Origin of the sequence: Aromatoleum diolicum (assembly GCF_012910955.1) — a bacterium.
GTDB lineage: Bacteria > Pseudomonadota > Gammaproteobacteria > Burkholderiales > Rhodocyclaceae > Aromatoleum > Aromatoleum diolicum.
The window spans coordinates 1-55932 of the sequence record NZ_WTVQ01000022.1; the positions used below are offsets into that span (position 1 = coordinate 1).

The 55932-nt window shown below is 65.1% G+C and carries 55 protein-coding genes and 1 riboswitch (1 of these 56 only partly in view); of the genes, 36 read left to right on the top strand and 19 right to left on the bottom strand.

What is annotated here, in order from left to right:
* On the bottom strand, positions 1-2860 hold a 2860-nt coding region (locus GPA25_RS13710; protein ID WP_169260972.1), incomplete at its 3' end, for a retention module-containing protein.
* A gap of 258 nt (positions 2861-3118) precedes the next feature.
* On the opposite strand from GPA25_RS13710, the gene GPA25_RS13715 reads away from it, so the two are divergent.
* Entirely contained in the window at positions 3119-5026 is a 1908-nt protein-coding gene (locus GPA25_RS13715) for a peptidase U32 family protein (protein ID WP_169260973.1), read from the top strand.
* A 14-nt stretch (positions 5027-5040) separates the two neighbouring features.
* Here the strand turns inward: GPA25_RS13715 and GPA25_RS13720 are convergent, their stop codons facing one another.
* The 3 genes from GPA25_RS13720 to ald all read right to left on the bottom strand — a co-directional run bounded on the left by GPA25_RS13720 (position 5041) and on the right by ald (position 9548).
* Positions 5041-6267, bottom strand: coding sequence for a glycoside hydrolase family 2 TIM barrel-domain containing protein (locus tag GPA25_RS13720; RefSeq protein ID WP_169260974.1), 1227 nt, complete (start codon positions 6265-6267; stop codon positions 5041-5043).
* A 111-nt stretch (positions 6268-6378) separates the two neighbouring features.
* The gene (locus GPA25_RS13725; protein ID WP_169261043.1) at positions 6379-8217 is read right to left on the bottom strand and encodes a potassium transporter Kup; all 1839 of its coding nucleotides are present in this window, start codon (positions 8215-8217) and stop codon (positions 6379-6381) included.
* A gap of 203 nt (positions 8218-8420) precedes the next feature.
* Positions 8421-9548, bottom strand: a complete 1128-nt coding sequence (gene ald, locus GPA25_RS13730; RefSeq protein WP_169260975.1) for an alanine dehydrogenase — start codon at positions 9546-9548, stop codon at positions 8421-8423.
* 109 nt (positions 9549-9657) lie between these two features.
* On the opposite strand from ald, the gene GPA25_RS13735 reads away from it, so the two are divergent.
* Positions 9658-10509 (top strand): helical backbone metal receptor, encoded by an 852-nt coding sequence (locus GPA25_RS13735; RefSeq protein WP_169260976.1) that lies wholly within the window; start codon positions 9658-9660, stop codon positions 10507-10509.
* 48 nt (positions 10510-10557) lie between these two features.
* On the opposite strand, the gene GPA25_RS13740 is transcribed toward GPA25_RS13735, so the two are convergent.
* From GPA25_RS13740 to GPA25_RS13750, 3 genes are all read right to left on the bottom strand, one after another.
* Positions 10558-11076, bottom strand: coding sequence for a PIN domain-containing protein (locus tag GPA25_RS13740; protein WP_169260977.1), 519 nt, complete (start codon positions 11074-11076; stop codon positions 10558-10560).
* Positions 11077-11160: 84 nt separating this feature from the next.
* Positions 11161-12987, bottom strand: a complete 1827-nt coding sequence (locus GPA25_RS13745) for a PHA/PHB synthase family protein (RefSeq protein WP_169260978.1) — start codon at positions 12985-12987, stop codon at positions 11161-11163.
* A gap of 19 nt (positions 12988-13006) precedes the next feature.
* Positions 13007-14035, bottom strand: coding sequence for an MBL fold metallo-hydrolase (locus GPA25_RS13750; protein WP_169260979.1), 1029 nt, complete (start codon positions 14033-14035; stop codon positions 13007-13009).
* Positions 14036-14170: 135 nt separating this feature from the next.
* On the opposite strand from GPA25_RS13750, the gene GPA25_RS13755 reads away from it, so the two are divergent.
* The 14 genes from GPA25_RS13755 (at position 14171) to GPA25_RS13820 (ending at position 24305) form a co-directional block, all read left to right on the top strand.
* Positions 14171-14608, top strand: coding sequence for a MerR family transcriptional regulator (locus GPA25_RS13755; protein ID WP_169260980.1), 438 nt, complete (start codon positions 14171-14173; stop codon positions 14606-14608).
* 71 nt (positions 14609-14679) lie between these two features.
* The gene (locus GPA25_RS13760) at positions 14680-14913 is read left to right on the top strand and encodes a hypothetical protein (protein WP_169260981.1); all 234 of its coding nucleotides are present in this window, start codon (positions 14680-14682) and stop codon (positions 14911-14913) included.
* A gap of 53 nt (positions 14914-14966) precedes the next feature.
* Complete coding sequence (gene can / locus GPA25_RS13765; RefSeq protein WP_169260982.1) at positions 14967-16106, top strand: carbonate dehydratase; 1140 nt, start codon at positions 14967-14969, stop codon at positions 16104-16106.
* A 36-nt stretch (positions 16107-16142) separates the two neighbouring features.
* The gene (locus GPA25_RS13770; RefSeq protein ID WP_169260983.1) at positions 16143-17333 is read left to right on the top strand and encodes an acetyl-CoA C-acetyltransferase; all 1191 of its coding nucleotides are present in this window, start codon (positions 16143-16145) and stop codon (positions 17331-17333) included.
* Positions 17334-18479 carry an acyl-CoA dehydrogenase gene (locus tag GPA25_RS13775; RefSeq protein WP_169260984.1) on the top strand — a complete coding sequence of 382 codons (1146 nt, stop codon included), beginning with the start codon at positions 17334-17336 and terminating at the stop codon, positions 18477-18479.
* 197 nt (positions 18480-18676) lie between these two features.
* Positions 18677-19465, top strand: coding sequence for an enoyl-CoA hydratase/isomerase family protein (locus GPA25_RS13780; protein ID WP_169260985.1), 789 nt, complete (start codon positions 18677-18679; stop codon positions 19463-19465).
* A gap of 28 nt (positions 19466-19493) precedes the next feature.
* The gene (locus GPA25_RS13785) at positions 19494-20417 is read left to right on the top strand and encodes a hydroxymethylglutaryl-CoA lyase (RefSeq protein WP_169261044.1); all 924 of its coding nucleotides are present in this window, start codon (positions 19494-19496) and stop codon (positions 20415-20417) included.
* A 64-nt stretch (positions 20418-20481) separates the two neighbouring features.
* The gene (locus GPA25_RS13790) at positions 20482-20694 is read left to right on the top strand and encodes a DUF1289 domain-containing protein (RefSeq protein ID WP_169260986.1); all 213 of its coding nucleotides are present in this window, start codon (positions 20482-20484) and stop codon (positions 20692-20694) included.
* Positions 20691-20873 carry a DUF1289 domain-containing protein gene (locus GPA25_RS13795; RefSeq protein WP_169260987.1) on the top strand — a complete coding sequence of 61 codons (183 nt, stop codon included), beginning with the start codon at positions 20691-20693 and terminating at the stop codon, positions 20871-20873. Before GPA25_RS13790 ends, GPA25_RS13795 begins: the two co-directional genes overlap by 4 nt.
* Complete coding sequence (locus GPA25_RS13800; protein ID WP_169260988.1) at positions 20870-21787, top strand: MBL fold metallo-hydrolase; 918 nt, start codon at positions 20870-20872, stop codon at positions 21785-21787. The genes GPA25_RS13795 and GPA25_RS13800 overlap by 4 nt, the downstream gene beginning before the upstream one ends.
* 82 nt (positions 21788-21869) lie before the next feature.
* Positions 21870-22748 carry an RNase adapter RapZ gene (gene rapZ / locus GPA25_RS13805; RefSeq protein WP_169260989.1) on the top strand — a complete coding sequence of 293 codons (879 nt, stop codon included), beginning with the start codon at positions 21870-21872 and terminating at the stop codon, positions 22746-22748.
* Positions 22745-23134, top strand: a complete 390-nt coding sequence (locus GPA25_RS13810) for a NusG domain II-containing protein (protein ID WP_169260990.1) — start codon at positions 22745-22747, stop codon at positions 23132-23134. The genes rapZ and GPA25_RS13810 overlap by 4 nt, the downstream gene beginning before the upstream one ends.
* Entirely contained in the window at positions 23115-23642 is a 528-nt protein-coding gene (locus GPA25_RS13815; RefSeq protein ID WP_211163114.1) for a Gx transporter family protein, read from the top strand. Before GPA25_RS13810 ends, GPA25_RS13815 begins: the two co-directional genes overlap by 20 nt.
* A gap of 81 nt (positions 23643-23723) precedes the next feature.
* Positions 23724-24305 carry a peroxidase-related enzyme gene (locus GPA25_RS13820; protein ID WP_169260991.1) on the top strand — a complete coding sequence of 194 codons (582 nt, stop codon included), beginning with the start codon at positions 23724-23726 and terminating at the stop codon, positions 24303-24305.
* A 39-nt stretch (positions 24306-24344) separates the two neighbouring features.
* On the opposite strand, the gene ruvC is transcribed toward GPA25_RS13820, so the two are convergent.
* Complete coding sequence (gene ruvC, locus GPA25_RS13825) at positions 24345-24908, bottom strand: crossover junction endodeoxyribonuclease RuvC (protein ID WP_169260992.1); 564 nt, start codon at positions 24906-24908, stop codon at positions 24345-24347.
* 283 nt (positions 24909-25191) lie between these two features.
* On the opposite strand from ruvC, the gene GPA25_RS13830 reads away from it, so the two are divergent.
* Entirely contained in the window at positions 25192-27027 is a 1836-nt protein-coding gene (locus GPA25_RS13830; RefSeq protein WP_169260993.1) for an autotransporter domain-containing protein, read from the top strand.
* 20 nt (positions 27028-27047) lie between these two features.
* Here GPA25_RS13830 and GPA25_RS13835 read toward each other — a convergent pair whose 3' ends face one another.
* Positions 27048-27557 (bottom strand): hypothetical protein, encoded by a 510-nt coding sequence (locus tag GPA25_RS13835; protein WP_169260994.1) that lies wholly within the window; start codon positions 27555-27557, stop codon positions 27048-27050.
* A gap of 311 nt (positions 27558-27868) precedes the next feature.
* Positions 27869-29209, bottom strand: coding sequence for a sigma-54 interaction domain-containing protein (locus GPA25_RS13840; RefSeq protein WP_169260995.1), 1341 nt, complete (start codon positions 29207-29209; stop codon positions 27869-27871).
* Positions 29210-29403: 194 nt separating this feature from the next.
* On the opposite strand from GPA25_RS13840, the gene GPA25_RS13845 reads away from it, so the two are divergent.
* From GPA25_RS13845 to GPA25_RS13865, 5 genes are all read left to right on the top strand, one after another.
* The gene (locus GPA25_RS13845) at positions 29404-29934 is read left to right on the top strand and encodes a cupredoxin domain-containing protein (RefSeq protein ID WP_343034930.1); all 531 of its coding nucleotides are present in this window, start codon (positions 29404-29406) and stop codon (positions 29932-29934) included.
* 14 nt (positions 29935-29948) lie between these two features.
* Positions 29949-31436 (top strand): cbb3-type cytochrome c oxidase subunit I, encoded by a 1488-nt coding sequence (locus GPA25_RS13850; RefSeq protein ID WP_169260996.1) that lies wholly within the window; start codon positions 29949-29951, stop codon positions 31434-31436.
* Positions 31437-31446: 10 nt separating this feature from the next.
* Positions 31447-32061 (top strand): SCO family protein, encoded by a 615-nt coding sequence (locus tag GPA25_RS13855; RefSeq protein ID WP_169260997.1) that lies wholly within the window; start codon positions 31447-31449, stop codon positions 32059-32061.
* 8 nt (positions 32062-32069) lie between these two features.
* Complete coding sequence (locus tag GPA25_RS13860; RefSeq protein ID WP_246265680.1) at positions 32070-32693, top strand: hypothetical protein; 624 nt, start codon at positions 32070-32072, stop codon at positions 32691-32693.
* Between the two features lie 188 nt (positions 32694-32881).
* Positions 32882-33805 (top strand): hypothetical protein, encoded by a 924-nt coding sequence (locus GPA25_RS13865; protein ID WP_169260999.1) that lies wholly within the window; start codon positions 32882-32884, stop codon positions 33803-33805.
* Positions 33806-33935: 130 nt separating this feature from the next.
* Here GPA25_RS13865 and GPA25_RS13870 read toward each other — a convergent pair whose 3' ends face one another.
* Together GPA25_RS13870 and GPA25_RS13875 are read right to left on the bottom strand one after the other, a co-directional pair.
* On the bottom strand, positions 33936-35282 hold the full coding sequence (locus tag GPA25_RS13870) for a dicarboxylate/amino acid:cation symporter (RefSeq protein WP_169261000.1): 1347 nt from the start codon (positions 35280-35282) through the stop codon (positions 33936-33938).
* Positions 35283-35492: 210 nt separating this feature from the next.
* The gene (locus tag GPA25_RS13875) at positions 35493-36377 is read right to left on the bottom strand and encodes a DMT family transporter (RefSeq protein ID WP_169261001.1); all 885 of its coding nucleotides are present in this window, start codon (positions 36375-36377) and stop codon (positions 35493-35495) included.
* 368 nt (positions 36378-36745) lie between these two features.
* Between GPA25_RS13875 and frdA the strand changes: the two genes are divergently transcribed.
* From frdA to GPA25_RS13905, 6 genes are all read left to right on the top strand, one after another.
* A complete protein-coding gene (gene frdA / locus GPA25_RS13880) occupies positions 36746-38551 on the top strand; it encodes a fumarate reductase (quinol) flavoprotein subunit (RefSeq protein WP_169261002.1) in 1806 nt (601 codons plus the stop codon).
* On the top strand, positions 38544-39308 hold the full coding sequence (locus GPA25_RS13885; protein WP_169261003.1) for a succinate dehydrogenase/fumarate reductase iron-sulfur subunit: 765 nt from the start codon (positions 38544-38546) through the stop codon (positions 39306-39308). The genes frdA and GPA25_RS13885 overlap by 8 nt, the downstream gene beginning before the upstream one ends.
* Positions 39305-39712, top strand: a complete 408-nt coding sequence (locus GPA25_RS13890; RefSeq protein ID WP_169261004.1) for a fumarate reductase subunit C — start codon at positions 39305-39307, stop codon at positions 39710-39712. Before GPA25_RS13885 ends, GPA25_RS13890 begins: the two co-directional genes overlap by 4 nt.
* Positions 39709-40077: a fumarate reductase subunit FrdD gene (frdD, locus tag GPA25_RS13895; RefSeq protein WP_169261005.1), complete on the top strand. Its 369-nt coding sequence runs from the start codon at positions 39709-39711 to the stop codon at positions 40075-40077. The genes GPA25_RS13890 and frdD overlap by 4 nt, the downstream gene beginning before the upstream one ends.
* Before the next feature lie 125 nt (positions 40078-40202).
* Complete coding sequence (locus GPA25_RS13900) at positions 40203-41504, top strand: ethylbenzene dehydrogenase-related protein (RefSeq protein WP_169261006.1); 1302 nt, start codon at positions 40203-40205, stop codon at positions 41502-41504.
* Between the two features lie 151 nt (positions 41505-41655).
* On the top strand, positions 41656-43668 hold the full coding sequence (locus tag GPA25_RS13905; protein ID WP_169261007.1) for a cytochrome C: 2013 nt from the start codon (positions 41656-41658) through the stop codon (positions 43666-43668).
* Between the two features lie 243 nt (positions 43669-43911).
* Here GPA25_RS13905 and GPA25_RS13910 read toward each other — a convergent pair whose 3' ends face one another.
* Positions 43912-44637, bottom strand: a complete 726-nt coding sequence (locus GPA25_RS13910) for a YebC/PmpR family DNA-binding transcriptional regulator (protein ID WP_169261008.1) — start codon at positions 44635-44637, stop codon at positions 43912-43914.
* A gap of 248 nt (positions 44638-44885) precedes the next feature.
* Here GPA25_RS13910 and GPA25_RS13915 point away from each other — a divergent pair, with 248 nt between their 5' ends.
* The 3 genes from GPA25_RS13915 (at position 44886) to GPA25_RS13925 (ending at position 47684) form a co-directional block, all read left to right on the top strand.
* Positions 44886-46406 carry a helicase HerA-like C-terminal domain-containing protein gene (locus GPA25_RS13915; RefSeq protein WP_169261009.1) on the top strand — a complete coding sequence of 507 codons (1521 nt, stop codon included), beginning with the start codon at positions 44886-44888 and terminating at the stop codon, positions 46404-46406.
* Between the two features lie 13 nt (positions 46407-46419).
* Complete coding sequence (locus tag GPA25_RS13920; RefSeq protein ID WP_169261010.1) at positions 46420-47313, top strand: DMT family transporter; 894 nt, start codon at positions 46420-46422, stop codon at positions 47311-47313.
* Between the two features lie 74 nt (positions 47314-47387).
* Positions 47388-47684: a hypothetical protein gene (locus GPA25_RS13925; protein ID WP_169261011.1), complete on the top strand. Its 297-nt coding sequence runs from the start codon at positions 47388-47390 to the stop codon at positions 47682-47684.
* A 27-nt stretch (positions 47685-47711) separates the two neighbouring features.
* On the opposite strand, the gene GPA25_RS13930 is transcribed toward GPA25_RS13925, so the two are convergent.
* Positions 47712-48518 carry a DUF2182 domain-containing protein gene (locus GPA25_RS13930; protein WP_246265684.1) on the bottom strand — a complete coding sequence of 269 codons (807 nt, stop codon included), beginning with the start codon at positions 48516-48518 and terminating at the stop codon, positions 47712-47714.
* Positions 48519-48608: 90 nt separating this feature from the next.
* Positions 48609-49211 carry a DUF1326 domain-containing protein gene (locus tag GPA25_RS13935; RefSeq protein WP_169261012.1) on the bottom strand — a complete coding sequence of 201 codons (603 nt, stop codon included), beginning with the start codon at positions 49209-49211 and terminating at the stop codon, positions 48609-48611.
* A 154-nt stretch (positions 49212-49365) separates the two neighbouring features.
* Between GPA25_RS13935 and GPA25_RS24220 the strand changes: the two genes are divergently transcribed.
* Complete coding sequence (locus GPA25_RS24220; RefSeq protein ID WP_281357722.1) at positions 49366-49500, top strand: hypothetical protein; 135 nt, start codon at positions 49366-49368, stop codon at positions 49498-49500.
* Between the two features lie 139 nt (positions 49501-49639).
* Here GPA25_RS24220 and metF read toward each other — a convergent pair whose 3' ends face one another.
* Positions 49640-50473 (bottom strand): methylenetetrahydrofolate reductase [NAD(P)H], encoded by an 834-nt coding sequence (gene metF, locus GPA25_RS13945; protein WP_169261013.1) that lies wholly within the window; start codon positions 50471-50473, stop codon positions 49640-49642.
* Between the two features lie 120 nt (positions 50474-50593).
* Positions 50594-52033, bottom strand: a complete 1440-nt coding sequence (ahcY, locus tag GPA25_RS13950) for an adenosylhomocysteinase (RefSeq protein ID WP_169261014.1) — start codon at positions 52031-52033, stop codon at positions 50594-50596.
* Between the two features lie 74 nt (positions 52034-52107).
* Positions 52108-52172, bottom strand: a riboswitch (S-adenosyl-L-homocysteine riboswitch).
* Between the two features lie 268 nt (positions 52173-52440).
* On the opposite strand from ahcY, the gene GPA25_RS13955 reads away from it, so the two are divergent.
* From GPA25_RS13955 to GPA25_RS13970, 4 genes are all read left to right on the top strand, one after another.
* Positions 52441-52647 (top strand): cold-shock protein, encoded by a 207-nt coding sequence (locus GPA25_RS13955; protein ID WP_169261015.1) that lies wholly within the window; start codon positions 52441-52443, stop codon positions 52645-52647.
* A gap of 150 nt (positions 52648-52797) precedes the next feature.
* Positions 52798-53058, top strand: a complete 261-nt coding sequence (gene infA, locus GPA25_RS13960) for a translation initiation factor IF-1 (protein ID WP_169261048.1) — start codon at positions 52798-52800, stop codon at positions 53056-53058.
* A gap of 24 nt (positions 53059-53082) precedes the next feature.
* On the top strand, positions 53083-53739 hold the full coding sequence (locus GPA25_RS13965; RefSeq protein WP_169261016.1) for a methyltransferase domain-containing protein: 657 nt from the start codon (positions 53083-53085) through the stop codon (positions 53737-53739).
* Positions 53740-53894: 155 nt separating this feature from the next.
* A complete protein-coding gene (locus tag GPA25_RS13970) occupies positions 53895-54443 on the top strand; it encodes a cytochrome P460 family protein (protein WP_343034931.1) in 549 nt (182 codons plus the stop codon).
* Positions 54444-54476: 33 nt separating this feature from the next.
* Here the strand turns inward: GPA25_RS13970 and GPA25_RS13975 are convergent, their stop codons facing one another.
* Both GPA25_RS13975 and metK read right to left on the bottom strand, forming a co-directional pair.
* Positions 54477-54992 (bottom strand): DUF2242 domain-containing protein, encoded by a 516-nt coding sequence (locus GPA25_RS13975; RefSeq protein ID WP_169261017.1) that lies wholly within the window; start codon positions 54990-54992, stop codon positions 54477-54479.
* A gap of 119 nt (positions 54993-55111) precedes the next feature.
* Positions 55112-55932 carry the 3' portion of a methionine adenosyltransferase gene (metK, locus tag GPA25_RS13980; protein WP_169261018.1) on the bottom strand. It continues 346 nt past the right edge of the window, so 821 of the gene's 1167 nt are visible here — the last part of the coding sequence; its start codon lies off the right edge, out of view; its stop codon occupies positions 55112-55114.

Sequence of the window (55932 nt, forward strand, 5' to 3'; positions counted from 1 at the left end):
CGCTGCCACCGGAGCCCAGGTTGCCCGCCGCATTCGTGTAGAGGTTGTCGGCCACACTCACGCTGGCGGTGCCGGAGAAGCCGTCGGTCGCCGTGAAGGTGGCGGTAAAGACGAGCGGATTGGCGGTCGCCTGCAGGTTGGTGACAGTGCCGCCGACGGCGACGATGTCGCCCGCGGTGAAGCCGACCGGCGCTTCGCTGAAGGTGAAGGTCACCTGCGAGCTGCTGTCGCCGTCATTAAGTTGCTCGTCTGCGATGTTGACCGTCAGCGCCGGGTTGGCGGTATCGACCGCCACCGTGTCGCTGCCGCCCGAGCCGAGGTTACCCGCGGCATCGGTGTAGAGGTCGTTGGCCACGCTGACGCTGGCGGTGCCGGAGAAGCCGTCATCAGCGGTGAAGGTGGCAGTAAAGACCAGCGGATCGGCCGTTGCCTGCAGGTTGGTGACGGTGCCGCCGACGGCGACGATGTCGCCCAGCTCGAAGCCGACCGGTGCTTCGCTGAAGGTGAAGGTCACCTGCGAGCTGGTGTCGGTGTCGCTGAGGGCGGGATCGACGATGTTGACCGTCAGCGTCGGATTGCTGCGATCGACCGGCACCGTGTCGCTGCCACCGGAGCCCAGGTTGCCCGCCGCATTCGTGTAGAGGTTGTCGGCCACACTCACGCTGGCGGTGCCGGAGAAGCCGTCGGTCGCCGTGAAGGTGGCGGTGAAGACCAGCGGATCGGCGGTCGCCTGCAGGTTGGTGACGGTGCCGCCGACGGCGACGATGTCGCCCGCGGTGAAGCCGACCGGCGCTTCGCTGAAGGTGAAAGTGACCTGTGAGCCGCTGTCGCCGTCGTTGAGTTGTTCGTCGACGATATTGACCGTCAGCGTCGGGGCGGCGGTATCCACCGGCACGGTGTCGCTGCCGCCCGCGCCCGGATTGCCTGCGGCATCGGTGTAGAGGGCGTCGGCCACGCTGACGCTAGCGGTGCCGGCGAAGCCGTCGGCCGCGGTGAAGGTTGCCGTGAAGACCAGCGGATCGGCGGTCGCCTGCAGGTTGGTGACCGTGCCACCCACGGCGACGATGTCGTCCGCGGTGAAGCCGACCGGCGGCTCGCTGAAGGTGAAGGTCACCTGCGAGTTGGTGTCGGCGTCGTTGAGCGCAGCATCGACGATGTTGACCGTCAGCGTCGGGGCGGCGGTGTCGACCGGCACTGTGTCGCTGCCGCCGGTGCCGATGTTGCCATGGGCATCGGTGTACGTGCCGTCCGCCACGCTGACGCTGGCGGTGCCGGTGAAGCCGTCGGTGGCGGTGAAGGTCGCGGTATACACGAGCGGATCGGCGGTCGCCTGCAGATTGCTGACGGTGCCGCCGACGGCGGTGATGTCGTCCAGCGTGAAGCCGACCGGCGCTTCGCTGAAGGTGAAGGTGACCTGCGAGCTGCTGTCGGCGTCGTTGAGCTGCTCGTCGACGATATTGACCGGTAGCGTCGGGTTGGCGCGATCGATCGGCACCGTGTCGCTGTCGCCCGTGCCCAGATTACCTTGGGCATCGGTGTAGGTACCGTCCGCCACGCTCACGGTGCCCGTGCCGGTGAAGCCGTCGGTCGCCGTGAAGGTGCCCGTATAGACCCGCGGATCGTCGGTCGGCTGCAGGTTGGTCACTGTGCCACCATCCACCACGACGTCGTCCAGCGTGAAACCGACCGGAGCTTCGCTGAAGGTGAAGGTGACGGGCGAGCTATTCTCGCCGTCGTTCAGTTCTGCGATGACGATGTCGAGCGTCAGGTTCGGGTTGGCCGTATCGACCGGCACCGTGTCCACATCCCCCGTACCCGGATTGCCCTGGGCGTCCGTGTAGGTGCCATCCCCCACGCTCACAGTGCCCGTGCCGGTGAAGCCGTCGTTCGCGGTGAACGTTGCCGTATACACCAGCGGATCGGAGGTCGGCTGCAGGTTCGTCACCGTGCCGCCGGTCGCCACGACGTCGTCCAGCGTGAATCCGACCGGTGGTTCGGTGAAGGTGAAGGTCACGGGCGACGTGTTTGTGGCGTCATTCAGCTGGCCGATGACGATGTCGAGAGCCAGCGCCGGATTGCTGCGATCGACTGGCACCGTGTCGCTGCCCCCGGCGCCCACATTGCCTTGCGCATTGGTGTACGCACCGTTGGCTACGCTCACACTGCCCGTGCCCGCAAACCCGTCGGTTGCGGTGAAAGTCGCGGTATAGATGAGCGGGTTGTCGGTCGCCTGAAGGTTGGTTACCGTCCCGCCGGTTGCAACAATGTCGCTCAGTGCGAAACCGACCGGTGCTTCGCTGAAGCTGAAGGTAACCTGCGAGCTGCTGTCGCCGTCGTTCAGTTGCGCGTCGACGATATCGATCGCGAGCGTGAGGGCGGGCGCCTCCTCAATGATCGGCGCCGGTTCCTCGAGCGGCAGCACGCTTGTGCTTTCCTGCCCAAATTGGAACTCGAGCGGTTCCACGCTTTCACTGATCCGCAGCAGGCGCACGAAGCTGCTGCCTTCGCCGCCACCACCGCCGGCCAGACCGGCTGCGGGCGCTTCGAGGTCATCGAGGTTTTCGCCCTGTTCGAGGGCGCGGATCACCTGATCCACCGTGCCTTGCGTGACCTGCGCATCGTCGCGCGTCGGGCGCGTCGCCTCGGAGACTTCGGATGTCAGCTTGACCGTCTGGTTTTCCGAAATCGCCAGCGATTCGCCTTCGGACATCGCCAATTCCACCCGACCTCCTGCCGACGTGACGACAACTTCGCCTTCGTACAGGGTGTCACCCGCGTGCAGCGGGCGGAGCTTGCCTTCCGCATTGCGTGCAAATGCTTCGCCTCTCACTGCAACAACAACTGCGATCGCTTCAGCCATTTTGCCTACTCCTTTAATCGTCGGGCGGGGCTGCTAGGCGGCCACGCGAAAATCCTGTTTCACTCGGTTACAGAATATGGCCAGGCTTGTGGCAAAGACATTGTCCAAAGGTACAGTCGGGAGGCACGAAGCGTGACCGGGATCACGAACGCTGCGAAGCCGTCCCGGAGCTGGGGGATAAGCAGACTCGGCGGTGCTGTCGGAAAACGCCTATCATCGCGGGCAGCCCGATCACCCTTCGTTCGCCCGCGCTCACCGATGTCCCACGCTTCCGCCCTCGAACTCCTCGCGCCCGCGCGCAGCCTCGATTTCGGCATCGCCGCGATCGACCACGGCGCCGACGCCGTGTATATCGGTGGCCCCACGTTCGGTGCGCGGGCGGCGGCGGGCAATTCCATCGAGGACGTCGCGGCGCTGGCTCGCTATGCGCACCGCTTTTCGGCACGGGTGCTGCTGGCCCTCAACACCATCCTGCGCGACGATGAACTGGAGGGCGCGCGGCGGCTGGTGTGGCAGGCGTACGAGGCCGGCGTCGATGCGCTGATCGTGCAGGACATGGGATTGCTCGAACTGGACTTGCCGCCGATCCAGCTGCATGCGAGCACCCAGTGCGACATCCGCACGCCGCAGAAGGCGCGTTTTCTGCAGGACGTCGGTTTCTCGCAGATCGTGCTGGCGCGCGAGTTGAACGTAGCGCAGATTCGCGCGATTGCCGATGTGACCGACCGCGAGCGTTGTGCGCTCGAGTTCTTCGTCCATGGTGCGCTGTGCGTCAGCTATTCGGGCCAATGCACGATTAGCCATGCCTTTACCGGGCGCAGTGCCAACCGCGGCGAATGTGCGCAGCTGTGCCGGCTGCCGTGGTCGCTGAAGGATGCCGACGGCACGCCGGTGGCCGACCGTCGCCATCTCCTGTCACTGAAGGACAATGACCAGACCGGCAATCTCGCAACACTGATCGATGCGGGCGTCCGCTCGTTCAAGATCGAAGGGCGGCTCAAGGATCTGCCCTACGTGAAGAACGTGACCGCGCACTATCGCAACGAGCTCGACCGCATCCTCGACGCGCGGCCCGAGCTGCGGCGCGGCGCCGCGGGGCGGTCGAGCTTCAGCTTCACCCCGCGCCCGGACAAGACGTTCAACCGCGGCAGCACCGACTACTTCGTGAATGAGCGCCAGGGGGACATCGGCGCCTTCGAGTCGCCCAAGTTCGTCGGCACGCCGATTGGCCGGGTTGCGCGTGTGCAGGGCAGGTCATTCGCGGTCGAGGCCACCGAGGCGCTCGCGAATGGCGACGGCCTCGCATGGTTCGATGCCGCCGGCGTGCTGCAGGGGGCGCGGGTCAGCCGTGTCGACGGCGCCACCGTGCACCTTGTGGAGGCGCCGACCGGCCTCGTCGCCGGCGCGACGCTGTACCGTAATCTCGATCACGTCTTCGAGAAACAGCTCGCCGGGAAATCGGCCGAACGCCGCGTGCCCGTGCGCATGCGCCTCTTCGATACGCCGGATGGCCTCGCCCTCGCGGTCACCGACGAGCGCGGCGTGTCGGCTCGCGCGGAAATCGTCTGCGACAAGGCGGAAGCGCGCGACGCGGTGCGTGCCGCGGCGACGCTGCGCGAGAGCCTGTGCAAGCTCGGCAGCACGATGTTCGTCGCGGCACCCGACGATGTCGCGCTCGACACCGCTGCACCGTGGTTCGTGCCGCTCGCCCAGATCAACGCCCTGCGCCGCGCGGCCGTCGATGCCTTGCTGCAGGCGCGTGCCGCCGCGTGGCAACGGCCGGCGCGTGCGGCTGCGGTCGAGCCGCCGGCGCGCTACCCGGACACTTCGCTGAACTATCTGGGCAACGTCTTCAACGCCCGGGCGCGCGAGTTCTACCGCCGGCACGGCGTCGAACTGATCGCCGACGCCTTCGAGGCGAACCACGAGGACGGGCCGGTCTCGTTGATGATCACCAAGCACTGCCTGCGTTACAGCTTCAATCTGTGCCCCAGGCAGGTGAAGGGCATCCGGCCGGAGCCGATGACGCTGTGGCAGGATCGCGGCGAAGGTCACGACGCGGTGCGCGAGCCGCTGCTGCTGCGCTTTGACTGCAAGAAGTGCGAGATGCACGTCATCGGCCGGCGCGTGAGCGGCAAGGCGGGGAAAAGGCGGCCCGCCGGCTGAGGGGAGGCGGCCCTTCAGCGCACCAGGAAGGGCAGGTTGGCGGTCGCGGCCTTGCCCTTACGGTCGTGGATCGTGATGAACAGGCGATAGGCGCCCGGCTGCTGCGGGGCGATGAAACGCACGCTGGCCGCGTCGGCGTGCCGGATAGGTACCGCAATCCGCGCGGGAGGCGTTTCGACGCCGCTGCCTCCACGCAGATCTGTCGCTTCGGCCAGCACTTTCCACTCGGTGCGCAGGGCCGAGCCGTCGAATGCCGCGGCGTCGACGCCGGCCGAGATCTCCTGGCCCGGCGCGAATTCGTCCGCAGCGATGCCGATGCCGCGGATCAGCGGCGCCGGTTCGGTGACGGGCTTGCCCCACGCCGTGCTGAGCGCGTCGCTCATCGCCGTGAGGCTGCCATCGGCCAGCAGCAGGCCATGCCAGGTTTCGGTCTGTTCCTGCTTCCAGCCCCACAGGAAGGGAAACGCCCCGACGATCTGTGGCTGGCTGCGCAGGAAGGGGAACACGTCGCGGAAGAACGCGGCCTTCTCGCTGCTGGTCGGCTCCACCGGCGCCCCCCAGGGTTTGCGCCCGGACTGCCACTGGCCGAGCGGGCCGAGTTCGCCGATGACGACCGGTTTGGTGATGCCGGCACTGCGCAGGCGCTGCGGTAGGGTGAAAGCCGCACCCGCATAGGCGTTGATGCCCAGCAGATCGATGTTGGCACAGCACTTGGCGAGCAGCGCGAGTCGTTCCACGCCGCCATCGACGACGACCATCAGGGTCGGGTGTGCCGGGTCGATGGCCTTGATCATGCCCGCGAGCCGGTTCACCTCGCGCCACGCAGGCAAGGGATCGTCTGCGCCCGCTTCGACCTCGTTGCCCACCCCCCATGCGAGCAGCGCCGGGTGCTTGTGGTGGCGCAGGACGAAACGTCGGATGGCCTCCTCCTGCGTGCCCAGTGCGTCGGCATCGCTCGGCTGGATTCCGTGGCGCGGATAGCCGACCGACAGGCCCATGACCACTCGCAGGCCAAGGCGTTGCGCCTCGTCGAGTACCCAGACGTCGGACTCGCCATAGACGCGTACGACCCCGGCGCCGGCCGCTGCGAGTTTCTCCAGTGCCGACCGATCGCCTGCGAACGCGGCGCCCTGCCATTGTGCGTCGGCGGCCGTGGCGCTCACAGGGGCGGCGGCCAGCAACAACAGCGCTGTCAGGCGCGTCAGCAACCGGGCAAATGTTTCGCGGGCCTTCAAGCGCATCGCATTTTCCGGATGCGGGCGGTGGTGGTGGGGGTAATCCGGATGTCCATCAGGTATCTCCCGTCCCGAGGGTGATCGCTTGCCGTCAACGCCCGACCGAGGCGTGTGGTGCTACAACTCGACCTGGGTGCCCAGTTCCACCACCCGGTTGGGCGGGAGATGGAAATAGTCGGCGGCGCTGCCGGCGTTGCGGAACATCACGATGAAAAGTTTTTCGCGCCAGCGCGCCATGCCCGAACCGATGCGGTGGACGAGCGTCTCGCGCCCGAGGAAGAACGACGTGGTCATCATGTCGAAGGGCATTCCGCGATCGTCGCAAAGCGCGAGCGCGGCCGGAATGTCCGGATCGTCCATGAAGCCGTAGAGCAGCTTGACGCGGAAGAAACCGTAGTCGAGTTCCTCGATCTGCACGCGGTCTTGCTCCGGTACCCGTGAAACGTCGGCGGTTTCGACTGTCAGCAGCACCACGCGTTCATGCAGCACCTTGTTGTGCAGGATGTTGTGCAGCAGGGCACGCGGCACGCCGTCGAGCCAGGTCGTCAGGAACACCGCCGTGCCCTCGACGCGCGGCGGCGGACTGGTGAACATCGACTTGATGAACAGGTCGAGCGGGATGGTGTCGCTGCGAATACGGGTGTTGAGCAGCGTGCGGCCGCGCTTCCAGGTCATCAGCATCGAGAAGATCAGCGCGCCGATGAGCAGCGGAAACCAGCCGCCGGCGAGGATCTTCACCGTCGTCGCGGAGAAGAATGCGATATCGACGGTGAGGAATACGCCGAGGAACAGTGCCGCCTGCAACTTGCCCCAACCCCACAGCCCGCGCACCACGACAAACGCCAGCACGGTGTCGATCATCATCGTCATTGTCACGGCGAGCCCGTAGGCCGACGCCAGCGCGCTCGACGAGCGGAAACCCACCACCAGCGCGATCACCGCGCCGAGCAGCATCCAGTTGATGCCCGGCACGTAGATCTGTCCCATCTCGCGCTCCGACGTGAAGATCGTCAGCATCCGCGGGGCGTAGCCCAGTTGCATCGCCTGGCGTGTCAGCGAGAACGCGCCGGAAATCACCGCCTGGCTGGCGATGATGGTCGCCAGCGTCGCCATTCCCACCATCGGGTACACCAGTGCGTCGGGCACCAGCAGGTAGAACGGGTTGCGCACGTTGTCGGGGTGGTCGAGGATCAGCGCACCCTGGCCGAGGTAATTCAGATACAGCGCCGGGAAGACCACCGTGAACCACGCCAGCTTGATCGGCCGCCGGCCGAAGTGCCCCATGTCGGCGTATAGCGCCTCGCCGCCGGTAATCGCCAGCACCACCGCCCCCAGCCCGAGCCAGCCGAGCAGTGGGTTGTCGGCGAGAAAACTAAGTGCCCAGCGTGGATCGACTGCGCCGAGAATCTCCGGGTGGAGCGCGATGCCCATCCCGCCCAGCACCGCCAGCACCAGGAACCAGCACACCATCACCGGTCCGAAGATCGCCCCGACGCGATGGGTGCCGCTGCGCTGCATCACGAACAGGCCAACCAGCACCGCCAGCGCAATCGGCAGCACAAATGGCCGGAAGGCCGGCGTCGCCACCTCCAGGCCCTCCACGGCCGACAGCACCGAGATCGCCGGCGTGATCATGCCGTCGCCGTAGAACAGCGCGGCACCGAAGACTCCCAGTGCCGACAGCCACCAGGCCTTGCGGCCCGCCGGTACGACGCGGAGCGCGAGCGAAGTCAGCGCCATGATGCCGCCTTCGCCGCGGTTGTCGGCGCGGGTGATGAAGATCACGTACTTCACCGACACCACCAGCATCAATGCCCAGAACACCAGAGACAGTATGCCGTACACGTTTTCCGGCGTGACCGGTATCGCGTGCGGGCCGTTGAACACTTCCTTCAGCGTATACAGCGGGCTGGTGCCGATGTCGCCGTACACGACACCGATCGCCGCGACGGCCATGCCGGCGAGGCTGGCGTGCGGTGCATGGGATGCGCCGGTTTCCGGCGAGGCGTCTACACGGTCAGTGGTTTGCACGATTGCTCCGTGACGGCCGGCGCGAAATCGCGCGGGGCGCCTAGCTTACCGCACTGCAGCACGCGTCGATGATGAAAAATTCACGCTTTTAGGGCCTGTCAGGCTGCCGCCCCGCTATTACTTCCGTATTAGGTCGTGCCTTCGTCGGTCATTTCCGCAGATGGACGATAGTCGATCCCCAGTGCCGCAGCGACGCCCGGGTGGGTGATGTGGCCGGCGTAGGTGTTGAGCCCTTGCCGCAGATGCGGATCGTCGCGCATCGCCTGGCGCCACCCCTTGTTCGCGAGCGCCAGCAGATAGGGCAGGGTGGCCGCATTGAGGGCATAGGTCGACGTCCGGGCGACCGCCCCCGGCATGTTTGCGACGCAGTAATGCACGACATCATCGACGATGTAGGTCGGGTTCGCGTGCGTCGTCGGATGCGAAGTCTCGAAACAACCACCCTGATCGATCGCGACGTCTACGACCACGGCGCCGGCGAGCATGCGGCGGACCATCTCGCGGCTGACCAGCTTCGGCGCGGCCGCGCCGGGGACGAGGACGCCCCCGATCACCAGATCGGCGCCGAGCACCGCGGCCTCGATGGATTCCGCGCTCGAGTGCAGGGTGTGCAGCGGCGGGCCGAAGCGCTCGCTGAGGCGGCGCAATGCGGCGACCGAGCGATCGAGCACGGTGACCGTCGCGCCCATGCCCAGAGCGATCATTGCCGCATTGCTGCCGACCACCCCGGCGCCAAGGATCGTGACCCGCGCCGACTCCACGCCGGGCACGCCGCCGAGCAGCACGCCGCGGCCGCCGGCTCCCTTTTCGAGACAGCGTGCGCCGGCCTGCACGCTCATGCGCCCGGCAACCTCCGACATCGGCGCGAGCAGCGGCAGTCCGCCATCGGTGCCGGTCACCGTCTCGTAGGCGATCGCGGTGACGCCCGAGGCGAGCAGGTCGCGCGCCTGGTCGGGGTCGGGAGCAAGGTGCAGATAGGTGAACAGGACCTGGTCATCACGCAGACGCGCGCGTTCGACTGCCTGCGGCTCCTTGACCTTGACGATCAGTTCGGCGGCGGCGAATACCGCGTCCGCATCATCGGCGATCCGCGCGCCGGCCCGACGGTAGTCGTCGTCGCTGGCGCCGATGCCGAGCCCCGCACCCTGCTCGACGAGGACCTCGTGACCGTTGGCGACGACCTCGCGCACGCTCGCAGGCGTCAGGCCGACGCGGTATTCGTTGTTCTTGATTTCCCTGGGTACGCCGATACGCATGATGAACTCCCGTGAAGGTTTCCCGATCGTTCCCCCCACCCTCAGCATAGCGTCGCCGCGGCCGGCCGTGGCCTACAATCGGGATCCTCCCCAAGGTTCCCGACGAGTCATGAAAGTTTCCGAGATCCAGCACGATTCCGCCGCGCCGCTGATCGACGCGCTTGGCGTACACCACCGTCCGGCCGACGGGGCAGTGCGCATTGTCTCCCTGGTGCCGTCGCTGACCGAGCTGGTGTGCGATCTGGGCCTGGCCGAGCAACTGGTGGGGCGCACCGGTTTCTGCATCCATCCGCGTGCGACGCTCAAGTCCATCCCCAAGGTGGGCGGCACCAAGGATGTGAAGCTCGACGTGGTGCGCGCGCTGGCGCCGACACACCTGATCGTCAATGTCGACGAGAACCGGCGCGAGGCGGTCGAGGAGCTGGCCAGCTTCGTGCCCAACGTGATCGTCACGCATCCGTGTCGGCCGGAGGACAACTTCGAACTCTATCGGCTGTTTGGTGGCGTATTCCGCTGCGAGGATGCCGCGGCGCGGCTCGCGGCCGATCTGGCGGACGCGCTGGCCGGCGCGCATGCGGTGGCGGCGGCCCTGCCGCCGGAGCGGGTGCTGTACCTGATCTGGCGAGCGCCGTGGATGAGCATCGCGCGCGACACCTACATCTCGACGACGCTGCGTGCGGTGGGCTGGGAGACGCTGCCGGAAGATCCGGCACGGCGGTACCCGGAAATCGACTGGCGTGCGTCGTGGATCGCAGAGGTCGCGCGCGTGTTTCTGTCGAGCGAGCCCTATCGTTTCGGCGAGCAGCATATCGACGAGGTCGCGCAATTGTCCGGCCGCCCGGCAACGCTGATCGACGGCGAGATGGCGTCGTGGTACGGCAGCCGTGCCGCGGCGGGCCTGCGTTATCTCACCGCCCTGCGCCGCAGCCTCGCCGAGGATGGCATGGGTTGCGTCGCGTAGGAGCGGCGTCAGCCGCGAATGGGCGCTTGTTCGCGGCTGACGCCGCTCCTACCGGACAGGCGCTTGGGCGGGACTGGGCATCGGCAGCATGGCGACCAAAGCTTCGGGGGTCAGGATTGCGAACAGCGGCCGCACGAGGCGATGACGATTGAGTCGCAGCAGGGCCTTGTCGCGGCTGACGAGATGGGTGGCGCTGCCGTCGCGCGCGATTTCGAGGAATTTCTGGTCGTCGGGGTCACGACACACGGGTAGCGCCGCCGGGCGCGGTGCCGATAGTGGTGCCGCAATCGACACCCCGTTGTCCGCATCGGCCGCGATGACGGTGGTGCGTGCGGCATACTCCGCAAGGAGTGCCGCCTGTCGCTCCGCGGCGATGCCGAATTGCCGGTACGCGAGCACTCGGCGCAGCTCTTCGAGCGAGTCGCCGCGTGCGATCAGTGTCGGGGGTGTGTCCTCGATCAGGTGCCGCAAAGGCTGCAATGCCGGATCCTCGAAGAACCACAAGGCCATCACGGTGTTGGTGTCGAGCACCAGTCGCAGGGCAGGCAAGGCAGGCTGGTCGGTCATGGCGGGCGGGCGTCGTAAAGAACGATGGGTGAACGAAAACGAGGGGGCCGTGGCCCCCTCGCGATCATTGCGGCGTGTCAGCGGTCAGGCGGCGGCGGTGGTGGCGTCGGCGCGGATCTTGACGAACGAGCCCGGCGCGTCTTCCAGCACCTTGAGCTTGCCCTTGGCGGGATCACGCACGTCGGTCTGCTCGGGTTCGTGCGCGGTGACCCACGACTGCCAGTCGGTCCACCACGAACCCTGCTGGTGTTGCGCGCCTTCGAACCACTTGTCGGCGGTTTCGGACAGCTTGGCGGCCGGGTTCAGCCAGTAGCCGTACTTGTTGGCAACCGGCGGGTTGACGATGCCGGCGATGTGGCCGGAGCCGCCCAGCACGAAGCGCACCGGGCCGCCGAAGTTGAGCGCGCCGAGGTAGGTGCTCTTCCACGGTGCGATGTGGTCTTCCAGCGTCGAGATGAAATAGCACGGCACCTTGATCTTGCGCAGATCGATCGGCACGCCGTCGATTTCGACGCCGCCCGGCTGCACCAGACGGTTTTCCATGTACATCGCGCGCAGGTAGAAGCTGTGCATCTTCGCCGGCATGCGCGTCGAGTCGGAGTTCCAGTACAGCAGATCGAACGGGAACGGATCCTTGCCCATCAGGTAGTTGTTCACCACGAAGGACCAGATCAGGTCGTTGGCACGCATCATGTTGAAGGTGCCGGCCATCTCCGAACCTTCGAGGTAGCCGCGCTCGAACATCTTCTTCTCGAGGCTGGAAACCTGGCCTTCGTCGATGAATACGCCCAGTTCGCCCGGCTCGGAGAAATCGGTCATCGTCGTGAAGAAGGTTGCCGCGGCGATGCGCTTCTGCTTCTTGGCGGCCAGGTAGGCGAGCGTGGTGGCCAGCAGGGTGCCGCCGAGGCAGTAACCGCAGGCGTTCACTTCCTTCTCGCCGGTCTGCTTTTCGATGGCGTCGAGCGCCGCGATCACGCCTTCCAGCACGTAGGATTCGAAGGTCTTTTCAGCCTGTTTCTCGTCGGGGTTCACCCACGAGATCACGAAAACGGTGTGGCCCTGGTCCACGCACCATTTGATGTAGGAGTTCTTCTCGCGCAGGTCGAGGATGTAGAACTTGTTGATCCACGGCGGCACGATCAGCAGCGGGCGCTTGTAGGCCTTCTCGGTCGTCGGGTTGTACTGGATCAGCTGCATCATGTCGGTCTGGAACACCACCTTGCCGGGGGTGGTGCCAACGTTGCGGCCCAGCTCGAAGGCGCTGGTGTCGGTCATCTTGACGCGCAGCTGGCCGCCGCCGTCTTCCATGTCGCGCAGCAGGTTGTTGAGGCCCTTGATCAGGTTCTGGCCATTGTTCTTGACCGTTTCGCGGAACACTTCCGGGTTGGTCAGCGCGAAGTTCGACGGCGACAGCGCATCGATGTACTGGCGCGTGAAGAAGTTGACCTTCTTCTGTGTCAGCTCGTCGAGGCCTTCCACGCCGCACACGGTGTCATGCACGTGACGCGCGGTGATCAGGTAGGACTGCTTGATGAAGTCGAACAGGAAGTGCTCTTCCCACTGCTCGTCCTTGAAGCGCTTGTCGGACTTTTCCGGCGACGCGATCGGCGCGCCGTGCATGCCCATCACGCGCAGCATCGAGTGCTGCCACAGCGAGAAGTAGTCCCACACCAGGTTCATCTGCGACTGGGCGAGCTTGTACGGGTTCGCCAGCAGCTTGGCCATCATGTCCATGAACGCCTGGGCGATGCCCAGTTCGTCGCTGGGGGTGGAGACGCCCCTTTTCAGCTGGCGCTGTACGTGCTCGCTGATCAGGTGCGAGGCGCGCTGTGCGACTTCGGCGTAAGTCTTGGCGACTTCCTTGGGGTCCGGCAGTTCGGGGAATACGCTCTCGGGTGTTGGTGCAGCCATTTCTTTTTTGCTCCTGTTTTCAAACAGTTCGTTCAAATCGGGTGATGCCTTCCTGGTCCGCCACCCTGCGCGCCTCGCCGCGCGCGACGAGGTAGTTCAAGTGGGCGATTGCCTCGCCCATGGCGAACATGACCTGATGCGTGTCCAGTTCACGGGGGAACAGCGTCAATAGCAGTTCTCCCGCACTGCGGGGGCTGTGGATCACGTCCAATAGTGCGTCGCAGCGTTCGCGGTGATGCGTTTCGAGTTGCTCGATTCGCGCCCGGATGCCGCGGAATGGATGACCGTGCGATGGTAGCACGAGCGTATCGTCCGGCAAGTCCTTGATGCGCTGCAATGAATCGAGAAACCAGCCGAGCGGATCGTCGTCTGGCGTTGCAGCATAGACGCTAACATTTGTAGAGATGCGCGGCAGCAGCATGTCGCCCGAAATGAGGACCCCGAGGCGCTCGCAATACAGGCTGGCATGCTCCGGCGCGTGGCCGAAGCCGACGATCACGCGCCAGTCGTTGCGGCCGATGCGCAGCACATCCCCATCGAACAGGCGGCGGTAGGCGGACGGTAGTCCCGGCACGCCGCGCCGGTAGCCATTGCCGCGTTCGATCAGGGCGGCCTGGCGTTCGGCGTCGAGCCCATTGACGCGGAACTGCGCCACCATGTCGGCGACCGAGCTGCCCGGCAGCTGGTTCCAGATCGCGTGGCCGGCGAGGAATTCGCCCTGCGTCATGTGAATCGGGGCGCCGTTGCGCTCGGCCAGCCAGCTGGCGAGGCCGAGGTGATCCGGATGGCAGTGGGTGACGACGATGCGCGACAGCGGCCGTGCATCGCGGTCGAGGATCGCGTTCCAGTGGCCGCGCACTTCGTCGAGGCCGAAGCCGGTATCGACCACCGTGACGGCGTCGCCGTCGTCGAGCAGCCACAGGTTGATGTGGTTCAGCGCAAAGGGCAGCGGCATGCGCACCCAGCCGACGCCGGGGGCAACTTGCTGCACGGTTCCGCCTGAGGGCGTGTCGGGGAAGGGGTATTCAAGTTCGCTACGGTGACTCATCGGGCGCCTCTGTGGGATGGGGGAACAATTGCGCATTGCTCAAACCCCTGAATTCTGATTAACTTTTTCGCCCTGTCGGGGCGATTACCGGCAAAAAACAATCGGCCAGGCCGGTTTTACTGCGAGTATCGGGCAATGGCAAGCGAACAAACCTACACCATCACGGAACTCGCGCGCGAATTTGATGTGACGCCGCGGGCGATCCGTTTCTACGAGGACCAGGGGCTGCTGAAGCCCTCGCGTGCCGGCCGCTCGCGCGTCTATACCAAATCCGACCGGACGCGGCTCAAGCTTACGCTGCGTGGCAAGCGGCTCGGGCTGTCGCTGGCCGAGATCAAGGAGTTGATCGAAATGCACGGCGGTGTGCGCAATGCGGCGCCGCAACTGCTGCGTTTCCTGATCGTGCTGGCCGACCGCCGCGCGGCGCTGGAGCAGCAGCGCGAGGACATCGAGGCGGTGTTGGGCGAGATCGACATGCTGGAAAAGCAGTGCTCCGAACTGCTCGGTCACGATGCCGAGAATGCCGCGGACGAGCGGGCCGCAATCGTGCGACGGATGCGCGGCAGGACTTGATTTTTTTGGTGATTAGTTTACGTTGACGTAAACGTAACTAAAGTCGAAAGTAGCCGGCAGGAGGAGGTCTCATGGAACGTGAAGACACGATTTTCCAACCGCGCGATGCGGCCTGTGCCGGTCGCGTGCCGGGGCGTGTCAATATCCGTCGCTGCGGGATGCCTGATGCGCCGGGCGGCAGTGAGTCGCGGAAGGAGGAACTGCACCGCCGCCTGTGGCAGGATGCCGGATTGGGCGAACCCGCCCCCGGTGCCGGCGGTCGCGCGCCGGGCGGCCGGCTGCGGTCCGCGGCAACGACGAGATAACCAGCGAGTGCAGGGCGCGGCCCCGGCTCGCGACCTTGTTCCTGGGAGTGACGATGGCAGTGAAGCTTCGCGTTTTGAGTGCTGACGATACGGTCGAACTGGATCGGGTACGCCAGTTCTTTCGCAACTATGCGGCCTGGCTGGGCGTGGACCTGTGCTTCCAGGGCTTCGGCGACGAGATGGCTTCCCTGCCGGGCGCCTATTCCGCGCCGGAGGGACGACTGTTCTTCGCCGAACATGACGGCCAGCCGGCCGGTTGTGTCGGCCTGCGCCGTTTCTCCGAAGGCGTCTGCGAGATGAAGCGCTTGTACGTCGAGCCGACCTTCCGCGGCCTGGGCATCGGCCGCGAGCTGGTGCTCGCAGCGATCCGTACCGCGAAGGATCTCGGCTACCGCCGCATCATGCTCGACACGCTGCCGGCGATGCGCATCGCGGTGAAGCTCTACCGCGAGATGGGCTTCACCGAGGCGCCGGCGTATTACCCGACGCCGATCGAAGGCACGATCTTCCTGTCGCTCGACCTCGAAAACTGGTCCGAGGAAGAAGTCACGACCGAGAACCTGTTCCACCTGTTCGACTACAACCGCGCCTGGGCGCAGCAGATGCGCCAGGTCGATCCGGGTTTCTTCGAGAAACTTTCCCGGCTGCAGGCACCCGAATACCTGTGGATCGGCTGTTCCGACTCGCGCGTGCCGGCGAACCAGATCGTGGGTCTGCTGCCGGGCGAGGTTTTCGTGCACCGCAACGTCGCCAACGTCGTCGTGCATACCGACCTCAACTGTCTGTCGGTGATCCAGTTCGCCGTCGATGTACTGAAAGTCAAGCACATCATGGTGGTCGGACACTACGGCTGCGGTGGTGTGAAGGCGGCGCTGATGCGCGAGCGGGTCGGTCTGGTCGATCTATGGTTGCGCCATGTGCAGGATGTGCATGTGAAGCACCGCAAGCAGGTCAATGCGCTGCCGCCGGAACTTGCGCACGACCGCCTGTGCGAGCTCAACGCGCTCGAGCAGGTGGTCAACGTGTGCCAGACCGTCGTCGTGCAGGACGCGTGGATGCGCGGCCAGCCGCTGACGGTGCATGCGTGGATCTACGGACTCAAGGACGGGCTGGTGCGCGACCTCGGTCTCAACGTGCGTCGCCCCGAAGACCTGATGCCGCGTTATGTCGCGGCGCTGGAAGCACTGGCCTGAGAGCCGGATTGAATAATCGTTTTACAGGAGAGCATCATGAATGACCCCGTCGTTATCGTTTCCGCCGCACGCACCCCGATGGGCGGCTTCCAGGGCGATCTGTCCGGCCTGAGCGGCCCGCAGCTCGGCGCTGTCGCGATCAAGGCCGCCGTCGAGCGCGCCGGCATCAACCCCGAGCAGGTGCAGGAAGTGCTGATGGGCTGCGTGCTGCCGGCCGGTGTCGGCCAGGCCCCCGCCCGCCAGGCGGCGCTTGGCGCCGGCCTGCCGCTGTCGGCCGGTTGCACCACGGTCAGCAAGGTGTGCGGTTCCGGCATGAAGGCGACGATGCTCGCGCACGACCTGCTGATGGCCGGCACCAACGACGTGATGGTCGCGGGCGGCATGGAGTCGATGTCGAACGCGCCCTACCTGCTGCCGAAGGCCCGTGGCGGTTACCGCCTCGGCCACGGCCAGGTGCTCGATCACATGTTCCTCGACGGTCTCGAGGACAGCTACTCGAAGGAAAACAAGGGGCGCCTGATGGGCACCTTCGCCGAGGACTGCGCCGGCCACTTCGATTTCACGCGTGCCGCGCAGGACGAGTTCGCGATCGCCTCGACGACGCGCGCGCAGAACGCGATCAAGGACGGCTCGTTCGCGTGGGAAGTCGCGCCGGTGACCGTCGCCGGGCGCAAGGGCGATGTCGTCGTCGACAAGGACGAGCAGCCGCCGAAGGCGCAGATCGACAAGATCGCCGGCCTCAAGCCCGCGTTCAAGAAGGATGGCACGGTGACCGCCGCGAACTCCAGCTCGATCTCCGACGGCGCCGCGGCGTTGGTGCTGATGCGCCGTTCGACCGCCGACAAGCTGGGCCTGAAGCCGCTGGCGACGATCGTCGGCCACGCGACGCATGCGCAGGACCCGGCGTGGTTCACGACCGCTCCGGTGGGTGCGATGCAGAAGGTGCTGGCGAAGGCCGGCTGGAACGTTGGCGACGTCGACCTGTGGGAAATCAATGAAGCTTTCGCGGTCGTCACGATGGCGGCGATGAAGGAGCTGAAGCTGCCGCACGATAAGGTGAACGTGCATGGCGGCGCCTGCGCGCTGGGTCACCCGATCGGTGCGTCGGGCGCGCGCATCATCGTCACGCTGCTCGGTGCGTTGAAGCAGTATGGCAAGAAGCGTGGTGTCGCCAGCCTGTGCATCGGCGGCGGCGAAGCGACCGCGGTGGCGGTGGAGCTCATCTAAATGATCCTCACGCAAGAACAGGAAATGATCCGCGACTCCCTGCGTGCGTTTGCGCAGGAGCGTCTGGCGCCCTTCGCCGCCGAATGGGATCGCAACCACACCTTCCCGCGCGAGGCGCTACAGGAGCTGGCCGGCCTCGGCGCGCTGGGCATGGTGGTGCCGGAGCAGTGGGGCGGCGCAGGGATGGACTACATCAGTCTGGTGCTGGCGCTCGAAGAGATCGCTGCCGGCGACGGCGCGACCTCGACCATCGTCAGCGTGCAGAACTCGCTCGCCTGCGGCATCCCCAACCGCTACGGCAACGACGCGCAGAAGGAACAGTGGCTCAAGCCGCTGGCGCGCGGCGAGAAGCTCGGCTGCTTCTGCCTGACCGAGCCGCATGTCGGCTCGGACGCGTCGGCGATCCGCACGACCGCCGTCAAGGACGGTGGCGACTGGGTCATCAATGGCGTCAAGCAGTTCATCACCACCGGCCGCGAGGCCGATGTCGCGATCGTGTTCGCGGTGACCGACAAGACGGCCGGCAAGAAGGGCATCTCGTGCTTCCTGGTGCCGACGGGTTTTCCCAACTACGCGCCGGGCTACATCGTCGCCCGAGTCGAGGAGAAGATGGGCCAGAAGGCGTCCGACACTGCCCAGATACTGTTCGAAAACTGCCGCGTGCCGGCCGACGCCTTGCTCGGCACGGAAGGCGAGGGCTACAAGATCGCGCTGTCGAACCTCGAAGCCGGCCGTATCGGCATCGCCGCGCAGTGCCTCGGCATGGCGCGCGCGGCGCTCGAAGCAGCAGTCAAATACGCGCACGAGCGCGAGACTTTCGGCAAGCCGATCTTCGAGCACCAGGCGGTGAACTTCCGCCTCGCCGACATGGCGACGCAACTCGAAGCTGCGCGTCAGCTCGTCTGGCATGCCGCGAGCCTGAAGGATGCGGGGCGGCCGTGCCTGAAGGAGGCGTCGATGGCGAAGCTGTTCGCGTCCGAAATGGCCGAGAAGGTGTGCTCGGATGCGATCCAGATCCATGGTGGTTACGGCTACGTCAGCGACTTCCCGGTCGAGCGCATCTATCGTGACGTGCGCGTGTGCCAGATCTACGAGGGCGCGAGCGACATCCAGCGCCTGGTGATCGGGCGCGCGCTGGCGGCCTGATCCGCCGCGGCGTGGTTTTCCCAGGTCCTGCGGGAGTCGTCGCGGCGGGGTGTCTCCCTGCAATCCCCTCTCGATGCCCTGCGGTGTTCCGCAGGACCACTTTTATTCCGGCAAGGGGCCGCAAGAGCCTCGACGCCACCGATGCGGCCCTGCGGGTCGCGCGGCAACCGAACAAGAACCAGGCTGGAGACAAGAACATGTATGAAACCCTCGAAATCGCGCTCGAACAGGGCGTCGCGACGATCTGGATGAACCGCCCGGACGTGCATAACGCCTTCAACGCGCAGCTGATCGCCGACCTCACCGCGGCGTGTCGCCAGCTGGATGGCGACGACACGGTGCGCGTGGTCGTGCTCGCCGGGCGTGGCAAGAGTTTCTCGGCCGGTGCCGACCTCAACTGGATGAAGGCTGCGGGCGAGGCCAGCGTCGAGGAAAACCTCGGCGATGCGCGCAAGCTCGCCGGCATGCTGCACACCCTGTCGGCGATGAACAAGCCGACGATCGCACGCGTACAAGGTGCGGCCCTCGGCGGCGGCATGGGGCTCGCGTCGGCCTGCGATATCTGTGTCGCATCCGACAAGGCGGTGTTCGCGACCTCCGAGGTCAAGTTCGGCATCATCCCGTCGGCGATCAGCCCCTATGTGATCCGCGCGATCGGCGAGCGCCAGTCCTACCGTTACTTCCAGTCCGCCGAGCGCATTTCCGCCGCGCGCGCGGGCGAGATCGGCCTCGCGCACGAAGTCGTGACCGCCGACGAACTCGACGTCAAGGTTGCCGAGATTGTCGCCGCGCTGCTGCAGGGCGGTCCGAAGGCGCAGGCCGCCGCGAAGGACCTGATCCGCGCGGTCGCCAACCGGCCGGTGTCGGACGCGGTCGTCGAGGACACGGCCCGGCGTATCTCCAGTCTGCGCGCGACGCCGGAAGCCAAGGAAGGACTGGATGCCTTCCTGTCCAAGCGTCCGGCGGCGTGGGTGCCGGCCCAATAACGGCGAAGAGGGGAAGACGCGAATGAACATGCAATTGCCGCAAAGCGTCCGCATCGTCGACGTCGGCCCGCGCGACGGGCTGCAGAACGAGAAGCAGGTCGTGCCGACCGACACCAAGGTCGAACTGATCGCGCGTCTGGCCGACGCCGGCGTGACCACGATCGAGGCGACCTCCTTCGTTTCACCCAAATGGGTGCCGCAGATGGGCGACAACGCCGAAGTGATGGCGCGCATCGTCCGTCGCCCCGGCGTGGCCTACCCGGTGCTGACCCCCAATCTGAAGGGCTTCGAGGCGGCGCTCGCCGCCGGGGCGCAGGAGGTCGCGGTGTTCGGCGCCGCGTCGGAGTCGTTCAGCCAGAAGAACATCAACTGCTCGATCGCCGAGTCGCTGGAGCGTTTCCGTCCGGTCACCGAGGCCGCGCAGGCGGCGGGGGTGAAGGTGCGTGGCTATGTCTCGTGTGTCGCCGGCTGCCCTTACGAGGGCCCGATTGCACCGGAAAAGGTCGCCGAAGTCGCGGAAACCCTGATATCGATGGGGTGTTATGAAATCTCGCTCGGCGATACCATCGGCAGCGGCAATCCGGCGAACATCACGCGCATGCTGGAAGCGGTGATGAAGCGCGTGCCGGTCGAGCGCCTCGCGGGACATTACCACGACACTTACGGCATGGCCGCAGCGAACATCTACGCCTCGCTGCAGCTGGGCGTTGCGGTGTTCGACGCCTCGGTCGGCGGCTTGGGCGGTTGTCCCTATGCCGCGGGCGCGTCGGGCAATGCCGCGACCGAAGACGTCGTGTGGCTGCTGAACGGGTTGGGTATCGAGACCGGTATCGATCTCGACCGCCTGGTGGATACCGCGGTGTGGATCAGCGCGGCGCTGGGGCGCGAGCCGGCCTCGCGGGTGGCGCGGGCGGTGCTCGCCAAGCGTGCGAAGGCGGGCTGCGCGAGCTGAGCGCAGAACTCGGGCGGATTGCCGCGGACAAACTCATGACAATTCACGTGACTCCGACGACACCATGACCGTAGCCTCGCCCTGCATCAATATCTGCCGCATGAACGCCGACACCGGCCTGTGCGAGGGCTGTTTCCGCAGCCTGGACGAAATCGCCTCGTGGAGTCGCCACGGCGACGGCGAAAAGCGCCGCATTCTGGATGCGGTTGCGCAGCGCCGGGCGGCGCTCGGCGTGACATCCGACGCCGCGCCACTTGCACCGACGGAGCAGCCATGAACGAACCCTTGTGCGTCGGGGTGTGCATGATCGATTGGGATTCCGGCGTGTGTCTCGGCTGCGGGCGCACGCCGGAAGAGATCAACGGCGTGCCGGTCGCGCCGGTGGCGCCGTCGTTCCCTGAAGCACCGCCGCTGCCGGCGAACGTCGCCGAGCACGTCGGCGAAGGAACCCAATGAGCGACGCCGTCCTGCCCGACAGCATCCGCGTGCTCGAACGCGGCTGGCTGTCATCGAACAATGTCCTGCTGTTCGACGGCGCCGAAGCCGCCGTCATCGACAGCGGTTATGTGAGCCACGGCGATCAGACCGTCGCGCTGGTGCGCGAGCTGCTTGGCGGGCGGCGGCTGACGCGCTTGATCAACACCCATTCGCATTCCGACCATATCGGCGGCAACGCCACGTTGCAGCGTACCTTCGGCTGCTCGATCACGGTGCCGGCGGGCATGATCCCGACGGTGGCGGCGTGGGACGAGGATGCGCTGCTGTTGAGCACCGCCGCGCAGGCCGGCGAGCGCTTCCATGCCGACCACGGCCTGCATGCCGGCGGGAGCATCGAGATGGGCGAACTGGTGTGGCAGGCGATGGCCGCACCGGGCCATGATATGGATGCGCTGGTGTTCCACAACCCGGACCGCCGCATCCTGATTTCCGGCGATGCCTTGTGGCGCGACGGCTTCGGCATCCTGTTCGCCGAAGTGCTGGGCACCGGCGATGGCATCGGCGCGGCACGCCGCACGCTCGAAGCCATCGCCCGGTTGCCGGTCGACGTCGTCATTCCCGGACATGGTGCGCCCTTCGTCGAAGTCGACGATGCGCTGGCGCGCGCCTTCGGCCGCCTGCGTGCGTTCGAGGAGGATGGCTCGCGCATGGCACGCAATGCGATCCGCGCCTGCGTGACCTTCTCGCTGCTCGATGTGCGCAGCATCGCGCTCGACGGTCTCGCGGAACATTTGCACAGCGTGCCGCTCTACCGCGAGGCCAACGCACGCTTCCTCGGGCTGTCGCCGGAGGCGCTGGCCGACTGGCTGGTGGCCGACCTGATACGCGCCGGCGTCGCGCGTCGTTCGGGAAATCGCCTGCTCGCCGTGTGACCCGCCGCGTCAGCGCCGGCCGCGGCGCTGGTCGGGGACTAATACTTTGGCGATAATCCCCGCTCACGCGGAGTATCGGGTCATGCAGATCGTTCTGATTAGCGGGTTGTCGGGGTCGGGCAAGAGCGTCGCGCTCAAGGCGCTCGAAGACGCCGGCTATTACGCTGTCGACAACCTCCCGGCAAACCTGCTGGCGAAGCTGGTCGCCGAACTGCGCCGTGCGGGTTACGTGCGCATCGCGGTCGCTGTCGACGTGCGCTCCGGCGCGAATATCGCGGCGCTGCCGCAGAAGGTCGACGACCTGCGCAAGACCGTCGGCGACCTGCGGGTGATTTTTCTCGATGCACGCGACGATACGCTGATCGCACGCTTCTCCGAGACGCGCCGGCGGCATCCGCTGGCGACCGACGACGTATCGCTCGCCGAAGCCATCCAGAAGGAGCGCGACGCACTCGAATCGATTGCCGAAGTCGGTCATCACATCGACACCAGCGACCTGCAGGCCAACACGCTGCGCGCATGGATCAAGGACTTCATGGGCATCAGTGCCACCGAGGGCTTGACGCTGATGTTCCAGTCCTTCGGCTTCAAGTACGGCATCCCGCTCGACGCCGACCTCGTGTTCGATGTGCGCTGCCTGCCCAATCCGCACTACGATGCGCGGCTGCGACCCCATACCGGCAGGGACCAGCCGGTGATCGAATTTCTTGAAAGCCAGCCGGAGGTCGCGCGCATGTGCGAGGACATCCGCAGCTTCGTCGCCAACTGGCTGCCCAGCTATGCGCGCGACAACCGCAGCTACCTGACGGTGGCGATCGGTTGCACCGGCGGTCAGCATCGCTCGGTGTATATCGCCGAATGGCTGGGGCGGCAATTCGCCGATTCCGTGCGGGTGCTCGTGCGCCATCGCTCTGCCGCGCGCCGAGTGTTTGATCACGGCGCCGGCGCGGCCGGCAAGTGAAGGCGCGGCTGGCCGAATGGATCGCCCTGCTGCGGCCGGGCGATTATGTGATGCTGCTCGGTGCCGTCGTGGTGTGTGTCCTGTCGGCGCTTGCGCTGTGGCGCGGCGGCGCGCCCGACAAGGCGGTGGTGCGCGCCGGTGGCAAGGTATTTGCCGAAGTTCCATTGAGCCGGGCGCAAGTTGTCGAAGTCCCCGGCCCGCTCGGCGTGACCCGCATCGAAATCGAGCCCGGCCGCGCGCGCGTCGCGTCCGACCCCGGGCCGCGCCAGTATTGCGTGCGCCAGGGCTGGCTGAAGCGTTCCGGCGCGGTGGCCATCTGCGCGCCCAACCAGGTCAGCCTGAGTCTCAATGGCGGCTCCGCGGATTATGACTCCCTCAACTATTGAGATCGTGCCGACAGCCGACGACCGGCGCATCGCGCGGCTCGCCACCGCGGCGATCGTGCTGACGGTGGCAGAGGCCGCGATTCCGCTGCCTCTGCCGGGCGTCAAGCCGGGGCTCGCCAACATCGTCATCCTGATCGTGCTGATGCGCTGGGGCTGGCGCGATGCGGTGTGGGTGGCGCTGCTGCGCGTGTTTGCCGGCAGCCTGCTGCTCGGGCAACTGTTTGCGCCGGGCTTCTTCCTGAGCCTGTCCGGTTCGCTCGTCAGCCTCGCCACGCTTGGCCTGGCAATGCACCTGCCGCGGCGCTGGTTCGGGCCGGTGAGCCTGAGCATCCTCGCCGCCTTTGCCCACATCGGTGGCCAACTCATGCTGGCACGCCTGTGGCTGGTGCCGCACGATGGCGTCTTCTACCTCGTGCCGGTGTTCGCCGCCGCCGCCACGATTTTCGGGCTGATCAACGGACTCGTCGCTTCGAAGCTGCTCGCGCGCCTCACTCCCCGAAGCGCTTGATCACCCCATAAGCACTGCGGCGCTTGACTTTATAGTTCATCGGCATTAGATCTTCAGCTTCTTCATCGCATGGATATCGATATGAGCGACCGTCCCGTCAGCCGTTTTCCTGTCCCCGAACTCAAGGATCTGCCCGTCGATATCCGCGAGAAGATCCTCGCCGTGCAGGAGAAGGCGGGCTTTGTGCCCAACGTGTTTCTGACCCTGGCTCATCGGCCGGACGAATTCCGTGCCTTCTTCGCGTACCACGACGCGCTGATGGAAAAGAACGAGGGCCTCAGCAAGGCCGAGCGCGAGATGATCGTCGTCGCGACTTCCGGCGCCAACCAGTGCCTGTACTGCGTCGTCGCGCATGGCGCGATCCTGCGCATCCGGGCGAAGAATCCGCGCGTTGCCGACCAGGTCGCGACCAACTACCGCAAGGCCGAGATCAGCCCGCGGCAGCGCGCGATGCTGGACTTCGCGATGAAGGTGGCGCTCGACTCTGCCGAGGTCGGCGAAGCCGATTTCGCCGCGCTGCGCGAGCAGGGCTTCAGCGACGATGACATCTGGGACATCGGCGCGATCGCCGCCTTCTTCGCGCTGAGCAACCGTCTCGCCAACCTGACGAGCATGCGGCCGAACGACGAGTTCTACCTGATGGGGCGGATCCCCAAGGTCTGAGAGGGGCGACGGCCGAGGCGCCATCGCCCGGGCGTGGCCTCAGCGCGGCTCCGGCGCCACCAGGATGCGCCCCGCGCGACGCCGTCCGACCAAACCGCCCGGCGTGCCCTGGCCGCCGTGCGCGTGGCAGATCGCGCACGCCAGCGCGTCGGCGGCGTCCGCGCCGGGGCTGCCGTCCAGCGTCAGCAGGCGTTGCACCATGTGCTGGACCTGCTCCTTGCTGGCCTTGCCGTATCCCACCACCGCCTGCTTGACCTGCAGCGCGGTGTACTCATGTACCGGCAGATCGCACGACACCGCACCGCAAATCACCGCGCCGCGCGCCTGCCCGAGCAGCAAGGTGGACTGCGGATTGACGTTCACGAACACCTTCTCCACCGCCACCTGATCGGGTGAGTAGGTGGCGACCACCTCGCGCACGCCGTCGAGCAAGGTCTTGAGCCGGCCCGGCAGCTCGCCGTCGCGTGTCTTGATGCAGCCGCTCGCGACATAGCGCAATTGGCTGCCGAGTTTGTCGATGACCCCGAAGCCGGTGATGCGCAGGCCTGGATCCAGGCCGAGAATGCGGGTGGCGACAATGCGCGAGGCGGTGGCATCTTTCATCCGCGCATTTTACGGGGCATCGGCGACATCCGCGCAGGACACCGTGTGCGTGGCGTCCAGTAGAGACGCTGTCGCCAAACGGCGACATGACAATCGGTTTGACCGCAATCAGGGCTGCGACGATACTTCGCCCTTCCATCCATTCGTTCTATTGAAGCGGCAATCAAACACCCCGTTCGCCCTGAGCTTGTCGAAGGGCAATCGCAGGGTTTCGACAGGCTCAGCCCGAACGGTATTTCGTTGCCGGGTTAATAGCCAAGACAGATATCCGAGGAGTTCCCCAATGTTCCGACGTACCCTGCTGGGCACGGCCGTCGCGGCGCTTTTCAGCGTCAGCGCGTCGGCCGCGGATTTCAGCAACACCTATTTCTTCGGCGACAGCCTGAGCGACGCAGGCACTTTTTCCTTCTCCGGCTTCCTGCCGCCGGGCACGGGCCGCTTCACGACCAATCCTGGCCCCGTGTGGGCGGAAAACCTTGCCGCCGCACTGGGCACCCGCGCCACGCCGGCCGTTGCCGGTGGCACCAACTATGCCCAGGGCGGTGCGCGCCTGGCGCTCCAGCCCGGCGTGCCGGACACCAATCCGTTGACGGCCAATGCGCTACCGGTGCAGACGCAGATTTCTGCCTACCTTGCGCTGAGCGGCCGGGCCGACCCGGGCGCCCTGTATTCGGTGTGGACCGGGGCCAATGATCTTTTCGTCGCGATCGACCCGCTCAGGGCCGAGTCGGCCGATCCGGTCGGCTACATGATTGCGACGGCAGGACAGGCCGTCACCGGCATTGCCGGCCTGCAGAACGCCGGGGCGCGCTACATCCTCGTGCCGACCGTGCCGGATGTCGGCGCCACGCCGTTCGGCGCGTCGATCGGCCCGGCCAACGCCGCCGGCGTGACCGCTCTCGTCGGCGCCTACAACCAGGCCCTGTTCGGCGGACTCGCCGCCGCGGGCGTCGAGATCATCCCGCTCGACACCTTTTCATTGCTGCACGAAGTGGCTGCCGATCCCACTCTGTACGGCTTCGTGAACGTCACGGTCCCCGCCTGCGGCGCGACCGGATCGCTGCTGTGCACGGCGGCCGACTTCGTCGCACCCGGCGCGGATCAGACCTTCCTGTTCGCCGACGGCGTGCATCCGACGACGGCCGGACATCGCTTGATCGCGGACTACGCGATGAGCGTGCTGCGCGCGCCGGGTGCCGTGTCGCTGCTCGCCGAATCGCCGCTATACACGCGCGAAGCCCTGCTCACGACCGTGCAGGACCAGGTCGCGCTGGGTGCGTGGGCGCGTGGGCAGACCGGACGCAACGTCTGGGCGAGCCTGGGGGGTGGACGCCTGAAATACTCGTCTAGCGAGGCCGTGCCTGGGGCCAGCGGCAATCCCTACGATCTCGCCGTGGGCGTCGATTCGTGGCTGACGCCGTCGCTGAGCGTCGGTGCAGCGGTCGGTCTGGGCACGCTCGAAGCCGACTTCTCCGCGAACGCAGGGGACTACGAGCAGACCGAACAGACTGTCGCGCTGTATGCCGGCTATCGCAGCGGCCCGCTGCACGCGACCGCGGTCGGCGCTTTCGGCAGCATCGATTACGACACCCGGCGCGACGTCACCCTCGGCGCCGCGCGCCGCACGATGAAGGGCTCGACGTCGGGTACGAACCTGTCGCTGGGCGTGCAGGCGGGCTACGACTTCGGCACCGGCGCGCTGCGTCACGGTCCGCTCGTCGGGCTGCATCTGCAGCAGGTCGAAGTCGACGGCTTTACCGAGCGCAACCCCAGTTCGACGACGATGTCCTTCCGCAGCCAGGATCGCGAGTCCCTGTTGGGCAGCATCGGCTACCAGGCCCGTTACGACCTGGGCCGCTATCTGCCGTACGCGCGCGTGATGCTCAATCACGACTTCGAGAAGAACGACCGCGACGTGCGTGCCAGTCTCGCATCCCTGCCTGCCAACAGTTTCGAACTGCCGGCCTTCGCACCCGAGCGTACGTACGGCACCGCCGTATTCGGCGTGGGGGCGAAGCTCTCTCCGGCACTGAGCGGAAACCTCGCTCTCACGACGCGCTTCAATCAGGACGACGTGCGTTCGTATGCCTTGCAGGCCGGCATCAGCCTTGGGTTCTGAGGAGAACGTGCATTCCGGTCTCAATTGCCCGTAATCGAGAACCACGCGCCGCCCGGATTGGTCACAAACACGATCGGCGCGAGGCAGGGGGCCGGAAGTTGCACGGTCGCGACGATGTATGCGTCACCGCTGGTGCTCGCCGGGAAGTTGTCGGTAGAGACATTGACGGTCGATGGCGCACCCAGCGAGTCCCTGCTCTGGCAGCTGACGATGGCGCGGAAATTGGGTACCGGGTTGGTCAGCCGGCGGTCGGGCGGGACGAGCGGGTCGTCGGCGAGTACCAGACCGCGCACGCGGATCTCGAGGCGGCCGTCGGCCCGCAATACCCCTTGCGCACGTTCCAGCACCCAGGGCAATCCGCCGCCCGGCACGTTGCGAATCGGGTTGGTCGCTCCCGTGTAGGGTGCCGCGACACCCGCCATTGTGTCGAAGTCGAGCACCTTGTCGTCCGGGGTGCCGGCGAATGCCGGCGCTGCCAGCAGGCCTGCCGAAGCGAGTGCGCAAACGCGCAAGAGTCCGAAGCGGTTCATTTTTTTCTCCTGATATCGCGGCCATCCCGGTCGTCGACGGGAGGGGCCTGACTGGGGGCGCGCCTTTGCGAGTTGACGCCCGCAGGTGGTGCAGCTTGAGTCACCGACCGTTTCTTGTCAGTGGCGGAGAGCGATCCCGAACGTGGTGAGCTGCAGGCGGCTCGGAAGCGTTCGCGCTGTGACGACAAAACGTCAACGCGCCGGCCGACCGCTTTATTCCCCGCCGCGGGGAATTGTCCGTGTCGCACCTGCTAAATTCACGATTTGCTTGTGGGCAACGATCTAGCGATTCACCATGTGGCGGCGCCGCTTCAGGCGCGGTTGAGTCGTTTCCACAGGGTGGTGCGCGACATGCCGAGGCGGCGCGCGGCTTCGGCCTTGTTGCCATCGCATTCGTCGAGGATGCGCCGGATCAGTGCGTGCTCCTCGTCCGCGGTCGCGCGCGCCGTGTAGTACCGCGTCAGCGGCCGCACGCTGCCGGGCGACATCTCCGGCGGCGGCGCCAGTTCCGCGAGCAGGTGGCGCGGCAGGATCGTCGGGCCGTCGGAATTCACGACCGCATATTCGAGCGCGTTGAAGAGCTGGCGCACGTTGCCTGGCCACGCACAGGATTCCATCGCCGCGAGGGCCTCCGGCGACAGGCGCAGGTCCGGCCGCCGGTACCGTTCGGCCAGTTCGCCGAGCAATTTGCTCGCGAGCAGCGGGATGTCCTCACGGCGCTCGCGCAAGGCCGGCACATGCAGGGGCAGCACGCGCAGGCGGTAATAGAGGTCCTCGCGGAACTCGCCGCGGCCGACCATCGCCGCGAGGTCGCGGTGTGTCGCGGCGACGACCCGCACATCCACCTTGCGCGGGTGGTTCTCGCCGACGCGCACGATCTCGCGCTCCTGCAGCACGCGCAACAGGCGGGTCTGCGTCGCCGGCGAGATCTCGCCGATCTCGTCGAGCAGCAGCGTGCCGCCGTTGGCCGCCTCGAAGCGGCCGAGCCGCGCGGCGGTCGCGCCGGAGAATGATCCTTTCGCGTGCCCGAACAATTCGGACTCCTGCAGATTCTCCGGCAGCGAGGCGCAATGCACCGCGACATAGGGCCCTTTCGCACGCGTCGAATTGTCGTGCAGCGCGCGCGCAACGAGCTCCTTGCCGACGCCGCTCTCGCCGGTGATCAATACGTTGGCTTCGCTCGCCGCCACGCGCAGCACCTTCTCGTAGAAATCCTGCATCGCGCGGCTGCGGCCGGTGAGGCCGCCAAGCTGCCAGCGGTCGCGCACCTCGGCCTCGAGCTCGAGCTCGCGCGAACGGTCGCGCAGGATGATCGCGCAGTACAGGCCGGAATCGTTCGGCGGCAGCAGCATCGCCCACATGCGCAGCGGAATGTCCCGGCCATCGGCCGCTCGCAGGACGATGTCCTGGATCTTGCCGTCCTCGCCATGATCCGGAGTCAGCGAGCATTGTCCGCGTGCCTCGCATTCGCGTGCGCACTGCGTGCCGAAAAACAGTGTCGGGCACAGTTGATTGACGACTCGCACATCATCCCTGCCAATCATCCGCGCCGCCGCACTGTTGATTTCCAGCACGTGACGGTCGGCATCGAGAAACAGCACGCCTTCTTCGAGACTGTCGAGGAAGACCCGCAAGGTTGCCAGGCTCGGCATGAATATCTCCTTTCCGTTCAGACTGAACGTTTCCAATGAACGTTCAGTTGTCGGACGAAACGCATTTCAACAGCTAATTCGAGCGCGGAAAATGATGGATATCAATCTGTTACGCAATGTGGCACGACGCTGGCTATAGCAATGGCGGGGGACGGCTTGTCCCGACAACGATCGCAGGGACAGGAGGCCTCATCGTGCAAACAATCGCTTGGCAAATATCGCTCGTCCTGATGACGCTCGTGGCGTTCGGATTCGCGTTCGTCGCCATCAACTCCGGGCGGCGCGAGGAAGACTACTCGCCGCTGCAAAAAAAGGCGTACCGCCTGCGCACGCGGCTGTTCTGGGGGCTGGTGCTGGTGTTCGGGCCGGCCATGCTCTACACGCTGCTGGAGTTGCCGTACGACGCCGTGCGAAGCCGCGGCGGCGCGGGTGCGGCGCAGGTCGTTCACGCCACCGGCTACCAGTGGCGCTGGGAACTCAGCCAGGACCATGTCGCCGTCAATGAGCCGGTGGAGTTCCACGTCACCAGTGCCGACGTCAACCACGGCTTCGGCATCTACGACGCGGATCTGCATCTGGTGGCGCAGACCCAGGCCATGCCCGGCTACACGAACACGCTGCGCCATACCTTCACCAAGGCAGGGACGTACAAGGTGCTGTGCATGGAGTACTGCGGCATCGCGCACCACAACATGTTGACCGAAATCCGGGTCGGCGCTCAGTAAGGCAGGAGACGAACGTGGCGACCTACACCTACGAACATATTCCCGATCAGGGGGCAAAGGCCGGCGTGCTGGCCTACCTCGTGACCTCGGCGGCAGTCCTGCTGCTGATGATGGTCTTCGGCCTGCTGATGCGGCTCGAGCAGGCACAATGGATTTCGATCGGCGCGAACCGCTTCTACGAGCTGATGACGCTCCACGGCGCCGGCATGGTCGGCATCGCGGCGATCGCCGGCGCTTCGGTGATGTGGCACTTTCTGCGTCAGTACGTCGCGCTGTCGTCGCGCATCTTCGTCGCGAATCTGGTGCTGTTTCTGGCCGGCGTCGTGATGATCCTCGGCAGCGTGCTGCTTGGGCACTTCCACGGCGCGTGGACCTTCCTCTACCCGCTGCCCGGCAACTCGATGGGGATGTGGAGCCCGGGGGCGGCGGCGCTCTTCATGGGCGGGCTGCTCGTCATCGGCGTCGGCTTCCTGCTGCTGCATCTGGACGTCGCCCGCGCGATCATCGCCCGCTACGGCAACTTCTCCCGCGCGCTCGGCTGGCCGCAGCTCTTCGGCCACGACGACGGCAAGGCTCCGCCGCCGACGGTGGTGGCGAGTGCAATGGTTACCGTGGTCAATGTCATCGGCCTCGTCGTCGGCGCGAGCATCCTGACGATGATGCTGGTGAACCTCTACGTGCCCGGCTTCGACATCGATCCGCTGCTCGCGAAAGGGATGATCTACTTCTTCGGCCACATCTTCATCAACGCGACGATCTACATGGCGGTGATCGCGGTGTACGAGATCCTGCCGCGCTACACGCAGCGGCCGTGGAAATCGAACAAGGTGTTCCTCGCGTCCTGGACCGCCTCGACGCTGATGGTGATGTTCATCTTCCCGCACCACCTGCTGATGGACTTCGCGTTTCCCAAATGGATGCTGATCATGGGACATGTGATCGGTTACCTGAACACGGTGCCGATCCTCGTCGTCACCGGCTACGGCGCACTGATGATCGTCTACCGTTCCGGCATCCGCTGGGACATGGCGTCGAAGCTGCTGTTCCTGTCGCTGTTCGGCTGGGCGGCGGGGGCGATGCCGGCGTTCATCGACGGCACGATCACCGTCAATTACGTGATGCACAACACCCTGTGGGTGCCCGGACACTTCCATACCTACCTGCTGCTCGGCATGGTAACGATGCTGTTCGGTTTCATGTACTACCTCGGCAAGCCCGACCACGAGGCCGACGACCACTTGATCGACCGCATCGCATTCTGGCTGTTCACATCGTCGACGCTGGGCTTCACGCTGAGCTTCCTGTATTCGGGCAAGGAAAGCGTCGCACGCCGCTACGCCGCCCACCTGCCGGAATGGGTGCCGTACGACCGCATCGCGTCCGTGTTCGCGGTGCTCGTGATCGCCTCGTCGCTGGTGTTCATGCTGCGCTTCTTCGCCCGCATCGGGCTTGCGCGCCACGACTACCAGCGCGCGCCGGTCGCCCGCAGCGCGATCGCATGAGCCCCGACGCATGAACCGCCTCGCGCGCAGCGTCGCCATGACGGCGCTGGTGACCGTGCTGGGCACCGGCGTCCTCTGGTGGGGCACCGACGGGTTCAGCGCGTTCACGGCGGAAACCGCGCGTCGCGCCGACATCCTGCGCGCACCGCGTCCGCTGCCCGCAGCCGTCCTCGAAGATCAGGACGGGCGCGCGTTCAGCCTCGACGACTACCGCGGCCGGCTACTCGCGGTCGAGTTCATCTACACGCGCTGCATGACCGTCTGTCGCAGCCTCGGGATGGCGTTCAGGCAGATTCGCGATCGTGTGCCAGCCGACGCACTTGGGCGCGACATCGCCTTGCTCAGCATCAGCTTCGATCCCGCGCGCGACGATCCCGCAAGCCTTCAGGCATACGGGCGCAGCCATGGCGCGGACGGCAGGCACTGGCGGCTCGCGCGGGTCCGCGACACGATGCAATTGAACGCGCTGCTCGCTGCCTTCGGCATCGTCGTGATTCCCGACGGAGTCGGCGGATTCGAACATAACGCCGCGATCCATCTCGTCGGCCGCGAAGGCAGGCTCGTCGAGATCAGTGATCTCGATGCGCCGCTGCCGTTTGCCGAAAAGCTCGCACTCATGCGATGACCGCCGCCATGTGCCCCCGTGCTCGTGCCCGCGTCAGCCTCGGCGCTGTCGGCACGCTGTATCTGCTGCTCGCGACGCCGCCGGCCCGGGCGTGGCTCGAAGCGACGATGAGCGGCCACATGCTGGCGCAGATTCCGCTTCTCGGCGTGGTCGGCTTCCTCGCCTGTCGCCTGTTGCCGCGCCGGCGACAGGACGCGCTGCTCATCGCGCTTGGCGGCGCGATTCCATGCGTCGTGCTGGCGATCTTCGCCTCGAGCTGGTGGATGCTGCCGCGTGCGCTCGACCACGCGCTCGCGAGCCCGCTCGTCGAAGCCGCGAAGTTCGTCAGCTTGCCGGCACTTGTCGGCTTGCCGCTAGCGCTCGCCTGGAGGCGGCTCGGCACGATCGGGCGCGGTTTCGTGTGGACCAACTTTATCAGCATGCTCGCGGTGCTGGGGTGGCTCTACATCGCTGCGCCGGTCCGCGTGTGCAATAGCTACCTCGTGGATCAGCAGGCGAGCGCCGGCTGGCTGATGGTGAAGCTCGCCGTGCTCCTCTTCGCCGCGTGGCTCGGCAGTCTCTTCGTCGGCGGTCAATCCGGCACCGGCGGATCCGTGCCGGACGGTGTCGCGCCTGAAACGGCGAGGACTTGAAAGCCATGAGCCATCCATGGTTAATGCGTTAAACTTTCGTCATGGCTCCGACGCGTGTCGACGCGACGCCGGAACGTCGTGAAGGAAATCATCCACGATGTCTCGGGACGTCCGGATGGCCGTATGCCGGGGCTTGACCGGGATGGCACGAGTGATTGCCGTTTCCCAATCAAGAAAGGGGGAAAGCCATGTCGAAAAAATCGCAAGCCGCAATCTGCGCGCTCCTGTTCGCGGGCGCGGGCGTCTTCATGTCCGCGAATACGTTCGCGCAAGCCCAGTCCGGGCGGGTGGCCGCCACGTACGAGGGGAAGGAACGCGAAAATTTTTCGCGCCTCGTCGATAGCGCCAAGGTACTCAATCAGGCCCTGAAGCGGGTCAGCGAGCAGAAAAAGATCGGCAATGCAAAATTGATCGCCGAGATCGAGCAGAAGATCAGGATGGCGGAAGCCGCCGCTGCTGACGGCCGGTCGGGGGAGGCGCGGGTCATGCTCGAGGATGCCTACCTGACCAGCAAACTGGCGATCGTGGAGGTGACGAAGGGCAGCCCGGTCGCGGGGCAGTCGACCGCAGGGGCGGAAGTCATGAACGGCAAACAGCACAAGGAATACTCGGCACGCATGGAGTCGACGAAGGCCCTGCGTGACGCCCTGTCACGCATCGCTACCGAGAAAGACGACGCCAAGGCGAAGGCCGAAGTGTCGATGATCGACAAGCTGATGCGTGATGCCGATGCCAACGTTGCGCAAAACAATGCCAGGCAGGGCCGGGCAGTGCTTGATCACGCCTACCTGCGGGCGAAGGTGCAGATCGAGCGCCTGCGCGGCGGCGAGACGCTGGTGCGTACGCTGCAGTTCGACAGCAAGGACGACGAATACCACTACGAACTGGATCGCAACGACACCTTCCAGATGCTGGTGCAGTTGCTGGTGCCGGACGAGAGCGCCAGCGACCCGCGCATGAAGGGGTTCCTCGAGCGCGCCCGCGGCCTGCGTTCCGACGCCGACGGCAAGGCTGCCAAGCATGAGTTCGACGATGCCATCAAGACTCTTGAAGAGTCGACCGGGGAATACCAGAAGGCGATCCGCAACGCCGGTGTGATGATTCCGGGCTGACGCGGGCTGGCGCGCGCCAGTTGGGGTCGGCGCGCAGGTGTCGCGCGTAAACGGAAAATCGGCCCGCGGGCTTGCGCCCGCGGGCCGATTTGCTGGAGCGTCGGGTGGCTTCAGCGCATGAACTGCACGCTCAGGCCGCAGCAGGAGCGACGGCCGGCCGCACGTCCATGTGCGCATCCTGCAGGTCGAGCACCGCTTCCGGCGCGTCCGCCTCTGCCTCGGTTTCGTTGTTGAGATGGAAATGAAGCGCCTTCTCGTCCAGGTCCTTGCACCACTTCGCCACCACGACCGTTGCCACACTGTTGCCGATCAGGTTGGTCAGTGCGCGCGCTTCGGACATGAAGCGGTCGATGCCGAGGATCAGTGCAAGCCCGGCGACCGGCACCCCGCCCACCGCCGACAGCGTCGCGGCCAGCACGATGAAACCGCTGCCGGTGACGCCGGCTGCGCCCTTCGAGGTCAGCAGCAATACCGCCAGCAGCGTCAGTTGCTGGGTGAGGTCGAGCGGGGTGTTGGTCGCCTGCGCGATGAACACTGCGGCCATCGTCAGGTAGATCGACGTGCCGTCGAGGTTGAACGAATAGCCGGTCGGGATGACCAGGCCCACCGTCGACTTCTTGCAGCCGAGGTTTTCCATCTTCGCCATGAGCCTCGGCAACGCCGATTCAGACGACGAGGTGCCGAGCACGATCAGCAGCTCTTCCTTGATGTAGCGGATCAGCTTGACGACCGAGAAGCCATGGATGCGCGCAATCAGGCCCAGCACGCCGAAGATGAAGACCAGGCAGGTCGCATAGAAAGTGCCCATCAGCATGCCTAGCTGCGCCAGCGCGCCGACGCCGTGCTTGCCGATCGTGAAGGCCATCGCGCCGAACGCGCCGATCGGGGCGACCTTCATGATGTAACCGACGATGCCGAACAGCACGTGCGAGAACTTCTCGATGAAGTCGAACACCAGCGTGCCGCGGCCGCCGAAGCGGTGCAGTGCGAAGCCGAACAGCACGGAGAACAGCAGCACCTGCAGGATCTCGCCCTTCGCGAAGGCATCGACGACGGTGCTCGGGATCACATGCAGCAGGAAATCCGTGGTCGTCTGCATCTTGCCCGGATCCGTGTAGGCGGCGATTGCCTTGGTGTCCAGGCTGGCCGGATCGATGTTCATGCCCGCGCCGGGCTTCACGACGTTGACGATGACGAGGCCGACGATCAGTGCGATCGTGCTGACGACTTCGAAGTACAGCAGCGCGAGGCCGCCGGTCTTGCCGACCTTCTTCATGTCCTCCATGCCGGCGATGCCGACGACGACGGTACAGAAGATGATCGGCGCAATGATCATCTTGATCAGCTTGATGAAGCCGTCGCCCAGCGGTTTCATCGCCGCGCCGGTCTGCGGATAGAAATGCCCGAGCAGCACACCGATGACGATGGCGACGATGACCTGAAAGTACAGTGACGTGTAAAACGGTTTCTTGCCCAAATCCCTCTCCTCGGTTTTTTACTACGTGGGCGCGATTATTTCCGTGAGAGGCGTTTGTGGGCAGTGTGTACTTCCGCATTGTGGATATCACCTAATCGCCGTCCGGTTACTCGGCAGCGGTGGTGAACGGGACGCGGCGCGCCCGCGAGCGCGCCCGTTCGTCGCGGCGAGAGGCGCTATTTACGGAGTCGCCGCAGCGATCCCGCTGCGTCAGACCTTGCGTGCGAGCCACACCCCGGCGACCGCGACGACCATGCCGGCCAGCGCCAGCCCGGTGAGCGTTTCGCCGAACAGCAGCCAGGCCATCAGCGCGGTCGTTGGCGGTGTCAGGTAAAAGAGGCTGGCGACGTTGACCGCACTGCCGCCGCGGATCAGCAGGTTCAGCAGGCTGATCGCCCCCAGCGACAGCACCAGCACCAGCCACAGCAGGGCGAAGACGAACTCGCTGCTCCAGACCACTTGCATGGTTTCGGTCCGACTGGCGACGATGCCCGTGATGATCAGGGACGGAACGAACTGGATGACCGAGCCCGTGCGCAGGTCGAAGCTTGGACAAAAGCGTTTCTGGTACAGCGTGCCGCAGGTGATGCCGGCGAGGGCCGCCAGCGCCGGGGCGAGCATCCAGCCGAGGTCCGCCACCGCGCCGCCGCCGGCGCTGACCTTGTTGCTGACGACCAGCGTGACGCCGACAAAACCCAGCGCGAGGCCGGTCCACTGGCGCGGGCTGACGCGTTCGCCGAGCAACCAGCCTGCGCCAAGCGCAGTCAGCAGCGGCTGCATGCCGACCACCAGCGCGGTGACCCCCGCCGGCAGGCCGCGATGGATCGCCATGAATACGCCGCCGAGGTAGGTCGCATGCACCAGCAGGCCGGTTACTCCTATATGCGCGACATGGCGCCAGTCCTTCGGCCACGGCGCGTGCGTCGCGAAGGCGAGTGCGCTCATCAGCGTGATCACCAGCACATAGCGGGAGCTCAGGAAGGTCAGCGGCTCGGCATACGGCAGGCCGAACTTGGCGCCGATGAAGCCGGTGCTCCACAGAAGCACGAACAGCAGTGGGGCGAAGTTGATCAGGCGCGGGGGCAGGGTGGGCATGGATCGATGGTTCCGCGCAGTGCGCAGGGGCAATAGGAGAAGGTATTCGCCATATTACCGGTACAACTCCCGCCGGATGCCCCCGCCGCAGATCGGCCTGTGCCGGAAGGCCGATGCCTCGCGGACGATGCTTGTCGGGATGAATCGCGAAGTTGTTCATACTGCATATGCCGAACGAGATTGCTGCGCGCTCGCATGCGCGCTACACTCGAAAACGTCGCAATAGCGGCCGGCATGGGCGTTATCGGAAATGCCAGTTGGCAAACTGTCGGAAGAGCTGACCTGCTTCCCCCTCCTCCTGACAGCGCCGGGTTTTCCTGGCGCCTGACGTTGCTGCAGCCTCCCGCCAGGGAGGACGGGAGAAACGCGTGGAAGCATACAAGGTGGATGTGGCCATTGTCGGTGCCGGCGGAGCGGGGCTGCGGGCGGCGATTGCAGTTGCCGAAGCCGACCCTTCACTGAAGATCGCGCTGATCTCCAAGGTCTATCCGATGCGCAGCCACACGGTTGCCGCGGAAGGCGGTTCTGCCGGCGTCGTGCAGGCGCACGACAGTCTCGAACATCACTTTCACGACACCGTATCGGGCGGCGACTGGCTGTGCGAGCAGGATGTGGTGGACGACTTCGTCGCCCGATGCACGGGCGAAATGGTGCAGCTCGAGCACTGGGGCTGTCCCTGGAGTCGCAAGGAAGACGGCCACATCAACGTGCGGGCCTTCGGCGGCATGAAGATCGAGCGCACCTGGTTTGCCGCCGACAAGACCGGCTTCCACATGCTGCACACGTTGTTCCAGACCTCGATCAAGTATCCGTCGATCAGGCGCTTCGACGAGCATTTCTGCGTCGATCTCGTCGTCGAGGACGGCCGCGCGCAGGGCGTGGTGGCGGTGCAGATCGCGTCGCGCCAATTCACGCTGATCCAGGCCAATGCGGTCATCATTGCCACGGGGGGCGCCGGGCGCGTGTTCCGCGAGAACACCAACGGCGGCATCGTCACCGGCGACGGCATGGCGATCGCCTACCGCCACGGTGTGCCGCTGCGCGACATGGAATTTGTCCAGTATCACCCGACCTGCATGCCGGGTACCGGGCTGCTGTTCACCGAAGCCTGTCGGGGCGAGGGCGGGTTCCTGCTCAACAAGGATGGCTATCGCTACCTGCAGGATTACGGTCTCGGACCGGCCGAACCGTCGCCGCGCAACAAGGCGATGGAGCTGGGCCCGCGCGATCGTCTCAGCCAGGCCTTCTGGTACGAACAGCAGAAAGGGCGCACGATCGACGGCCCGCATGGCGCGGTCGTGCATCTCGATCTGCGCCATCTCGGCGAAGCGAAGCTGCGCGAGCGCCTGCCGCAAATCTACGAACTGGCCGAGGAGTTCCTCGGTGTCGATCCGGCGCGAGCGCCAATTCCGGTACGCCCGGCGGTGCATTACACCATGGGCGGCATTCTCGTCGACGGCCGCTGCGCCGCGCCGCTGCCGGGGCTGTATGCGGCAGGTGAATGCTCCAGCGTCGGCATTCATGGCGCCAACCGGCTTGGCTCGAACTCACTGGCCGAACTGTGCGTGTTCGGCAAGGTGGCCGGTGATGCTGCCGCGGGGTTCGCGAAGTCAGTCGCGCCCGGCAATTCGGCCGCGCTGCTGAAACAGGCCGCAGCGGTCGAGCAGCGGGCGCTGGCGATCCTGACCAACACCTCGGGTACCGAACGCATTGCCACGCTGCGCAAGGAAATGGCCGAATCCATGGAGAACGGCTGCGGCATCTATCGCCAGGGCGACACCATGCAGGCCACCTGTGACAAGCTCGGCGAACTCAGGCAGCGCTTCCGTAACGTGAATGTCGAGGACAAGTCGCGTGTGTGGAATACCGACTGGCTGCTGGCGATCGAACTCGGTTATCAGCTCGACGTGGCGGAAGCGATGGCGCATTCGGCGCTCAACCGGCGTGAGTCCCGTGGTGCGCATCAGCGTCTGGACGGCTTCGGCGAGCGCGACGACATCCAATACCTGAAACACACCCAGGCGCACTATGCCGGCGACGGCCCCCCGCGCATCGACTATGGCGATGTGAAGATCACCAGGTCAGCGCCCGCGACGCGCGCCTACGGTGCCGCCGGCGAAAAGGCGGAACAGGAACGTCAGGCCGGACGGGAAGGAAAGGTGCCCCATGGCTGATGTCGCCGAGACCCGCAAGTTCATCGAAATCGAGGTCCTGCGTTACCGTCCGGAGCAGGACAGCGAGCCCTTCCTGCAGATTTTCGAGGTTCCGTTCACCGACGACATGTCGGTGCTGCAGGGCCTGCAGTACATCAAGGACTACCTCGACGGTTCGCTCAGCTTCCGCTGGTCGTGCCGCATGGCCATCTGCGGCAGTTGCGGGATGATGATCGACGGCAAGCCCCGCCTGTCGTGCAAGACGTTCCTGCGCGACTTCCACCCCGGCCGGGTGCGCGTGGAGGCTTTGGCACATTTCCCGATCGAGCGCGATCTGGTGATCGTGATGGACGATTTCATCGACAAGCTCGAAAGCATCAAGCCGTACATCATCGCGAAAGAGCCGCGCACGCTGGAACAGGGGGAATATCTGCAAACCCCGGCCGAGCGTGACGTGTATGAACAGTTCAGCTCGTGCATCAACTGCCTGCTGTGCTATGCCGCATGCCCGCAGTACGGCCTCAATCCGGAATTCGTCGGACCCGGCATCATGGCCCTGCTGCACCGCTACAACGTCGATTCGCGCGACGGTGGTGCTGCGCAGCGCATGGACGTGGTCAATGCCGAAGAAGGTGTCTTCAATTGCACCGCCGTGGGCTATTGCTCCGAGGTGTGCCCGAAGCACGTCGATCCGGCCAATGCCGTGAATCAGAACAAGACCCTCAGTGCCAAGGACTACTTCCTGCGCTTCGTCACGCCGAAGGGAGGCGCGCGATGAATACGCCGAATCCGCGCCGCCCCTACGTGCGCCCGATGGCTGGCTGGTGGCGACGGAATCCGTTCTTTGTCGAATACATGGTGCACGAGGGCACGGCGCTCTTCGTCGCAGCCTACGCAATCGTTTTGCTGGTCGGGCTGCTGCGGCTGGCGCAGGGCGAAGCGGCGTGGAACGGCTGGCTCGACGCGCTGAAAAGTCCGCTGTCGGTCGCCTTCCACCTCATCCTGCTGGCGGCGATCGCATACCACTGCTGGACCTGGTTCCGGATCATGCCGAAAACCATGCCGCCCATCGTGGTGCGCGGAAAGCGGCTGCCGCCGGGGGCAATCACGGGTTGCGGGCTGGCGGTCGCCGCGGTCGCGAGTCTGGTGCTGCTGGGCCTGGTGTGGGGGATGACGCGATGAAGCCCGCAGGCAAGCGCTCGAACGCCCCGATCTTCTGGTCGCTGTTCGGCGCCGGCGGCATGCTCGCGGCGCTGATCGGCCCGATGCTGGTGTTCATCACCGGCATCGCCGTGCCGCTGGGGCTGGTCCTTCCCGCGGACGCGATGAGCTATCCGCGCATGCTGGCGTTTGCGCAGCACTGGATCGGCAAGGGGTTCCTGTTTGCCGTGGTGGCCTTGTTCCTGTGGCACGCGGGGCACCGCATTTATCATAGCCTGCATGATATCGGCATCCATGCAGGGATGGGCGCCAGACTGGCGTGCTACGGATTGGCCATGCTTGGCACCGTGCTGGCGGCATGGTGGCTACTGGCGATCGGGTTTTGAGATATTCCGGCGACAGGGGCGCCAGATCCGCATCCCGTACCGCCTTGATCCAGATCGATCCGTATGAGCTGTGGATCGGCTGTGTTTGATGTCATCAGGACTGCAATTACGCACAGGAGAGCAACATGAAAAAGACCACACTGCTTCTTGGCCTGGCCGTCATCGGCATCGGCGCCGCGCAGGCCGCCGATCCCGCGAAAATCAACTGGTCCAGGATTCCCGCCGTCACTGTGCCGCTCTTCTATCCCGGGCAGTCGTCCTATGAATGGCTGCGCAGTGACGCGCACAAGGGCGCCTTCAAGGAAGTCATACGCGGTGATTCCTGTACGTCCTGTCATGACGAAGAAGATGCCGAAAAGGATATGGGTGAAAAGCTGGTCAAGGCGGGCCCGCTGGAACCCCGGCCGGTCAAGGGCAAGAGTGGCCATGTCGATCTGAAGGTGCAGGCGGCCTACGACAGCAAGAACGCCTATCTGCGTTTCCAGTGGAAAACCGATAACGCCTATCCCGGCACCGAGCACCAGTACCTGCGCTTCGACGGCAAGGAATGGAAGGTTTTCGGTTTTCCGAAACTCGACAAGGTGGTCCAGGATGGGGAGCAGATGGGCATCTACGAAGACCGCATGTCCATCATGATCGACGATGGCAAAGTGGCCGGTTTTGCCAACCAGGGCTGCTGGCTGACCTGTCACGACGGCCAGCGCGATATGCCGAAGCAGTTCACCAAGGACGAAGTAGCCGGCAACGCGATGCTGCAGGCGATCAAGAAGAACGATGTGCGCAAGTTCCTGCCCGAAACCCGCACCGACCCGTCGGACTGGAAAACCGGTAAATCGGTCGAGGATCTTGCCAAGATCAAGGCCGCCGGTGGTTTCGTCGATCTGATCCAGTGGCGCGCGCACCGCAGCAACCCGGTGAAGATGACGGACGACGGTTATGTGCTCGAATTCCGCCTGAGTGATGGCGGCAAGGACATGTTCAGCAGCAATGCCGATCGTGCGACGCATCAGCCTAAATTCATGTGGGACGCAAAGAAGGTCGGTTACAAGTCCATCACGGTCGACCAGTTGCGCAAAGCTGATCATTCCCTGATCCGCGAACAGAACGCCGTCCCGTTCGATCCCAATGCCGGATGGAAGGAAGGTGACATGATTCCCGACTATGTCGTGAGTCGCGAGGACGCCAAGGGCTCGGCCGCTGACAACAATGCCATCGCGACCTGGAAGGACGGCATGTGGACGCTCGTCATGATCCGTCCGCTGGGACTGGGCAACAATGATGACAAGATGCTGAAGGCGGGTGGCGTCTACAACATCGGCTTTGCTGTCCATGACGATAACATCACCACGCGCGGCCACCATGTGTCCTTCGTCAGGACCATCGGCCTGGGCGCCAAGGCCGACATCAAGGCGGTGAAACTGCCCTGAGCCCTGAGGGTGCGGACCGAGCGGAGCGCTGGGAGGCTCCGCTCGACCCCGCAGCCAGGGATGGTGCCGATTCGTGCGCCATCCGGTGCATTTCATCGCACAGCAGGCGCCGGGCTCGTGTACTGTTAGCAAAAATCACGAAAGCCAGGATATGAACCTGAACCGATTTTCCGGCTGGACAGCCGCCGCAGCCCTGATTGCAGTCCTCCTCTCGGGCCCCGCAGGGCCGGCCCAGGCCGCACCCGCACTCGACAACGCTACCTGTCTCACCTGTCATGACGGCAGTAAGGGTGCGCTCGAGATCGCCGGTGCGGACGGCGAGCCGCGCGAACTGCACACCGTTGGCGCGGACGCCTTCGGCAAGAGTGTGCATGCGCGCATGGACTGCGTCGCGTGTCATGGCGACATCAAGGACAATGCCGAGACCGGCAATGCCCACCAGAAAGACCCGGCGCAGAAACCGGCCAGGGCAGACTGCATTTCCTGCCATCAGGACCTTTGGGAAAATGCCAAAAAGGAAAACCGGACCAGGGAAAAAGCGCGCCTTGGTGTCGTCGTAGAAAACATCGACGCGTACAAGAAGTCGTTTCATGCGCGGACGAACCAGGACGACCCGACCCGCCCCAATGCTAGCTGCGAGGACTGCCACAGCAGCCACAGTTTCAACGTCCCCGCCAAGGACAGCCCGCAGTACGCCGAATGGCGTCTGGGCATTCCGGAGACCTGCGGCAAGAGCTGCCACGAGGAATCGCTCGAAACCTTTGCCGAGTCGGTGCACGGGCGGCTGGTTCTGGAGAAGCGCGATGTGAAGGGCGCCGTGTGTTCGGACTGCCACACGAGCCACGCCATCGGCAATACCTCCGCCGCGCCGTTCAAGCTGGCCATCACCGCCGAGTGCGGCAACTGCCACGAGGAGAATTTCAAGTCCTACAAGGCCACCTATCACGGCCAGATCAACACCCTGGGTTACGCCTACACGGCGAAGTGTTACGACTGTCACGGCAGTCACGGCATCCTGGAAATCAAGGATCCGCTATCCAAGGTGCATCCTGACCAACGGATGAAGACCTGCAAGGAATGCCACAGCGGGAAAAAGGATCTGCCCGAGGCTCCTCCCGGATACGCGAGCTTCCAGCCGCATGGCCACCCCGGCGACTTCGATCGCTATCCGGAAATCTGGATCGCCAATCAGATGATGATCCAGCTTCTGGTGGGCACCTTCGCGTTCTTCTGGCTGCATACCGCGCTATGGTTCTATCGCGAGTACAAGGACCGCCAGCAACGCAAGACGCGGCCTCACGTGAAAACCGACGCACTGGCGGAACTGCCGGCAAGCCTGCATCGCAAGCACTATCGGCGCTTCAGTCTGACGTGGCGCATCGCCCATATCACCTTTGCGCTGAGCCTGATGGTCCTGACGCTGACGGGTATCCCGCTGTTCTACCCTGAGGCACCGTGGGCGGCGCCGTTGATGAAGGCGCTCGGTGGTCCGCAGATTGCCGGCCTGATCCACCGTGTTAACGCGGTGATCTTTGCCGGCGTGTTCTTCTGGCACCTCGGCTACGTCGCATTGCGCGTCGCCCGCAACTGGAAGACCTTCAAGCTGTTCGGCCCGGATTCGCTGATTCCGAACCTGCAGGACGGCAAGGACCTGGTGGCGATGGTCAAGTGGTTCTTCGGCAAGGGGCCGCGCCCGGTGTTCGACCGCTGGACCTATTGGGAAAAATTCGACTACTGGGCGCCGTTCTGGGGGGTGACGATCATCGGTGTCAGCGGGTTGATGATGTGGCTGCCTGGTCTGACCGCCTCCTACCTGCCGGGCTGGGTCTTCAACGTGGCGGCGATTTTCCATAGCGAAGAAGCCTTCCTGGCGGTCGTCTTCCTCTTCACCGTGCATTTCTTCAACAATCACTTCCGCCCCGACAAGTTCCCGGTTGAGATCGTGATGTTTACCGGCACGATGTCACTGGAGGACTTCGCGCGCGATCATACGGTGCAGTATCGCCGCCTGGTCGCGTCCGGGGAGCTGGAGAAATACCTGGTGGAAGCGCCCTCGCAACCGATGACGAAAGCGTCCCGGGTGTTCGGTTTCATCCTGATCGCAGTCGGGCTCAGCCTGCTGGCGCTGGTGGCGATCGGCTTCTTCGGCATCGGCGTGCGGTGAGTTAGTGCCGCGTCTCGGGCAAGCGCCTGGAACGCGGCATCGTCAAACGCAAAAAAACGGGGCCGGAAATTCCGGCCCCGTTTTGTCATGACGCGTCTGCGCAACGGTAGCGGTGACGCGCTACGCCGGTCGGTGCATCAGGCGGAGGTGCTTGCTGTAATGACCAGCACCGGCCGCCCTGTGCAGGGGGCCGGCGCTTTGTGTTTCCACCCGAATCATTGCACGGGTGGCATGGCGAGCTGCTTACTCGTCCATCACTGCTGACGTGTACACTTCCTGCACGTCGTCGAGCGATTCGAGCGCGTCGAGCAGTTTCTGCATCTTCAGCGCGTCATCGCCCGAGAGTTCGGTTTCGTTCTGCGGCTTCATCGACACTTCGCCGAATTCGGGCTTGAAGCCGGCCTTTTCGAGCGTTTCCTTGACCGTGGTGTACTCGTAGGGCGCGGTGATGACCTCGATCGAGCCGTCGTCGTTGGTGAGCACGTCCTCGGCGCCCGCTTCGAGCGCGGCTTCCATCAGTGCGTCCTCGCTCGTGCCGGGCGCAAACAGCATCTGGCCACAGTGCTTGAACTGGAAGGCGACGCAGCCGTCGGTGCCCATGTTGCCGCCGTATTTCGAGAACGCGTGACGCACGTCGGCAACGGTCCGCGTCTTGTTGTCGGTCAGGCAATCGACCATCACCGCCGCGCCGGCGATGCCGTAGCCTTCGTAGCGCGCTTCCTCGTAGCTCACGCCGTCGAGTTCGCCGGTGCCGCGTTTGATCGCGCGGTCGATATTCTCACCGGGCATGTTCTCGGCCTTGGCCTTGTCGACCGCCAGGCGCAGGCGCGGGTTGAAGTTAGGATCGCCCCCGCCCATGCGCGCGGCGACGGTGATCTCCTTGATCAGTTTGGTGAAAACCTTGCCCCGCTTGGCGTCTTGACGACCCTTGCGGTGCTGGATGTTGGCCCACTTTGAATGACCCGCCATAAAATCCTCGATCCTGCCGGTAAGCGATGGAAAAAACGGCGCCATTATACAGTCGAGCGCTCGTCCTGATCCGCGCCGCTCGTGCGCGGTGTCTGGTAGATTATTGTCATTATTCGGCAATCCGCGCGTCCGGCGACATGGGCGACGACCATTGCGTGAGCATGCGTGACTTCCGCTCCCCGCGCTGATCGCCGGTGATTTGCGACTGCTAAACTGACTCACGAACCTATTCTTTCGAGGCATTCCCCATGGTCGAGCCGCTGCTGATAGCAAAGAACGCCAACAAGGACATCCAGCTCCTGCCCCGTCTCGCCAACCGCCACGGGCTGATTACCGGTGCGACCGGCACCGGCAAGACGGTGACGCTGCAGAAAATGGCCGAAGCCTTCGCCGGTATCGGTGTGCCGGTGTTCATGGCCGACGTGAAGGGCGATCTGTCCGGCATCGGTGCGGCCGGCGTCGCATCGGACAAGCTGATGCAGCGCCTTGCGGCGCTGGGGATCACCGAATACACGCCGTGTGCAAATCCGGTGGTGTTCTGGGACGTGTTCGGCGAGTCCGGCCATCCGGTGCGCGCGACGATCTCGGACATGGGGCCGCTGTTGCTGTCGCGTCTGCTGAATCTCAACGACACCCAGGCCGGTGTGCTGCAACTGGTATTCAAGATCGCCGACGACAACGGAATGCTGCTGCTCGATCTCAAGGATCTGCGCGCAATGATCCAGCATGTGGGCGACAACGCGAAGACATTCACCACCGAGTACGGCAACGTCTCGGCGGCCTCGATCGGTGCGATCCAGCGCGGCCTGCTGGCGCTGGAACAGGAGGGCGGTGACCAATTTTTCGGCGAGCCGATGCTCGATCTCGCCGACCTGATGCAGACCGATGCCGACGGCCGTGGCGTCATCAACGTCCTTGCCGCGGACAAGCTGTATCACTCGCCCAAGCTGTATTCGACTTTCCTGTTGTGGATGCTGGCAGAACTGTTCGAGCAGTTGCCTGAAGTCGGCGACATGGACAAGCCCAAACTGGTGTTCTTCTTCGATGAGGCACACCTGCTGTTCAGCGACGCGCCGAAGGCGCTGGTCGAGAAGGTCGAGCAGGTGGTGCGCCTGATCCGCTCCAAGGGGGTCGGCGTGTATTTCGTGACTCAGAATCCGCTCGACGTGCCCGAAACCGTGCTCGGCCAGCTTGGCAACCGCGTGCAGCATGCGCTGCGCGCGTTCACGCCGCGCGACCAGAAGGCGGTGAAGACGGCGGCCGACACAATGCGCGCGAACCCGGCTTTCGATGCCGTGGCGGCGATCACCGAACTTGGCGTTGGCGAAGCGCTGGTGTCCTTCCTCGATGAAAAAGGCCGACCGGAAGTCGTTGAGCGCGCCTTCGTGATCGCGCCGGGCTCGCGCCTCGGGCCGCTGACGGCCGACGAACGCAACCAGGCGATCCGCAACTCGGTGGTATACGGCCATTACGAAAAGCTCCTGGACCGGGAGTCCGCCTACGAGAAGCTGCGTGCCCAGGCCGGCGCGGCAAGCGAGGCTGGGCCGCAGGCCGGCGATGCGCCCGCAGGGGGAGTGGCGGGCGGCGGCATCATGGGCGGCATGGGCGACATCCTGTTCGGTTCGACCGGACCGCGCGGTGGCCAGCGCGACGGACTGGTCGAGATCGCGGCGAAAACGGTCGCGCGCACCATCGGCAGTTCGGTGGGCCGGCAGATCGTGCGCGGCCTGCTCGGCTCGCTGCTGGGAGGGAGCAGCCGCCGGCGCTGACCAGGCATTCCCCATGGCCCTTGCGGCAAACGGCATCGGCCTGCTTTTCGCCACGCTCGGGGCCATCGGGTTCTCGTTCAAGGCGATTCTCGTCAAACTCGCCTACCAGTACGGCGTGGACGCCGAGACTTTGCTGGCGCTGCGCATGGGCCTGTCGCTGCCCTTCTTCATCGTGATGGGCGTCGTCGCCGACCGGCGGGCAAAGCATCGCCTGGGGGCGGGCGACTGGGTGTGGATGATCGGGCTCGGCTTCTCCGGCTACTACCTCGCGAGCTATCTCGACTTTCTCGGGCTGCGCTACATCACCGCGGCGCTTGAGCGATTGATCCTGTTCCTGTACCCGACGATCGTGATCCTGCTGTCGGCGTTTTTCCTCGCGAAGCCGATCGGTCGGCGCACGGTGATGGCGCTGGCGCTGTGCTACAGCGGCATCGGCCTCGCGGTCGGGCACGACCTGCGTGTCGCCGGCGAAGCACGCGATGTGCTGCTCGGCTGTGCGCTGGTGTTCGGCAGTGCGCTGTCGTATGCGCTGTATCTGATGGGCAACGGCGAAGTGGTCGGACGGCTTGGCGCGATGCGTGTGACCGCGTTCGCGACGACTGTCGCGTGCGTGCTGTGCATCGGCCAGTTTCTCGTCCTGCGGCCCGTTGCGGCGCTCGCTCTGCCGTGGCAGGTGTATGCGCTCGGGTTCGCGATGGCGGTTTTTTCGACTGTTGCGCCGGTGTGGCTGGTGTCGGAGGCGATTCGCCGTCTGGGTGCCGGGCCTGTGTCGCTGACGGGCACACTCGGGCCGGTGGTGACGATATTCCTCGGCTGGCTGCTGCTCGACGAGGCGATCGGCGCGGGGCAGCTCGGTGGCGCGGCACTGGTCATTGCCGGGGTGCTGGTGATGGCGCGGCGCGCCTGATTGCCCGGCTCGCGGCACTCGCGCCGGTCGACGGCTGTCCAATCTCGCACGATCAGCTGCGCGGGAGCCTTGTCATGACGCCACAGTCCGTCGAATCCCTGATTGCCGAGATCGAGGCCGAAGACCGGATCGATTTCGGTGACCTCGCCATCGGCGAGGACGAAGCCCGCAGCCTGATGGCGCGGCATTTCTGCGATATCGACCGCCAGCTCGCCGAGCACGGCATGAGCACTGAGGCGCGGCTGGAGGTGATGGCTGCGATCGCGGCGCACACGATGGTCGAGAATCTTGTCCTGCATCTCGGCCGCCTGCGCAGCGCCGCCGGCAAACAGGACTTTCATGCCTGGATGCGACGTCACGGCATGGTTTAGGGAGCGGTGGGGCGCGGCGCGAGCTGCTTATTGCCAGGTCCACGCGTGATTGAGTGCAATCGCCGCCGCCCAGACAAGCAGCGCGACCCCCAGCGGGGTGCTCAGCCGGCGTCCCCAGCTTACGTTCTTCTCGATCGCCATGACGGTCCCCAGCGCGAGCATCCAGCCGACGCTGCCGGTACCGACTGCGAACATCAGCAGCATCAGCGCCCAGCAGCAACCGATGCAGAACAGGCCGTGGTGCGCCCCGATCGCCAGCGACTGGACGGCCGCATTGCCGCCGCGCCAGTGCTGGATGACGAAACCGACCGGGGCGCGGCAGCGGTCGAGACAGCGATACTTGAGTTTGGAGAACTGAAAGGCGCCGGCGAGCAACAACGGCCCGGCCCCGAAAATCCAGGGATTTTCCTGCAGCCAGCGCACGTGCTCGAAGGCTTCGTGCAGCCCGAGATCGAAAAGGTGCGCCGCGATGCCGAATGCGAGCCAGACGCCGAGGTAGCTCGCGATCACCAGCGCAAGGAGGTGATGACGATCCTCCCGTCGGGCCGTCATGCGGCGGAACGCGTCGAGCAGTGGCAGGGTCGTCGGCAGCATCATCGCGGTGGTCATCAGCAGCCAGCCGGCGATATAGAGCGCAGCCTGCGTCAACACCGAGACGGATTGCGGGTCGTGCCCGAAGCCGCCCAGTTCGGCATGGTTCAGGTAGCGCCCGTAAGGCGAACGCTCCCACAGCCACAACGCAATCCACGCAAACACGAGCAGCCCGCCGAACACCACGTTGAACGTGTGACGGCGGGAGATGGGCGGCAGCGGCGCTTCCGCTGGCATTGGCATGTGCTCTGGCCTGCCGGACCCGTACCGCCGACTCGTTCCCGGCGCGGAGGCCGATTCACGCCGGGAGCGAGCGACGGTACGCCGGCGGACTCAGCCTTCGAAAACGAAACTGCCCTGGACCGAGTTGTATCCCTGCAGATCGACGTTGATGCCCAGCGCATCGGATTTTGCCCAATACCGTGGCGCGCGTCCGATATAGGCCGGCGAGCCCGGAATCGTGGAAAAGATCGTGTCGCTCATCACTGTCGGACGGCTGCCCGGTCCGCGGGCGCATTCAAGATCCGCTTCGACCTTGTCGCCGATGCGCAGCCGTCCCGACCCTTCCTGCACGTCGAACTGGATCTTGACCCGCTCGACACCGACGACCTCGCCGACCAACTGCGCCAGGTCGGCAACCGGCCCGCCGAGTTTGCCGGTGAATACCGACAACAGTGCGTCCTCCTGTGCCGGGCTGGCGCGTTCATCGACGAACGCGAGCGCGCGCCAGTTTCCTTTCAGGACGTTGCCTGGGATATGCGCGAGCATGCCGAAGGTGAGTCCCGACACATCGGTGCCGCCAACATCTCCCTTGTTGATGTGCCACGCCAGCGTGCCGTCGCAGGTGCCGCCATCCGGATCGTCACCGATCCAGCACGGGCAGATGGCCTTGCAAGTGCAGACTTCCAGCAACTGGCCTTCGAGCCGGTAAGCCATGATTGTTCTCCGTGTGTGCGTCCGTAGACCAAGGAGCGGTCGTTTGCGACGGTCGCGTCGATCGCAACGGGGTCGGCGGAAGGGCAGAGGGCCGCTCACTCTTGAGGGGCAAGTGAGAGTGCGTCTCACTTCTTCATTTATAGCCGGGGACTCGATGCAGTCAACGGTCGTCGTGGACCACGATACGAAGCGGCGCAAGGCCGTGCTCGAAGCCCTGTTCGGCAATCTGCATATGGCGACACGCTGGTCACGGTGCAGGGCACTTTCGGTGAGCTTGCTGACGGAGTGAACGGCCTGCAGGAAGCAGCACATCGCTCGACGCAATCCGCAAGCGAAAGCGCGGCCGCGATCGACCTGATTTCGCTCAACCTTGACCGCCTCGCTGCGATCACGCCCGAACTCGTCCGGCGTGATCGCAGCGAGTGCCGTCAGACCAGCTTGAGGCGCTCGCAGATCGCGGTGGTGAGCCCCGCCTGGTTCATGCTGTAGAAATGCAGGCCGGGCGCGCCGGCTGCGAGCAGGCGCTCACATAGCTCAGTGACGACATCGAGGCCGAAGGCGCGGATCGACTCCGCGTCGTCGCCAAAGGCCTCGAACTTCTTGCGCATCCAGCGCGGGATCTCGGCGCCGCAGGCATCCGAAAAACGCGCCAGTTTCGAAAAGCTCGCAATCGGCATGATGCCCGGCACAATCGGAAGATCGACCCCCATCGCGCGGACTTCGTCGACGAAATGCAGGTAGGCGTCGAAGTTGTAGAAATATTGCGTGATCGCCGAGTCGGCACCGGCGTCGGCCTTGCGCTTGAATGCGAGCAGGTCGTCGCGCGGGGTTTTCGCCTGTGGGTGCCATTCCGGGTAGGCAGCGACCTCGATACGGAAGCGGTCGCCGGATTCGCTGCGGATGAACTCCACAAGTTCGTTGGCGTAGCGGAATTCGCCCGCGTCGCCGACGCCCGACGGCAGATCGCCGCGCAGCGCGACGATGCGCTTGATGCCGGCGGCGGCGTATTCGCCGAGAATTTCGCGGATGCTGGCGCGGGTGGATCCCACACAGGACAGGTGTGGCGCGGCCTCGAAGCCGTCGGCGGCGATCTCCTTCACCGTAGCAAAGGTGCGTTCGCGGGTGGAGCCGCCGGCGCCGTAGGTGACCGAGAAGAACGCCGGATTGAGCCGCGCGAGCTTGCCGCGCGTCGCGCGCAGCTTGTCGTCGCCCTCGGACGTCTGCGGCGGAAAGAATTCGATCGAAAGTTCAGGTTTCTGCATGATGCATCCGGATGTCTGATTGCGCGTGAATGCGACGTCGCCTTCACGACGACGCGGGCTGCGCCGCGGCGCGCGCCCGGCCCGAGGGCCGGTGCGCGGCGGATTCAGCCCGGACCCTGATCAGTAGCGATAGTGCTCGGCCTTGTATGGTCCCTGCTTCGACACGCCGATGTAGGCCGCCTGTGCGTCCGTCAGTTCGGTCAACTGCGCGTTGAGCTTCTTCAACTGCAGGCGGGCGACCTTCTCGTCGAGATGCTTCGGCAAGGTATAGACGCCGACCGGGTAGTCCGCGGTGCGCGTGTACAGCTCGATCTGCGCGATCGTCTGGTTCGCGAACGAGCTCGACATCACGTAGCTCGGATGGCCGGTGGCGCAGCCGAGGTTCACCAGCCGCCCCTTCGCCAGCAGGATGATGCGCTTGCCGGGTCTGCCATCCGCGGCGGGGAAGATCACGTGATCGACCTGCGGCTTGATCTCTTCCCACTCGTAGCCCTCGATCGATGCGACGTCGATCTCGTTGTCGAAGTGGCCGATGTTGCAGACGATCGCCTGGTCCTTCATCTTCGCCATGTGATCGTGCGTGATGACGTGATAGTTGCCGGTGGCGGTGACGAAGATGTCGGCCTTGTCCGCCGCGTAGTCCATCGTCACGACGCGGTAGCCTTCCATCGCCGCCTGCAGCGCGCAGATCGGATCGACCTCGGTGACCCACACCTGCGCTGACAGCGCGCGCAGCGCCTGTGCCGAGCCCTTGCCGACATCGCCGTAACCGGCCACCAATGCGACCTTGCCGGCGATCATCACGTCGGTGGCGCGCTTGATGCCGTCGACCAGCGACTCGCGGCAGCCGTACAGGTTGTCGAACTTCGACTTGGTCACCGAATCATTGACGTTGATCGCCGGGAACTTCAGTTCGCCGCGCTCGTGCATCTGGTAGAGGCGATGCACGCCGGTCGTGGTCTCTTCGGTGACGCCCTTGATTGCCGCCAGACGCACCGAATACCAGTGCGGATTGCTCGCGAGCTTGGCCTTGATCGCGGCGAACAGGATCGTCTCCTCTTCCGAGCCGGGCTTCGCCAGCACCGCGAGGTCCTTCTCGGCGCGCGCGCCCAGATGCAGCAGCAGCGTCGCGTCGCCGCCGTCGTCGAGGATCATGTTGGAAAAGACCTGCTCGCCGCGCGCCGCCGGCCATTCGAAGATGCGATGAGTGTAGTCCCAGTATTCGGTCAGCGACTCGCCCTTCACCGCGAACACCGGGATGCCCTCCGCGGCGATTGCCGCGGCGGCGTGGTCCTGCGTCGAAAAGATGTTGCACGAGGCCCAGCGCACTTCGGCGCCGAGCGCGGTCAGCGTTTCGATCAGCACCGCGGTCTGGATCGTCATGTGCAGCGAACCGGTGATGCGCGCGCCGCGCAACGGCTGGGCTGCGGCGAATTCCTCGCGGATCGCCATCAGGCCCGGCATCTCGGTCTCGGCGATGCGGATTTCCTTGCGGCCCCAGTCGGCAAGCTTGAGGTCGGCAACAACGTAATCGGTGAATTTGTCAGCCACAGTGTTCATGTGAACTCCTGAACGTGTGGCCGGGAAGGGGTGCTGCGGGTGGGCTCACCTCGTCACCCCGTGCCCGGCACGGGTTAAGGTGAGCGCAGTTCCGGGAAGCCGAGCCTGGGACGAATGTCTCGCAGCGCTCCTCGGCAGTGCAGGATTATAGCCGCAGGCGGCGGCCGATGCAGCATGCGCCCGCCGCAGGGGCGTCTTGTCGAGAGCTTCGCAAATGTAAGTGTTTAGTTTTTGGTTGCAACATGGGGTCATCCAGTCCACAGTGCGTGCAGCGAGTTTCAAGTAGCACAGTTGTTGTCTGGTCAGTATCTGTCGTTTCTGCAGTATTCCTCCGCGCACCACCCTGCCGTCTTGACCTTCGCCCTCACCTCCAGGGCAAGTCCCTTATTTTTTAGGAAGCTCAAGACATGGCAACAGGTACCGTGAAGTGGTTCAACGATTCCAAGGGCTTCGGATTCATCACGCCGGAAAGCGGCGGCGATGATCTTTTCGCTCATTTCTCCGCGATCCAGGGGCAGGGCTTCAAGACCCTGACCGAGGGGCAGCGCGTCAGCTTCGATGTGACCGCCGGCCAGAAAGGCCAGCAGGCATCGAACATCCGCCCGGCTGAGTAAGCGCCGACTGGCGCGGCATGGCAGCGATGCCATGCCCCCGGTCCCAAGCGGAACCGGGACGCTGGATTCCATCCAGATCGCCTCTTTACCGGAAAAGCCCGGCCTGCGCCGGGCTTTTTCTCTATGTGCTTTCCCTCCGGAGATATCGTCATCGCCAAGGAAGAAGTTATCGAAATGAGCGGGATGGTGGTCGAAGTGCTACCCGACGCCCGATTCCGCGTGACCCTCGACAATGGTCACAAGCTTGTCGCCTATTCCGCCGGCAAGATGCGCAAGCACCACATCCGCATTCTGTGCGGCGACAAAGTTTCGCTGGAGCTTTCGCCCTACGATTTGAGCAAGGGACGCATCACGTTCCGTCATATCGAGGGGCGCGGACCGGTCAGCCCCCAGCAACGCCGCCGTCGCTGAGCACGGTGCGCTGACTTCCGACAAGTGCCCGGTTACGAAGTAAAACTCCAGCAGGTCGCCGTTGCCGGCGGTGCTGCTCTGGAAATACGCTCTCTGCTCGATCTGCTGCAATATGCAGACCCGCTCGGCGAGGCCGAGGCCGCGGGAATCTCCCCGGCCTGCTGGCCGCTGTTTGGCCAGGTCTGGCCGTCGGCGCAAAAACTGGCCGACCTGATGCAAGTCTGGGAACTCGGTTCGCGCCGTGTGCTCGAGATCGGCTGTGGTCTTGGGCTGGCGAGCATCGTGATCCATCGCCGTTGTGGCGATGTGACCGCCAGCGATTGCCATCCCCTGGCCGAGGCGTTCCTGAAAGCCAATTTCAGGCTCAATCAGCTATCGGATCTGAAATACTTGACCGGTAACTGGGAGCGCGAGAATCCTGCGTTGGGTGAGTTCGACCTGATCATCGGCAGTGACGTCCTGTACGAACGCGCCCACCCCGACCAGTTGTCCGCCTTCCTTCACCTGCATGCGACGCCCGTGGCCGAAGTCCTCATCGTCGATCCCAATCGCGGCAACCGCAGCGCCTTCAGCCGCTGCATGGCCGACCTGGGTTTCGCGCTGACCGAAACGGTGATCGATACGCCATTGCAGGATGGAAGTCCCTACCGGGGACGTTTGCTCCACTACCAGCGGCACTGAGCGCCCTTTTCGATCGGCGTGGCGCTGCGCCAATTGTCTGCGTCGTGATCGGACGATTCTTGTCCGGGAATAATTGACGATCATCCCGTGTTTAGGTTGGAATCGACCAGACGCTCGAAAGGCGGGGTCGTATTCGTGACGCGCAGTCATTTCGAGTGCGCGTCGATCGGTCTTCATTTCCCAAGACGAGGATTATCATGAATAAACACGCCCTCTTTCTGGCCGGAGCACTCGTCGCCGCCGTTCCCGGCTTCGCGGTAGAACCCGCGCCGAACGGCATCACGCTGCCGGAAGGCTATCGCCAGTGGAAGGTGCTCTCGGTGCATCACCGATCCGACAACAATACCTTGCGCGCCGTTCTCGGCAATGATGTCGCGCAAAAGGCGGCGCGCGACGGCAAGACCAATCCTTGGCCGGATGGCGTCGTTCTCGGCAAGCTGGTGTGGAAGGCGGTCAAGCACGACCGCTGGGAAACCGCGGTCGAGCCGGGTGCCTTCATTCATGCGGAATTCATGATCAAGGATGCCGCGAAATATGCTTCGACCGGCGGCTGGGGTTACGCCAGATGGCTCGGCAAGGAGCAGAAGCCGTACGGTGCCGACGCGAATTTCGTGCAGGAGTGTTTGAACTGCCATATCCCGGTGAAAGATCGGGATTACGTGTTCACGCATCCGGTCCAGCTGCCCGGAGACCCGGAACGATGAGGGTGTGGCTTTCGAGCGTCCGCCGCGGCGGGATCAACTGCCGTGCAGTGCCTCGATGAGACCGAAGAGGCGGCGATAGAAGTCGGGGTCGGAGATCGTCTCCTCGCCGACCTTGATCAGCGCTTCCTTGTCCGACGCCCACGGCAGCGAAATCGAACCCACGCCCGCGACGCTGACGCCGGTGCTGCTTGCGGCTGATTTCAGCTCATAGCGCGTCTGCAGTGCGTTCGCGTACACGGCCGTGCCGACATTGCTCGGCAGGCACACCAGAGTGATGTTGAGCGTCATGCCATAGTCGGGTTTCGGCAGGAAGAACTTCTCGCCGCGGATGTTGTTCGGCCTGCTGCTATCGACCTGGTAGCCCTGGCTCAGCAAGGCGCGCTTGCCGATCTCGCAGGCCGCCGCCGGTTCGCGCGTGCTCCACGTGACGAAGGGGGATTCGGCGTCGAAATTCTCGCTGCGATAGGCGGGCGGCGGCGCCGAGGCGCAGCCGGCGAGAAGCAGTCCCGACAGCGCAAGGAATGGGACGCGACGCGCGAGATGGAGCATGGGAGGGTGTCCGGAAAGCTGTTGCCGACGCCGCCGATGCTGGAACGTCCCGTGGGTGGCTGGCCGATTCAGGGCGGCGGGCATCAGTATACTGATTGCCGCCCTGAACGGCGGGGCTGTTACAGTCCGGCGTCGGCGCGCAGCGCAGCGGCCTTGTCGGTCGATTCCCAGGTGAATTCCGGCTCATCACGGCCGAAATGGCCATAGGCCGCGGTCTTGCCGTAGATCGGGCGCAGCAGGTTGAGTTCCTGGATGATCGCCTTGGGGCGCAGGTCGAAGTGCTTGCCGATCAGTTCGACGATCTTCTCGTCGCTGACCTTGCCGGTGCCGAACGTGTCGACCATCATCGAGACCGGCCTGGCGACGCCGATCGCATAGGCGACCTGCACTTCGCAGCGCTCGGCCAGCCCCGCCGCGACGATATTCTTCGCGACCCAGCGGCCAGCGTACGCGGCCGAGCGGTCCACCTTCGACGGATCCTTGCCGGAAAACGCGCCGCCGCCGTGGTGTGCCGCGCCGCCGTATGTGTCGACGATGATCTTGCGACCGGTCAGGCCGCAATCGCCGTGCGGGCCGCCGATGACGAAGCGACCGGTCGGGTTGATCAGGTAGCGCACTTCGCCTTGCATCAGCTCCTTCGGCAGCACCGGCTTGACGATTTCCTCGATGACCATTTCGGTGATCTGCGCGTGCGACACGTCCGGGCTGTGCTGCGTCGACACGACGACGGTGTCGATCGCGACCGGTTTGCCGTCGACGTATTTGACCGTCAGCTGGCTCTTCGCGTCGGGGCGCAGCCAGTTCAGGCGGCCGTCCTTCCGCAGTTCGGCCTGGCGCTGCATGATGCGGTGCGCGTAGTAGATCGGCAGCGGCATCAGCGACGGCGTTTCGTTGCACGCGTAGCCGAACATCAGGCCCTGGTCGCCGGCGCCCTGGTCGA

What these genes read in the sequence shown, in the direction of transcription:
- GPA25_RS13820 (WP_169260991.1), top strand. Translation starts at nt 23,724, where the DNA reads ATGAGCGACCGTCCCGTCAGCCGTTTTCCTGTCCCCGAACTCAAGGAT.
- ruvC (WP_169260992.1), bottom strand. Translation starts at nt 24,908, where the DNA reads ATGAAAGATGCCACCGCCTCGCGCATTGTCGCCACCCGCATTCTCGGC.
- GPA25_RS13745 (WP_169260978.1), bottom strand. Translation starts at nt 12,987, where the DNA reads ATGGCTGCACCAACACCCGAGAGCGTATTCCCCGAACTGCCGGACCCC.
- GPA25_RS13975 (WP_169261017.1), bottom strand. Translation starts at nt 54,992, where the DNA reads ATGCTCCATCTCGCGCGTCGCGTCCCATTCCTTGCGCTGTCGGGACTG.
- GPA25_RS13720 (WP_169260974.1), bottom strand. Translation starts at nt 6,267, where the DNA reads ATGCGCTTGAAGGCCCGCGAAACATTTGCCCGGTTGCTGACGCGCCTG.
- rapZ (WP_169260989.1), top strand. Translation starts at nt 21,870, where the DNA reads ATGCAGATCGTTCTGATTAGCGGGTTGTCGGGGTCGGGCAAGAGCGTC.
- GPA25_RS13955 (WP_169261015.1), top strand. Translation starts at nt 52,441, where the DNA reads ATGGCAACAGGTACCGTGAAGTGGTTCAACGATTCCAAGGGCTTCGGA.
- can (WP_169260982.1), top strand. Translation starts at nt 14,967, where the DNA reads ATGGCAGTGAAGCTTCGCGTTTTGAGTGCTGACGATACGGTCGAACTG.
- GPA25_RS13930 (WP_246265684.1), bottom strand. Translation starts at nt 48,518, where the DNA reads ATGCCAATGCCAGCGGAAGCGCCGCTGCCGCCCATCTCCCGCCGTCAC.
- GPA25_RS13725 (WP_169261043.1), bottom strand. Translation starts at nt 8,217, where the DNA reads ATGGCCGTCGCGGCGATCGGTGTCGTGTACGGCGACATCGGCACCAGC.
- GPA25_RS13935 (WP_169261012.1), bottom strand. Translation starts at nt 49,211, where the DNA reads ATGGCTTACCGGCTCGAAGGCCAGTTGCTGGAAGTCTGCACTTGCAAG.
- GPA25_RS13715 (WP_169260973.1), top strand. Translation starts at nt 3,119, where the DNA reads ATGTCCCACGCTTCCGCCCTCGAACTCCTCGCGCCCGCGCGCAGCCTC.
- GPA25_RS13780 (WP_169260985.1), top strand. Translation starts at nt 18,677, where the DNA reads ATGTATGAAACCCTCGAAATCGCGCTCGAACAGGGCGTCGCGACGATC.
- GPA25_RS13840 (WP_169260995.1), bottom strand. Translation starts at nt 29,209, where the DNA reads ATGCCGAGCCTGGCAACCTTGCGGGTCTTCCTCGACAGTCTCGAAGAA.
- GPA25_RS13860 (WP_246265680.1), top strand. Translation starts at nt 32,070, where the DNA reads ATGTGCCCCCGTGCTCGTGCCCGCGTCAGCCTCGGCGCTGTCGGCACG.
- ahcY (WP_169261014.1), bottom strand. Translation starts at nt 52,033, where the DNA reads ATGAACACTGTGGCTGACAAATTCACCGATTACGTTGTTGCCGACCTC.
- GPA25_RS13740 (WP_169260977.1), bottom strand. Translation starts at nt 11,076, where the DNA reads ATGACCGACCAGCCTGCCTTGCCTGCCCTGCGACTGGTGCTCGACACC.
- GPA25_RS13775 (WP_169260984.1), top strand. Translation starts at nt 17,334, where the DNA reads ATGATCCTCACGCAAGAACAGGAAATGATCCGCGACTCCCTGCGTGCG.
- GPA25_RS13910 (WP_169261008.1), bottom strand. Translation starts at nt 44,637, where the DNA reads ATGGCGGGTCATTCAAAGTGGGCCAACATCCAGCACCGCAAGGGTCGT.
- metF (WP_169261013.1), bottom strand. Translation starts at nt 50,473, where the DNA reads ATGCAGAAACCTGAACTTTCGATCGAATTCTTTCCGCCGCAGACGTCC.
- GPA25_RS13800 (WP_169260988.1), top strand. Translation starts at nt 20,870, where the DNA reads ATGAGCGACGCCGTCCTGCCCGACAGCATCCGCGTGCTCGAACGCGGC.
- GPA25_RS13760 (WP_169260981.1), top strand. Translation starts at nt 14,680, where the DNA reads ATGGAACGTGAAGACACGATTTTCCAACCGCGCGATGCGGCCTGTGCC.
- GPA25_RS13835 (WP_169260994.1), bottom strand. Translation starts at nt 27,557, where the DNA reads ATGAACCGCTTCGGACTCTTGCGCGTTTGCGCACTCGCTTCGGCAGGC.
- ald (WP_169260975.1), bottom strand. Translation starts at nt 9,548, where the DNA reads ATGCGTATCGGCGTACCCAGGGAAATCAAGAACAACGAATACCGCGTC.
- GPA25_RS13830 (WP_169260993.1), top strand. Translation starts at nt 25,192, where the DNA reads ATGTTCCGACGTACCCTGCTGGGCACGGCCGTCGCGGCGCTTTTCAGC.
- GPA25_RS13855 (WP_169260997.1), top strand. Translation starts at nt 31,447, where the DNA reads ATGAACCGCCTCGCGCGCAGCGTCGCCATGACGGCGCTGGTGACCGTG.
- GPA25_RS13815 (WP_211163114.1), top strand. Translation starts at nt 23,115, where the DNA reads ATGACTCCCTCAACTATTGAGATCGTGCCGACAGCCGACGACCGGCGC.
- GPA25_RS13875 (WP_169261001.1), bottom strand. Translation starts at nt 36,377, where the DNA reads ATGCCCACCCTGCCCCCGCGCCTGATCAACTTCGCCCCACTGCTGTTC.
- GPA25_RS13735 (WP_169260976.1), top strand. Translation starts at nt 9,658, where the DNA reads ATGAAAGTTTCCGAGATCCAGCACGATTCCGCCGCGCCGCTGATCGAC.
- GPA25_RS13915 (WP_169261009.1), top strand. Translation starts at nt 44,886, where the DNA reads ATGGTCGAGCCGCTGCTGATAGCAAAGAACGCCAACAAGGACATCCAG.
- GPA25_RS13900 (WP_169261006.1), top strand. Translation starts at nt 40,203, where the DNA reads ATGAAAAAGACCACACTGCTTCTTGGCCTGGCCGTCATCGGCATCGGC.
- GPA25_RS13770 (WP_169260983.1), top strand. Translation starts at nt 16,143, where the DNA reads ATGAATGACCCCGTCGTTATCGTTTCCGCCGCACGCACCCCGATGGGC.
- GPA25_RS13890 (WP_169261004.1), top strand. Translation starts at nt 39,305, where the DNA reads ATGAATACGCCGAATCCGCGCCGCCCCTACGTGCGCCCGATGGCTGGC.
- frdD (WP_169261005.1), top strand. Translation starts at nt 39,709, where the DNA reads ATGAAGCCCGCAGGCAAGCGCTCGAACGCCCCGATCTTCTGGTCGCTG.
- GPA25_RS13785 (WP_169261044.1), top strand. Translation starts at nt 19,494, where the DNA reads ATGCAATTGCCGCAAAGCGTCCGCATCGTCGACGTCGGCCCGCGCGAC.
- GPA25_RS13790 (WP_169260986.1), top strand. Translation starts at nt 20,482, where the DNA reads ATGACCGTAGCCTCGCCCTGCATCAATATCTGCCGCATGAACGCCGAC.
- GPA25_RS13885 (WP_169261003.1), top strand. Translation starts at nt 38,544, where the DNA reads ATGGCTGATGTCGCCGAGACCCGCAAGTTCATCGAAATCGAGGTCCTG.
- GPA25_RS13920 (WP_169261010.1), top strand. Translation starts at nt 46,420, where the DNA reads ATGGCCCTTGCGGCAAACGGCATCGGCCTGCTTTTCGCCACGCTCGGG.
- GPA25_RS13865 (WP_169260999.1), top strand. Translation starts at nt 32,882, where the DNA reads ATGTCGAAAAAATCGCAAGCCGCAATCTGCGCGCTCCTGTTCGCGGGC.
- GPA25_RS13795 (WP_169260987.1), top strand. Translation starts at nt 20,691, where the DNA reads ATGAACGAACCCTTGTGCGTCGGGGTGTGCATGATCGATTGGGATTCC.
- GPA25_RS13750 (WP_169260979.1), bottom strand. Translation starts at nt 14,035, where the DNA reads ATGAGTCACCGTAGCGAACTTGAATACCCCTTCCCCGACACGCCCTCA.
- GPA25_RS13905 (WP_169261007.1), top strand. Translation starts at nt 41,656, where the DNA reads ATGAACCTGAACCGATTTTCCGGCTGGACAGCCGCCGCAGCCCTGATT.
- GPA25_RS13755 (WP_169260980.1), top strand. Translation starts at nt 14,171, where the DNA reads ATGGCAAGCGAACAAACCTACACCATCACGGAACTCGCGCGCGAATTT.
- GPA25_RS24220 (WP_281357722.1), top strand. Translation starts at nt 49,366, where the DNA reads ATGCAGTCAACGGTCGTCGTGGACCACGATACGAAGCGGCGCAAGGCC.
- GPA25_RS13925 (WP_169261011.1), top strand. Translation starts at nt 47,388, where the DNA reads ATGACGCCACAGTCCGTCGAATCCCTGATTGCCGAGATCGAGGCCGAA.